We start from the raw sequence: 55,762 nt of genomic DNA, 5'->3' as shown, positions 1-55,762 counted from the left end.
CCCGGGATGAACGGGAAGAGAATCCCGATCCCCAGGTCGAAGCCGTCCATGACCACGTACATCATGATGCCGAAGATGATGATCACGGCCCAGATCAGCGGAAGATCAATACCCATGATTCAAATCTCCTTGCTCAGGGTGGGGCTGTGGTCAGCCTCGGCGCCATCGTCGTCAGCCGCCGACAGCGGCCTGGCCGGCGTACGTTTCTGGCCAGGACCACCGTCGTTGGTTTCCTTGCCTTCGTCGGTTATCGGCCCCTTGCGCACCAGACGCATCATGTAGCCCAGACCTGTACCGAACAGCGCGAAATACACCACCACAAACATGATCAGCGTGATGCTCATCTGCATGAAGCTGTGGTTGGAGGACGCATCCGTCGTGCGCATCAACCCGTAAACCACCCACGGTTGACGACCGATTTCCGTAGTGAACCAGCCCGCGAGGATCGCGATCAGGCCGGACGGCCCCATCCACAACGCCAGGTACAGGAATGGCCGCGAGGTATACAGCGTGTCGCGTTTGCGCAGCCACAGGCTCCACAAACCGGTGAAGATCATCAGGAAGCCGAGGCCGACCATGACCCGGAACGACCAGAAGACAATGGTCGAGTTAGGCCGGTCTTCCGGCGGGAACTCCTTGAGCGCCGGCACCTGCTTGTCCAGCGAGTGGGTCAGGATCAGGCTGCCGAGGTACGGGATCTCAACGGCGAATTTGGTTTTCTCTTCTTTCATGTCGGGCCAGCCGAACAGAATCAGCGGTGTGGCTTCGTCACCTTTGTTTTCCCAGTGACCTTCAATCGCAGCGATTTTCGCCGGCTGATGTTCCAGCGTGTTGAGGCCATGGAAGTCACCGATGACGGCTTGAATCGGCGCAACGATCAACGCCATCCACATCGCCATCGACAGCATGGTGCGGATGGCCGGATTGTCCTTGCCGCGCAGCAAATGCCAGGCCGCCGAGGAGCCGACAAAAAAAGCGGTCGCGACGAACGCCGCCGTGGCCATGTGCATAAGGCGATACGGGAACGAGGGGTTGAAGACAATCGCAAACCAGTCGGTCGGGATCACCTGACCGTTGACGATTTCGAAGCCCTGCGGGGTTTGCATCCAGCTATTGGAAGCGAGAATCCAGAACGTTGAAATCAGCGTGCCGATGGCCACCATCACCGTGGAGAAAAAATGCAGGCCACGTCCGACCTTGTTCCAGCCGAACAGCATCACCCCGAGGAAACCGGCCTCAAGGAAGAACGCCGTGAGCACCTCGTACGTCAGCAGCGGCCCGGTGACGGCGCCAGCGAAATCAGAGAAGCGACTCCAGTTGGTACCGAATTGATAAGCCATGACCAACCCGGAGACCACACCCATGCCGAAGTTGACGGCAAAGATCTTCGACCAGAAATGGTAAAGGTCACGGTAGGTGTCGTTATGGGTTTTGAGCCACAGGCCTTCGAGTACCGCCAGGTAACTCGCCAGCCCAATGGTGATGGCCGGGAACAGGATGTGGAACGAGACGGTGAACGCGAACTGAATTCGGGCGAGATCGAGTGCCTCTAAACCGAACATAAGTCTTCCTCTGTCAGGTAATACCGGCTGTGGGGCTTGTGGCCCCAACGCCTACTGCCCCCACGGATATGGAGTGCGGCGAATTCTGATTCGTTCTTTTTTAACAACCATCGCAACGCAGGGAGTCTGGCCAACGGGCCACTGGATCAATTCCGGTCAGGGTTTTGATCTGGATCATGCAACGTTGAAAGAGTAGTCCCATTTTGAGTGATGAACGGCGTGGTTGTTTGCCGCGTGACAAGTTGCCTCATCACCTTGGCGCCCCAGCGATGCTTTGATCTGTGCCCTGAAAGAAAGTCGATGTCTGGCTAACTAAATTTTCCACCCTGGCAACTTCCTGTTACAGACTGGTGATAATCTCGCGATTCCCCACCAGCCAGACCTGCCTTCAGATGCCCAGCCAAGAGCCCCTGCTGTTACGTCACCACCGCCCTTTTCTTGCGTTCTGGCTGGCCCGGATCTTTACCGCCAGCGGTTTTCAGATGCTCACCGTGGCCATTGGCTGGAACCTCTATCAATTGACCGGCAACGTGCTTGATCTGGGTCTGGTTGGCCTGGTCGAGTTCGCCCCGCGTGTGTTGTTCATGTTGCACACCGGACACGTCGCCGACCGCTATGACCGGCGCAAGGTCGCAGCGATCTGTCAGTCGCTGCAAGCGTTGATTGCGCTGGCGCTGGCAATTGGCAGCGCCACCGATCACGTCACCCGGGAAATGATCTTTATCCTCGCTTTTCTGCTCGGTGCCGCACGCTCGTTCGAGATGCCAACCACCCAGGCACTGCTGCCGAGCATCGTGCCCGGTGCGCTGTTCCCGCGTGCAGTGGCGGCGGCGCAATCGGCGCAACAATCCGCAACCATCGTCGCCCCTGCCCTTGGCGGCTTGCTCTATGCGTTCGGCAGCGTCTGGGTGTATGGCCCGACGGTGATTCTCTATGTCATTGCCTGCTCGCTGATGCTCAACCTGCCTGCACGACAAACGCCCTTGAACAAAGGCAAAGCCACGCTGGATTCGCTGCTCGCGGGGATTCATTTCATTCGCAGCCGTCCCGACATCCTCGGGGCGATATCGCTTGACCTGTTTGCAGTGTTGCTCGGTGGCGCCACGGCGCTGCTGCCGGTATTTGCCAAGGACATCTTGCTGACCGGTCCGTGGGGCCTGGGTTTGCTGCGTTCGGCGCCCGCCGTGGGCGCCTTGTTGATGTCACTGTTCCTGGCGCGGTTTGCCGTAGAGCGCAACGTCGGCCGGGTGATGTTCACCGCCGTCGGGGTCTTCGGCGTCGCGACCATTGCCTTCGGCCTGTCGACCTCGTTCTGGTTCTCGCTGGCGGTGTTGGTGGTGCTCGGCGCGGCGGACATGATCAGCATGGTGATCCGCGCGTCCTTCGTGCAACTGGAAACACCGGACGAAATGCGCGGCCGGGTCAGTGCGGTCAACGGACTGTTCATCGGCGCCTCGAACCAGTTGGGCGAGTTCGAATCCGGCATCACCGCGCACTGGTTCGGTACTGTGCCGGCGGTGGTGATGGGCGGGATCGGCACGCTGGTGGTGACCGGAACGTGGATCAAACTGTTCCCGACCCTGGCCAAACGGGACCGGATGACGGAGTTGGTGGAAGAGGCGAAGGTTTAGCGCTCGTCAAACCTGCAACGCCCCCTCCACTTTCCCCCGCAGAGCCTTGCCGCCAAGTTGTTCGACCAGCACCAACGCAAACTCCAGCGCAGCACCAGAACCCTGGGCGGTGATGCAGTTGCCATCAACTACCACGGGTTGATCCACAAACGTGCAGCCCGACAATTGATGACTGACGCCCGGCAGGCAAGTCATGCGTCGCTGACGCAAAACGCCGAAGGCTTGCAAGGCGACTGCCGGGCCTTCGGCGATAGCGGCGAACAGGCGCCCGGCGCTGGCCTGATCCTTGAGCAGTTGCTGCAGCGGCTGATGTGCCGAAAGGTGTTGTGAACCGACGTCGCCGCCCGGCAGGACAATCAGATCGAAAGTCTGCGCCAGCACATCGACCAGCATGCCGTCAGCCGTCAGGCGGGTACCGCGCGCGCAGGTCAGCATGCGCCGTCCTTCGATGCTGGCTGCCATCACTTCGATGCCGGCGCGGCGCAGCACGTCGATCAGGGTCACGCTTTGCAGGTCATCGATCCCCTCGGCGAGGGTAATCAGGGCTCTAAAGGTCATGGGCGATTTCCGCTGGGTGATCTTCAAAGCGTAGTCAGCTTCCTCCAGATCGCGCAGCGGCTGCCATTACTTGATGTAAAGCTGCGTCGACATCGTGTTGCGTGGGGCATTGATCGAGGTGTTACTGAAGAGGAAGGTGCCCTCCTGCTTACCTTTCAGATCAAAGGTATAGAGGGAGCCGACGGTATTGCTGCCGGGCGTGCACTCGGTCAGATTGCCGTTACCAAAGGCACATACCGGAGCCCGGGTGCCGTCCACTTCGAAGCCGTCCAACGTGGCATGCGGCTGACTCTGACCATACCCGACTTCCAGCACGTAGACCTTGATGCTCGGTCCGCTGTGATTGCATTGAGTTTGCGTCTGGCCATCAGCGATGTCCTCCAGACCGCAGGCAGGCGATTGCACCTTGATGACTTTCACTTCACTCAAGGGCGGTGCCGATGCCGCCCACACAGCCGATGTCCCGACCATCAGCCCTGCAATTACTCCGAAAGCCTTTACCCAGCCCATGCTCATGCGTTCCCCGTCCCCAAAAATCAGCGCGCAGTATGGCGCACTTGCTCTCACGGCAAAACTTCGCCGACGATCGACACCAACAACCGCCATATTGCCCACGCTGCTGGTATGATGCGCGGCTTTTTCCGGCCCATCACAATTTTCCAGGCGCTTGCGACGGTCTGTGCTTTGCTGTTGAGGTCGATACATTCACGGCGCCATGCGCGCCACGGGGAGCAGACATGCTGGAAAGGCTGTTTCAACTCAAGGCACACAACACCAACGTGCGAACCGAGATTCTTGCGGGTATCACGACGTTCCTGGCCATGGCCTACATTCTGTTCGTCAATCCGAGCATCCTCGGCGAGACCGGCATGGACAAGGGCGCGGTGTTCGTCGCCACCTGTCTGGCCGCCGCGATCGGTTCGACGGTCATGGGCCTGATCGCCAACTATCCGATTGCCCTCGCTCCGGGCATGGGTCTGAACGCCTTCTTCACCTACACCGTCGTGCTGCACATGGGCCATACCTGGCAAGTGGCACTGGGCGCGGTGTTCATTTCGGCCGTGCTGTTCTTCCTGCTGTCGATCTTCCGCATCCGTGAATGGATCATCAACAGCATCCCGCTGCCGCTGCGCTCGGCGATTGCCGCCGGTATCGGCCTGTTCCTGGCGCTGATCGCCCTGCACAACGCCGGCATCGTGGTCAGCAACCCGGCGACCATGGTCGGCCTCGGTGACCTGAAAGCCCCGGCGCCGATTCTCGCCACCCTCGGTTTCGCCCTGATCGTCGCCCTCGAAGCACTCAAAGTACGCGGCGCGGTGCTGATCGGCATTCTGGCGGTCACCGTTGTCTCGATCGCCCTGGGCTTCACCCCGTTCGGCGGTGTGATTTCGATGCCACCTTCGCTGGCCCCGACCTTCCTGCAACTGGACATCAAAGGCGCACTGGACATCGGTCTGGTCAGCGTGATTTTTGCTTTCCTGTTCGTCGACCTGTTCGACAACTCCGGCACCCTGATCGGCGTTGCCAAGCGCGCCGGCCTGATGGGCAAGGACGGCCACATGCCGAAAATGGGCCGTGCGCTGATCGCTGACAGCACCGCCGCCATGGCCGGTTCGCTGCTGGGCACCTCGACCACCACCAGCTACATCGAATCCGCGGCTGGCGTGAGTGCGGGCGGCCGCACCGGTCTGACTGCCGTCGTCGTCGCGATCCTGTTCCTGCTGGCGCTGTTCTTCTCGCCATTGGCGTCCAGCATTCCGGCATTCGCCACCGCACCCGCGCTGCTGTTCGTCGCCGTGCTGATGACTTCCGGTCTGGCGGAAATAGACTGGGAAGACATCACCGTTGCCGCCCCGGTCGTGGTGACCGCGCTGGCCATGCCGTTCACTTACTCGATCGCCAACGGTATCGCGTTCGGTTTCATCGCCTGGACCGCGATCAAGTTGTTGTCCGGTCGCGCCCGTGAACTGAACCCGGCGCTGGTGATTTTGTCGATTCTGTTCGTGATCAAGTTGGGTTGGTTCAACGCATGACTTTCGATTCCCAAGCCTACGCCGCTCAGCTCGAAGACAAGGTGACGCGCCTGCGTGACCTGCTGGCACCGTTTGATGCCCCCCAGCCGACAGTGTTCGACTCACCGCTGCAGAACTTCCGTCTGCGCGCCGAATTCCGCCTGTGGCGCGAGGCCGGCGAGCGTCACTACGCGATGTTCTCCCAGGACGACAAACGCACGCCGATCCTGATCGAAGCGTTCCCGATTGCCAGCCTGCGCATCAATCAGTTGATGCCGCAGCTCAAGGCCGCGTGGCAGGCGAGTTCGGCGCTCAGTCACAAGCTTTTTCAAGTGGAGTTCCTGACCACGCTGGCCGGCGACGCAATGATCACCCTGTGCTATCACCGTCCGCTGGACGAGCACTGGCAGGCGGCGGCCACCAAGCTGTCGGCAGACCTGGGGGTCAGCATCATCGGTCGCTCCAAGGGCAAACGCGAAGTGATCGGCCACGACTACGTGGTAGAAAAACTCGAAGTCGGCGGCCGCACTTTCAGCTACCGCCAGCCAGAGGGCGCGTTCACCCAGCCTAACGGCACCGTGAACCAGAAGATGTTGAACTGGGCTTACGAAGCACTGGGCGATCGCACTGACGACCTGCTGGAGCTGTATTGCGGCAATGGCAACTTCACCCTGCCGCTCGCCACCCGCGTGCGCAAAGTGCTGGCCACCGAAATCAGCAAGACGTCGGTCAACGCCGCACTGAGCAACCTCAGCGAAAACGCTGTGGATAACGTCACCCTGGTGCGTCTGTCCGCCGAAGAGCTGACCGAAGCGCTCAACGAAGTGCGTCCGTTTCGTCGCTTGCAGGGCATCGACCTGAAGAGCTACGAGTTCGGTAGCGTATTCGTCGACCCGCCACGCGCGGGCATGGACCCGGACACCTGCGAGTTGACCCGGCGCTTCGACAACATCCTGTACATCTCCTGCAACCCGCAGACCCTGGCGGCCAACATCGCCCAGTTGCACGACACGCACCGCATCACGCGCTGCGCGTTGTTCGACCAGTTCCCGTGGACGCATCACATGGAATCGGGTGTGTTGCTGACCCGCCGTTGATGCCGATACCGGATACGAGAAAGCCGTCGTGATGACGGCTTTTTTGTGGATAAGTGTTGACTGTGCGATCACCGAACAAAAAAAACCCACGGCAAAGCTGTGCAATTGACCCAAGTAACCATCTAGTACATTTTATCTCCACTGGCTGCCCCCCCTCAGCCAAAGCCAAAAACAATAAGTGGAGTTTCCCCTCATGCCTCCTATCGTTCTGGTGCTTAACGGCCCGAACCTGAACTTGCTCGGCACCCGTGAACCGGCGACTTACGGCCACGAAACCCTGGCTGATATTGCTGCGTTGTGTGGACGTGCCGCCGAGGAGTTCGGCCTGGCCGTGGAGTTTCGCCAGACCAATCACGAAGGCGAACTGCTCGACTGGATTCACGCGGCCCGTGGCCGTTGCGCCGGGATCGTGATCAACCCGGCGGCGTGGACGCACACCTCGGTGGCGATTCGCGATGCGCTGGTTGCCAGCCAATTGCCGGTCATCGAAGTGCATCTGTCCAATGTCCATGCGCGCGAACCGTTTCGTCATCATTCGTTCGTCTCGGCCATCGCCACGGCAGTGATGTGTGGTTTCGGCAGCCATGGCTATCGCCTGGCCCTGGAACATTTCAGCCAGCGATTGAAGGGGTGAATCCGATGTCCCGCCACAACGCGATACTCGCCGGGCTGATCGGCGCCGGCATTCAGGCCTCTCGCACCCCGGCCTTGCATGAACACGAAGGCGATGCGCAGGGCATGCGTTATCTCTATCGACTCATCGATCTTGATCAACTGCATGTGGACTGCACCGCCCTATCCGACCTGCTGTTGGCCGCCGAGCGCATGAATTACACCGGTTTGAACATCACGTTCCCGTGCAAGCAGGCGATCATCCCGCTGCTCGACGAATTGTCTCCAGAGGCCCGTGGCATCGGCGCGGTGAATACCGTGGTGTTGAAGGACGGCAAACGCGTTGGTCACAACACCGATTGCCTGGGTTTCGCGGAGGGTTTTCGCCGAGGCCTGAAGGATGCGCCCCGTGAACGTGTCGTCCAGATGGGCGCCGGTGGCGCAGGCGCGGCAGTGGCCCACGCGTTGCTGAGCGAAGGCGTACAGCAACTGAGCATTTTTGATGTCGACGGCGAGCGCGCCGAAAGTCTGGCCAACAATCTCAATCAGCATTTCGGTTTCGCTCGCGCCATGGCCGGGCGTGATCTGCCGAGCACACTGAGTCTGGCGGACGGCCTGGTGAATACCACGCCGATGGGCATGGCCAAACTGCCGGGCATGCCCGTACCGGTGGAGTTGCTGCGCAAGGAATTGTGGGTAGCGGAAATTGTGTATTTCCCGCTGGAAACCGAACTGCTGCGCAACGCCCGCGCCTTGGGTTGCCGCACGCTGGATGGCGGCAACATGGCGGTGTTTCAGGCCGTGAAGGCGTTTGAGCTGTTCAGCGGTGTAGTGCCGGATGCGCAGCGAATGCTGGCGCATTTTCAAAGCATGAAGGGTTGAACTCGATCCTCCTGTGGGAGCGGGCTTGCTCGCTCCCACAAGGGGAATGCGTCAGGCCTGCAAGTAACGCAACACCGACTCACAGATCATCTCGCGATGACGCTGCTTGATGCTTTCGTCCGGCAGATCGATCTGAAAAATCTCACCGAACGTATGGCGGTTCGACACGCGATAGAAGCAGAACGAACTGATCAGCAGGTGCACGTCCAGCGCATTGAGCCCGGTACGGAACACACCTTGTTCAACACCCCGACGCAGGATCTCGCCCAGTGAATCGAGGATGGTGTTGTTCATTGCCTTGATCGCATCGGAACGCTTCACGTATTCGGCGTTGTGGATGTTCTCGATACTGACAATGCGCACGAAATCGACATTGTGATCGTGGTGATCGAACGTGAACTCCACCAGACGCCGAATCGCCACAATCGGCGACAACTCGTCCAGATGCAGACGGTTTTCCGTGTTGCGGATATCGCCGTAGAGTTTTTCCAGGACCTCGACGTACAACTGCTCCTTACTGCCGAAGTAGTAATAGATCATGCGTTTGGAGGTGTGGATGCGCTCGGCGATCGCGTCGACGCGAGCACCGGACAGTCCTTGCTGGACGAACTCGACGATCGCCTCTTGCAGGATGTTCTCGCGGGTTTTTTCCGGATTGTTCTTGCGACTCTTGCGCGGCTCCGCAACGGGAGCGGCGGGGAGTTCTGAAGTCATTGTCATTGCGGGCTCACGGCCATCACTGCACAGGCTGGCGATTATGGGCCGCGCGGCACAGTGAAGGAAGCCGCGCGGCATGTGTTTAATCCCGCGTTTACGAATTTCCTACAACTTCACCTGGCGCACAGCGCCACTGCGAGATTTGGCCATCGCCGCCAGACGCACCGCGACGTTCGCCGCGCCGTAACCGGCATAACCGTTTTTACGCTGGATGATCTCGAAGAAAAATCGCCCTTCAAACGGCTCTGTATAGACGTGAAACAACTCACCACCCTGCGGGTCGCGGTCATAGAGGACGTTGTAATACGCCAGTTCGCTGAGGAATTGGTCGTCGAAATCAAAGCGTGCGGCGAGATCGTCGTAGTAGTTCAGGGGAATATCCAGCAGCGGTACGCCGGATTCTTTGGCACGACTGACTTCGGCGAAGATGTCGTCACAATCGAAGGCGATGTGATGCACGCCAGAGCCGCGATAACTCGACAACGCATGGGAGATCGCGGTGTTGCGGTTCTCGGAAATGTTCAGCGGCAAGCGGATGGAACTGTCGCGACTGCGCAACGCACGGCTCTTCACCAGACCGTAAGGGTCGGGCAGCACGACTTCATCGTCGGCCTCGAAATCCAGCAAGCTTTTGTAAAACAGCACCCAACTGTCGAGGCTGTCAGCCGGCAGCGCCATGGCCATGTGATCGATGCGCTTGAGACCGCCACGGGCCGATGCACCTGGCAGCAGATTGAAGTCGGTGCCGTAGACATCCGCCTCTTCATCCACCAGATAAATCAGGCTGCCGTCCGGTGCGCGCACCGCCGCCAGCTCCAATTCGTTCGGGCCGACCAACCCGCGATATGGCTGGCCCTTGTAAGCCACGGCACGCGCCAGCGCACGGGTGCTGTCCTTGACTCGCAAAGCGGTGGCGCACAGCGATGGGCCGTGAGCCTCAAAAAAACTGTGGGCAAACGAATAGGGTTCGCAGTTGAGGATCAGGTTGATATCACCCTGACGCAGCAGGCTGACGCTCTTGGAGCGATGCTGGCCAGCCTTGACGAAACCCAGCCGCTCCAGCCAGTGCGCAAGCTTGGCGCCGAGGCTTTCATCAACGGCGAATTCGAGAAACTCGATGCCGTTGTACTCGCGGGCCTTGGGGGTTTCGAAGAGGATTTCGCGATTGACCACGGGCGCTGTTTCTTGTTCAAGGCGCTGACGGGTTTTCTCTTCCAGGTACAGCAGCGAGCGTAAACCGTCGGCGGCATTGGCCCGCGGCGGTGCGGCGCGGAAACCGTCATTGAAGATTTCCAGCGACAGCGGCCCGGTGTAGCCGCTCTGGATGATCGGTGCGAGGAACCCCGGCAGATCGAATTCACCCTGGCCGGGGAAGCAGCGAAAATGCCGACTCCACTCCAGGACATCCATCGACAGAATCGGCGCGTCGGCCATTTGCACGAAGAAAATCTTGTCTGCGGGAATGTCAGCGATAGCGCGCGGATCGCCCTTCAACGACAAGGTATGAAAGCTGTCGAGCAACACGCCGAGGCTGGGGTGATCGGCCTGACGCACGATGTCCCAGACCTGTTGCCAGGTATTGACGTGGCGCCCCCACGCGAGCGCTTCATAACCAATGCGCAGCCCACGAGCACCGGCCTGTTCGGCCAGCAAGCGCAGGTCATCGACGAGAATCTGCTGATCGCCAACGCTGTCAGGCGAGGCGTTGCTGCAGACCAGCACCAGATCGGTGCCCAGTTCCTGCATCAGATCGAACTTGCGCTCGGCCCGCTCCAGGTTGCGCGCCAGACGGTCACGGCGGCAGCCTTCGAAATCGCGGAACGGCTGGAACAGGGTGATGGCGATCCCGAGATCGGCGCACATCTGTTTAATGTCCCGGGGGCTGCCGTCGTAGTACAACAGATCGTTTTCAAAAATCTCCACCCCGTCGAAACCGGCGGCGGCGATGGCTTCGAGTTTTTCCGGCAGGGTGCCGCTCAAGGAAACGGTGGCAATGGAACGCTGCATGTTTCAACTCCCGGACTGCGCCGCGTTGTTCGTTTTTTGTCGTGGGGAAATTATTGGCTGCATCACTTCTCGCAGCAATTTAAAGTGTACTACCCAGTTAGTTTTGCGTGCGATTATCGAACACAATGCCGGTTTGACGAATTGACGAGTTTTCGTCCACTGCCCAACATCCACAGCACATTGAGTCCGGTCGCGACGCACCGGTTGCAGCGTTCAAGAAAAAAGAACACCAAATAACAACTCCAAAAACGGGTGGAACACATGATTCCTTCACAGACTTCCCGCATGGCGCCAGCCATGAGCACTGCCACGGGTGGCATCGGCGACAAGATCCGCGGCGCCATGGCCGTCGGCAAGACCCGTTGGGGCATGCTGGCGCTGGTATTTTTCGCCACAACCCTCAACTACATCGACCGCGCCGCGCTCGGTGTCATGCAACCCATCCTCGCCAAGGAAATGAGCTGGACGGCGATGGATTACGCCAACATCAACTTCTGGTTTCAGGTCGGTTACGCGATCGGCTTCGTTCTGCAAGGCCGCTTGATCGACCGGGTCGGCGTCAAGCGCGTGTTCTTTTGCGCGGTGCTGCTCTGGAGCCTGGCCACCGGCGCCCACGGTCTGGCAACGTCGGCGGTCGGCTTTATGGTCTGCCGTTTCATCCTCGGCCTGACGGAAGCGGCCAACTATCCGGCCTGCGTGAAAACCACACGCCTGTGGTTCCCGGCCGGTGAACGCGCAGTCGCCACAGGCATCTTCAACGCGGGCACCAACGTCGGCGCGATGTTCACGCCGATGCTTCTGCCGCTGGTTCTCCATGTATGGGGCTGGCAGGCGGCGTTTCTGTGCATGTCGGCACTGGGCGGGATCTGGCTGCTGTTCTGGGGTCTGAAATACTTCAACCCGGAAGATCATCCGAGCGTCAAACAATCGGAACTCGATTACATCCAGCAGGAAGTCGAGCCGGAACAGGCTCGCGTGCCGTTCTCGAAAATCCTGCGGATGCGCGGCACCTGGGCCTTCGCCCTCGCCTACTCGCTGACCGCTCCGGTGTTCTGGTTTTACCTGTACTGGCTGCCGCCGTTTCTCAATCAGCAATACAACCTGGGCATCAACGTGACCCAGATGGGCATCCCGCTGATCATCATCTACCTCACTGCCGACTTCGGCAGTGTCGGCGGCGGCATCCTGTCTTCATTCCTGATCGGTCGCGGCATGAACCCGATAAAGGCGCGGCTGCTGTCGATGTTCCTGTTCGCCTGCTGCATCATCGGCGTGATCATGGCGGCCGGTTCGAGCAGTCTGTGGGTGGCGGTGGCAGCGATTTCCCTGGCCATCGGCGCGCATCAGGCCTGGACCGCGAATATCTGGAGCCTGGTGATGGACTACACCCCCAAGCACATGATGAGCACCGTCTTCGGTTTTGGCGGCATGTGCGCGGCGATCGGCGGGATGTTCATGACCCAGATCGTCGGCCATATCCTGACCGTCACCCACAACAACTACACCGTGTTGTTCACCCTGATTCCGGCGATGTACTTCATCGCGCTGATCTGGATGTACTTCATGGCACCGCGCAAGATTCCTGACGTCACCGAGTAACCCGGCCACCTCATCGGCCCTTTGTGGGAGCGGGTTTGCTCGCGAATGCGGACTGACAGTCGAAGCAAATATGACTGACACGCCGCTTTCGTGAGCAAACCCGCTCCCACACGTTCTTATCGACGGCTTTGTTGCCACGCTGCCGCCAGACCGCTGCAACAGATCACCGCAATACCGATCACGGTCAACAGACTCGGTGTGTGATTGAAGACCACCCAGCCCAGCAGCCCCGCAAACACGATCTGGCAATAACCGAACGGTGCCAACAGTGCCGGTGCGGCATGGCGGAATGCCTGCGTCAGAAACAAGTGCGCCGTCATCCCGCAACTGCCCAACGCCAGCATCAGTGCGGCGTGAGTCAACGTCGGCACCTGCCAGAAGAACGGCACCAGCGCACTCATCACCAGCGTATTGCACAGCCCGGCGAAAAAGTTGCTGGTGGTCGGGCTGTCTATCTCGGCGAGCTTGCGAGTCAGCAATTGATAGAAGCAGAAAAACAGCGCCGAACAGAACGGCAACAACACGGCGGGCGTGAAGAGTTCACCCCCCGGATGAACGATGATCAGCACGCCGATAAAGCCGCAAATGACCGCAATCCACTGGCCGCGGGTGACCCGCTCCTTCAATAGCGGCACCGACAACGCCGTCACCAATACCGGCGCCAGGAAGTTCACCGCCGTGGCTTCTGCCAGCGGGATATACAGCAGCGCCGTGGTGAAGAACAGGCTGGTGCCGAGCAGGCAAAGTGCGCGAGCCAACTGCCATAAAGGCTTTTTCGTGCGTAGGACGCGCAGCCCGGACTGCGGTAAAAAAATCCCCGCCATGAGTAAGGTGTGCACCACGTACCGGGCCCACACCACCATCACGATCGGATAGAAACCCGAGAGATATTTCGACAGCGCGTCGTGACTGGAGAACAGGAAGGTTGCCACGACAATCAGCAAGATCCCTTTGAAGGGTTGGTTGACTCCGGATAGCGGGGTGCTGACGGTCATTGAATATCTCTAAGAGAGGAACAAACTGAGAGAAGAGCCTCGAGCAACAATCTAGAACCCGATTCCACTTTCAGACAACCATCATCCGTAAAAGTGTGCGAACAACGCACACTTTCATAAACGGGCAACGCTCACAGAATTTCAGGTTAGACGAACAGCTCCGAAGCCAGACTCGCTGCAGACAGCTCTTCGGTAAACCGCAACAGCAACGGTGCCAGTTCGTGCAACCTGGCGCCCGGCATCCGCGCACTCGGCCCGGCGATGCTCAGCACACCGATCACTCGCCCATCCGCGGGATGGCGCACCACCGCCGCAATCGCCGACGTCCCTACGGCCGAACTTTCCTCGACGCAGGCATAGCCCTGCTCGCGCGCCAATCGCAGGCGTTCAAGCAGTTCGATATTGGAGCGCGGTGCATTCGGCCCGATATCCACCGGCACCTCAGCCGCTTGCCGCTCAACCCGCGACAGCGCCTCGGCATCCGTCATGCACGCCAGCCAGGCATGGCCCGAAGCGGTGTAGAACAGCGGAGCATCGCGGCCCATGTCCGGGTCGTAGCGCAAGCCGGTGCGCGCCCCCTGAGCTTTGGCAATCCACGTCTGCCGCTCGCCGTCGATGACGCCCAGTCGCACCAGTTCGCCGGTTTCCTGAGCCAGACGATCAAGCACCGGTTGCACGATGTCCGCGCCACTGCTCGACAGGTAACGAAAACTCATCGCCACCAGTTTCGTCGACAAGTGATAACGCAAGGTTTCCGGGTTTTGCCGCACGTACCCCAAGCGGACCAGTTCGGCGAGCAAACGGTGAGTCGCACTTTTCGGGATGTCGATCTGCTCGGCGAGCGTTTGCAGCGCTAAACCACGCGGGTCACTGGTGAGGTTTTCCAGCACGCTGAAAACCCGTTCGATTTGACTGCCGGCCATGGTGAGATCCCAATGAAATGTCGTGGATTCTAGAATACGCGCGACACAAAGCAAAATCTGGAACAGCTTGAACGGTTCACAAAAAAACGGTGTTGAATGGAATTCGCCGAACACGACAGGTTCTTACCCGTCGGCTTCGCTGCGGGCGTACGAATAGACGGACGACTGGACTGGCGCCACACTCACACACCAGCAACACTCATCACCACGATCAGAAAGAGGATTCCCGCATGCTATGGAAAAAAGGCCGACGCAGTGACAACGTCGTCGATGCCCGTGGTGATGATACCGGCGGTGGCGGCGGGATGCGTTTCGGTGGTGGCAAGGGCCTGAGCCTTGGGGCCATTTTGTTGATCGTTGGCATCGGCTGGATCACTGGCCAGGATCCGTTGCAGATCCTCGGTCAACTCACCGGCCAGACGGGCCAGCAAACGGCACCCACCTCGCAAACCCGCCAGGCGCCGCCGGCCAATGATGAACAGGCCGAATTCGTCCGTTCAATCCTCGGCGATACCGAAGACACCTGGGGCGCGATTTTCCAGCAGGCCGGCCGCCAATATAAGGATCCGACCCTGGTGCTGTTCAGCAATCGGGTCAATTCCGCCTGTGGTCTGGCCACCTCAGCCACCGGGCCGTTTTATTGCCCGGCGGATCAGAAGGTCTATCTGGACATGGCGTTTTTCCAGGAAATGGCGCAACGCTTCAAGGCTGCCGGCGATTTTGCCCAGGCCTACGTGATCGCTCACGAAGTCGGACACCATGTGCAGACGCTTCTTGGCGTCTCGGCGAAAATTCAGACAGCCCGCCAGCAAGGCCGGCAGATGCAAGGTGCTGGTGGATTACTGGTTCGTCAGGAGTTGCAGGCCGACTGCCTGGCCGGTGTCTGGGCCTATAACGCGCAGAAGCGTTTGAACTGGCTGGAACCGGGCGACATCGAAGAAGCCTTGAACGCCGCCAACGCCATCGGTGATGATCGCCTGCAGCAACAAGGTCAGGGCCGTGTGGTGCCGGACTCGTTTACCCACGGTACGTCGGCGCAAAGGGTGCGCTGGTTCAAAACCGGATTCGCGCAAGGCCAGGTCGGCCAGTGCGATACCTTCGCGGCGAAAAACCTGTAAATGCATAAGTGGCTTTTGGCTTTACTGATCATTGGCAGCACCGCGCAAGCGGCCGGGGTCGACGCCATCAGCCCCGGGCGCCTGCAACTCAAGGCCGGCGAAATGGCGGTGGGCATCGGCCCGGCGCCGGAAAAGATCGAGCGAGTGCTGATCATCATTCATGGCCGGTTGCGCAACGCCGAGACCTATCGCAAAAGCGCCGAAAGCGCCACTGAACTGGCAGGGCAAACCGCCCACACGCTGGTCATCGCTCCGCAGTTCCTCAATGAAAGTGATACAGCCCTGTACTCCTTGCCTGCCACCGTGTTGCGCTGGAAAGGCAATGAGTGGATGGGCGGTCGGTTATCCACAGGCCCGAATCCGCTGAGCTCCTATGCGGCACTGGACGAAATCGTCGCCCGGATTACTGATCGCAAGCAGTTTCCGGACGTGAAACAGATCGTGATTTTCGGTCACTCCGGCGGGGGGCAGGTGGTGCAGCGATACGCTTTGCTCGCCAAGGATCAACCCGCGCTGAAGGCCAACGCAATCCACCTGCACTATGTGGTGGCCAATCCGTCTTCGTATGCCTATTTCAACGAACAGCGACCGGTCGCGTTCGATCACGCGCAATGCCCCAACTTCAATCGCTGGAAGTACGGCCTGTCAGACATGCCGATATACGCCGGTGGGCAAACGCCGTTGCAGCTTGAAAGCCGTTACATCAAACGCGAGGTGATTTATCTGCTCGGACAGCAGGACATCGACCCGCAGCATCCGGCGCTGGACAAAGGCTGCGAGGCCGAGGCGCAAGGGGCTGACCGCCTGACGCGCGGGAAGCTGTATTTTGGCTACCTGCTACGCCGCCATCCGGAAGGGGTGAATCAGCGGCTGGTTGAAGTACCCGGGGTTGGGCACAACGGCGATGGGATGTTGACGTCGCCTGAGGGACAAAAAGCTCTGTTTGATCAGTAATGCGGTGGCCATGTCGGCCTCTTCGCGAGCAAGCCCGCTCTCACAGAGGACGGGCTTCGGACTCAACGTTGTATCCACTGATAATCCCCCGTGGGAGCGGGCTTGCTCGCGAAGGCGTCCGTCCAGACACTCAACGGCTCAGGCGAACACCATCCGCCGCAACTCAACACAATCCTGAGCATGCCAGTCCGTCAGCTCCGGCCATGGGTTATCCGGCAGGTTCACCAGCACCGTCCGCGTCCCTGCCGCCCGACCGCAATCCAGATCAAAGCGGTAATCGCCGACCATCACCATCTCGCTGGCCGGCACCGACCACGCCTCGGCCAACTTCAGCAATCCACCCGGATGCGGCTTGGGCGGCGCGTCATCACGGCCCAGCACATCCTCCACGGCAAAGCAGTCAGCCAGGCCAATCGCCTCCAGCGTGACATGCGCCAGTTCGCGGGCATTACGGGTGAGAATGCCGAGGCGATAACCGCGCGAGTGCAGGTCACGCACCAGTGCCACGGCGCCGGTGGCCGGAGTCGAGCCCCGCGCCAGATCACGTTCGTGCTCCAGCAACCAGGCATGTTTCGCCGCCGCTTCAGCGGCTGGCAGCGCGCCAAGGTGGGTGAGAATGTCGTCCTCGGGCGGAATCGACAACGCCACGCGAATCGCCGTGAAGTCATGGACTGCAACGGTGAGCGTGCCGTCCATGTCGAACACCCAATGCTTCACATCGGCCAGGCTCATGCCCAATCCTTGCGATGCCGAATCAGGCCTTCCTGAGTCACCGAGGCGACCAGTTGCCCGGCACGGTTGTAGACGCTGCCACGGGAGAAACCACGGGAATTGCCGGCCCACGGACTGTCCATCGCATAGAGCAACCAGTCATCGGCACGCAGATCGTTGTGGAACCACAGCGCGTGATCGAGGCTGGCGACCTGCATGTCTTTCTGCCAGACCGATTTGCCGTGGGGCAGCATCGAGGTGGTCAACAGACCGAAGTCCGAGGCATAGGCCAGCAGGTATTTATGCAAGGCCGGGAGATCGGCCAAGGCGCCGTCGGCGCGAAACCACACATACTTCACCGGATCGGCCGGTTGCGGGTTGTACGGGTCTTTCTCGGTGACCGGGCGCACCTCGATCGGTTTCGGGCACAGCAGTTTTTCGCGCATGTGCTCCGGAATCAGGTGCGCGCGCTGCTGGGTCAGTTCCAGTTCCGATGGCAGGTTTTCCGGCCCGACCACGACCGGCATCTGGCTCTGATGCTCGAAGCCCTCTTCGTCATACTGAAACGAAGCACTGCAAGTGAAAATCGGATGGCCCTTCTGGATCGCCGTCACCCGGCGAGTGCTGAAACTGCCGCCATCGCGCACGCGGTCCACCGAATAGACCACCGGCAACTTGGCGTCGCCCGGACGCAGGAAATAGCCGTGCATCGAATGCACATGGCGGGTTTCTTCAACCGTCTGACTGGCCGCCGACAACGACTGACCGAGTACCTGCCCCCCGAACAACTGACGAAAACCAAGGTCCTGGCTACGGCCCCGGAACAGGTTTTCTTCGATCGGTTCCAGGGTCAGCAGGTCGACCAGATCTTCCAACACTTGGCTCATTCAGACTCTCCTCACACAAAGCTATGCCGCGCAGTCTTGGCTGCGGCGGCCGATTCAGATTCTGGCGCGGGCCAATGATATGGCGGCCATTGTAAACGTCCGTGTCGGCTTATCCATGCAAGGTTTGCAGCCACTGCTCCCGGGTGATGCGGTACAGCACATGTTTGCGTAACGGATCACCGACGGCGAGTTTCGGGTGATCGAAATCATCCGCCGGCGCGTGGTGCATGCCGATCGCCTGCATGACTTTCTCCGAAGGCAGATTGGATTTCGCGGTGAAGGACACCACTTCCTTCAGGGCCAACCGGTCAAACCCGCAACGCAGAGCAGTCCATGCTGCTTCACTGGCATAACCCAAGCCCCAATGTTCCTTGGCCAGGCGCCAGCCGATTTCCACTGCCGGCGTAAAAGGTGCATCGAAACCGACGACGCAAAGTCCGGTGAAACCGATGAACTCGCCACTGTCCTTGCGCTCCAGCGCCCACAAACCGAAACCATGCTCAGCAAAATGCCCGCGCACACGGCCGATCAGCGCGGCGCTTTCCAGACGGCTCAACCGAGCGGGAAAGTAGCGCATCACCTGAGGATCGGCACACATCGCCGCAAATGCCGGCAAATCTTCGTCCTGCCACTGACGCATCAGCAGGCGTGCGCTTTCCAGTTCCAGTATCGGCTCCATCGTGCTCCTCCGTTTCCATGCCGCAAGTCTACATCGCTGGTAGGATCGCTCACTCTTTCCTACGTTTCCTACATGAAGTCGCCATGCCACTGCCGCTGATCTATCACGAAGACTACAGCCCCGAGTTTCCGGCGGATCACCGCTTCCCCATGGACAAATTCCGTCTGCTGCGCGATCACCTGGTCGACAGCGGCCTGACCTGCGACGCCGATTTGCTGCGCCCAGAGATTTGTCCCAACGACATCCTCGCCCTGGCCCATGACCGTCGCTATATCGAACGCTACATGAGCGGCGAGTTGTCCCGCGAAGACCAACGGCGCCTCGGCCTGCCGTGGAATGAAGCACTGGCCCGGCGCACGGTGCGGGCGGTCGGCGGTTCGATTCTGGCGGCGGAAAAAGCCCTTGAGCATGGTTTGGCTTGTCATCTGGCCGGCGGCACCCATCACGCCCACTACGACTACCCGGCCGGGTTTTGCATCTTCAATGACCTGGCAATCATCAGCCAGTACCTGCTGCAAAGCGGCCGGGTGAACCGGGTGTTGATCTTTGATTGCGATGTGCATCAGGGTGACGGCACGGCGCGGATTCTGCACGACACCCCGGAGGCGATTACCGTTTCCCTGCACTGCGAGAAGAATTTTCCTGCACGCAAAGCCGAAAGTGACTGGGACATTCCGTTGCCCAAAGGCATGGGCGATGCCGACTATTTAAAAGTCGTGGACGACACGCTCAACTATTTGCTGGCGCTGTATCAACCGGATCTGGTGCTGTACGACGCGGGCGTCGATGTGCACAAGGACGACGCCCTCGGTTATCTGCAACTCACCGACGCAGGCGTTGCCGCCCGGGATGAAAGCGTGATGCGCCATTGCCTGGGCCGTGATATTCCGGTGGTCGGCGTGATTGGCGGCGGCTACAGCAAGGATCGCCACGCCCTCGCCCGCCGCCACGGCATTCTCCATCACAGCGCGCAACGGGTCTGGACGTCACACGGTTGTCATTAAGGTGTGCTGCGTTACCCACATTCGCTGTGGAACGGCCTGTGGATAACCTGAGTGCAAGGGACTAGAGGCCATGCTGGACATAGCTTGCAGCACGATGGTCATTTATTAACCAGATTTTGTGGATCACCACAGCCCGCTCCCACCCTGTCCGGCGCTGTTAGAATGCGCGCCTTATCCCGCCATACCGCAGCGCACGCCATGACTCAGACTTCCGCCCCCCTCCCCGCTCACGTCGCCATCATCGGCGGTGGCCCTGCCGGCCTGATGGCCGCCGAAGTGCTGGGCCAAGCCGGAGTGCGCGTCGACCTGTACGACGGCATGCCCTCGGTGGGCCGCAAGTTTCTGCTGGCAGGCGTCGGCGGCATGAACATCACCCATTCCGAAGCCTACCCGGCGTTCCTTTCGCGCTACGCCGAACGCGCACCGCAAATCGCCCCGTTGCTTCGCAGCTTCGACGCCGATGCGTTGTGCCACTGGATTCACGATCTGGGCATCGAAACCTTCATCGGCAGCTCCGGCCGTGTGTTCCCCACCGACATGAAAGCCGCGCCCCTGCTGCGCGCCTGGCTCAAACGCCTGCGCGACAGCGGCGTAGTTATCCACACCCGCCACCGCTGGCTCGGTTGGGATGAACACGGCGCGCTGCGCATCGACAACCCGGAAGGCGAGAAAACGCTCAAACCCGACGCCACGCTGCTCGCCCTCGGCGGCGGCAGTTGGTCGCGACTCGGTTCCGACGGCGCGTGGATGTTGCCGCTGGAGCAGCGTGGCGTAGGACTGGCGCCGTTGCAGCCGAGCAATTGCGGCTTCGAAGTGCAGGCCTGGAGCGAATTGCTTGTCAGCAAATTCGCTGGCGCACCGCTGAAAAATATCGCCATCGGTTTGAACGACGACATTGCGCGCTTGGGCGAATGCGTGATCACCGCGACCGGTATTGAAGGAAGTTTGATCTACGCGTTGTCGGCACCGATGCGCGAGGCGATCAACGCGCACGGCTCAGCGACCATTCACATCGACCTGCTGCCCGGCCGGCCTGTGGATAAATTACAGGCTGCGCTGAGCAAACCGCGTGGCTCGCGCTCGATGGCCAAGCACTTGCACAGTCAGGTCGGGATTGACGGGGTGAAAGCGGCGTTGTTGCGTGAGTTGACTGATGCGGCGACCTTCGCCGATCCAGCGCGGCTGGCGCGGGCGATCAAAGCATTGCCGCTGACATTGATCAAAACCCGCCCGCTGGACGAAGCAATCAGCAGTGCCGGGGGCGTGACGTTCGAGGCGATGGATGAGCGCCTGATGCTCAAGGCCTTGCCGGGCGTGTTCTGCGCGGGCGAGATGCTCGATTGGGAAGCACCGACGGGCGGGTACTTGCTGACGGGGTGTTTTGCCAGTGGCCGGGCTGCCGGGTTCGCAATATTGGAGTGGCTGCAGCGCGAGGGCTGAAGACCGCAGTGCGCCCTTCGCGAGCAAGCCCGCTCCCACAGTTGACCGCTTTCAATTGAAGTACTCGGTCGAATGTGGGAGCGGGCTTGCTCGCGAAAGCAGTCTTAGTGACGCCGCATCAAAATCATGGCTTACGCTTACGCGGCCCGGTATTGAATACCGGCACTTTACGCACAGGCTTGATCGAAGGCTCCGGCGCCTGCGTCTCGCCGCTGTCGACCCATTTACCCAGATTGCGCTTGCCGCCACCGCCGGAGGTTTTCGGCTTTTTCGGTTTCTTCGGCTTCTTGATCACCTGACCGCTGGCGTCGGTATCCGGCACGCGGTGCTCAGGTTCAAAGTCCGGTTCGTTCTGGCGCTTCAACGTCTGGCGCGTCAGCATCTCGATGGCCGAGAGCATGTTCACTTCATCGGCACACACCAGCGAAATCGCTTCGCCCGTCGCACCGGCACGGCCAGTACGGCCGATACGGTGAATGTAATCCTCGGCCACGATCGGTAGATCAAAGTTGACCACCAGCGGCAAGTCTTCGATGTCCAGACCACGGGCCGCGACATCGGTGGCCACCAGAATCTGCACTTCGCTGAGTTTGAAACGATCCAGCGCACGCTGACGGGTTGCCTGCGGTTTATCACCGTGGATGCCGTCGGCGTTGACGCCCAGGCCCTGGAGTTTTTCCACCAGCGCGTCCACGCCGTTACGGGTCTTGGCGAACACCAGCACCTGCTTCCACTTGCTCTTGCGCATCAGATGCACGAACAGTTCGGCCTTGCGCTTCTTGTCCACCGTCACCACCCACTGCTTGACGGTGTTGGCGGCGACGTTGCGCGGGCTGACTTCGACGCTCAGTGGGTCGTTGAGCATCTGCCCGGCCAGCAGGCGAATATCGTCGGAGAAGGTCGCGGAGAACAGTAGGGTCTGGCGCTTTTTCGGCAGCATGCGGTAGATGTTCGCCAGTTCTTCGGAGAAGCCCAGGTCGAGCATACGATCGGCTTCATCCAGCACCAGGGTTTGCAACTGATCAAGTTTCAGCGCGTTCTGGCGGAACAGGTCGATCAGGCGACCAGGCGTGGCTACCAGCACATCGACGCCGCCGCGCAGCTTCATCATTTGCGGGTTGATGCTGACGCCGCCGTACACCGCGTAAGTGCGCAGCGGCAGGTTTTCGGCGTACTGGCGCACAGACTCATGAACCTGCTCGGCCAGCTCGCGGGTCGGCACCAGAATCAGCGCACGCGCCGAGTTGGCAGTGACTTTCGGCCCTTCCATGGCCAGCAACTGCAGCAGCGGCAAGGCGAAACCGGCGGTTTTGCCAGTGCCGGTCTGGGCCGCTGCCATCAGGTCGCGACCGGCCAGCACGGCCGGAATGGCTTGCGCCTGCACCGGCGTCGGGGTCTGGTAGCCGAGCGTCTCGAGGGAGCGCAGCAAGGGTTCGATCAGGCCAAGGGAGGCGAAAGTCATGGGAGTACCGTAGGAAAATTCAGCGCGGATTTGCAAAAGAGTGTGCAAAACGAATGTGCAATGGCGCGCAGTTTACCCTAATTCGTACGGTTTTCTGTTGGCAGGGTTGTCGGCGCCACGACTGGCGGCGGAGGCGCCCGACGCCACTGGGGTAGCCCAATCAGCACCACCGCGCTGATGATCACCAGCATCGCCAGTGCTTCTTCAATGCCAATGGTCTCGCCGACGAAGACAATCCCCAGCAACACCGCCACCGCCGGATTGACGTAGGCATAACTGGTGGCCGCCGCCGGACGCACGTGCTTGAGCAGGTACATGTACGAGTTGAAGGCAATGATCGAGCCGAAGAAGATCAGATACGCCAGCGCCAACCAGCCTTCCAATGGCGGCACGGCTTGCAAGTGCTCACCGCTCAGCGCACTGCCGATCAACAACACGACGCCGCCAACGAGCATTTCCACGGCACTGGCCATCGCGCCTGGCGGCAGGGGCAAGTGTCGGCTCCAGACCGAACCGAACGCCCACGACGCCGCAGCAAAAATCAGCAACATCGCCCCCAGCGGACTCGATTGAAGGTTGGAGCCCATGTTGAGCATGGCGATGCCGATAATCCCCAACACCACACCGGCCCATTCGAGACGGGTATTACGCGCCCCCCAGAAATAACCGCAGAGCAACGTGAACAACGGCACCGTCGCCACCGCCAACGCCGCAACGCCTGAAGCCACGCCGGTGTGTTCGGCCACACTCACGGCGCCGTTACCAAGACTCAACAGCAAAATCCCGATGATCCCCGCCGCTTTCCACTGCGCCCAGGTCGGTGCCGGCGCCCCGCGCCAACGCAGGAAGGCGTACATCAGCGTGCCTGCAATCACGAAGCGCACCCCGCCAAGCATCAGCGGCGGCCAGTATTCAACACCAATGCGGATCACCAGATAGGTCGACCCCCAAATCACATACAGCGCAAAAAACGCGGCGATCAGCGGCAAGGGAAAACGGCGCAGGGCAGGCATGGACGGCTCGAAAGTCAGAGGCGAGGGATGGATTATTCTAGAAAGGCCAACGGGCAAAAATAAGTTACAAAACCTGTTTATCAGGCCAGTACACTTTGGAAATCACGGAGATCGACGGGATAAACCGCGATTTCGAAAGTCTGGCATTTACAGGAGTTCGGCCTTGGACAAATACGACCGCATGCTGCTCAGCGCCCTACTCGAAAACGGTCGTGCGTCCTACGCCGACCTGGCGCGCAAAGTAAATCTGTCAGCGCCCGCCGTGGCCGAGCGCGTGGCCAAACTGGAAGCATCCGGGGTGATCACCGGGTATGAGGCAAAAATCAACCTGTCGAAAATCGGTTTGCCGATCCAGTGCGTGATCGAACTGCGCCTGCACCAGAACGGCAGCCAGAAGGTGTACGACGAACTGGCCACAATCTCGCAACTGACTGAGTGCTTTCGAGTGACGGGCGATCCGTGCGTGATCATGAAAGGGGCGGTGGGCTCAATGCTGGAGCTTGAGGCGTTGATCAATCGGGTGGCGAAATTCGGGTTCAGCAAGACGTCGATTGTGTTGTCGAGTGCGATAGAGAAGCGGGTGCCGCTCGGCCACATCGAAGGCAACGGCAAACAGACCTGACGCCCGCAGAGATCCAATCTGGGAGCGGGCTTGCTCGCTCCCACAGGGTTATCTGTTGACCTGAACATCAGCGATAGCGCTGGAGATGCTCGCTCACTTTCGCCGCTGGCACTTTCTGCAGCTTGCACAGCAGATCATGCGATAGCTCGCGTACGCCGTGCTTGTCTCGCAACTCCCCCGTCAGATGCGCCATCAAGTTCGCCGCCATCTCCGCATCCGCCATCGCCCGGTGAGCCTGACCGGTGTGCGGCAGGCGGGCGAATGTGGTGAGGGTGCCAAGTTTGTGATTCGGCGCGGCCGGCATCAGTCGGCGGGCGAGTAACAGCGAACAGGCAAAGTTCTGCAACCGCGTGCGCTTGATCCGCCCCAGCTCAAAATCCCAGAACTTCTGGTCGAAGGATGCGTTGTGGGCGACCAGTGGCGTGCAGCCGACAAACTCGTTGACCTCTTCCATCACCCGCTCGGCCGAGGGCGCGGTGCGCAGCATGGCGTTGCTGATGCCGGTCAGTTGTTCGATGAAGGCCGGGACGCGTACGCCGGCGTTCATCAGGCTTTGGTAGCGCTCGACGATGCGGCCGTTCTCCAGCATGACCACGGCGATTTCCGTGGCGCGGCAGTTGCTGTTCGGCGAGAGGCCGGTGGTTTCAAAGTCGATGACTGCAATGCGTTCCAAACCTTGTTGTACTCCGTCCAGATCAATTCTTCAGTAGCCGCTCAATTCTTCAGAAGCAGCGCGCCCTCGATCGGCACGTAACGGCTGGCGGCGCGGATCAGCGAGTTGGCGGTCAGGCCCGGGACACCGTAGGCCACCGCTTGCACGCCGTGCTTGTTGATGATGCGTTCGAGCAGCATGTCGAAATCGCCGTCACCGGAGGCCAGAACGATTTCGTCGACGTGGTCGGCGGCGTCCATGATGTCCAGGGTGATGCCCACGTCCCAGTCGCCCTTGGCCGAGCCGTCGCTGCGCTGGATGTAGGGCTTGAGCTTTACGGTGAAGCCGAGGTTGCGCAGGATCTGCTGGAACTGCTGCTGTTTGCTGTCGCCACGGTCGATGGCGTAGGCGTAGGCCTCGACGATCTGCCCATCCTTGCTGATGTCCGCCCACAGCGCCGCATAGTTGAAGTGGCAACCATAAGCCTGACGCACGGTGTAGTAGAGGTTCTGCACATCGGCGAACACTGCGATTTTTTTCACCGGAGTTCCTGTGGGCGCGCAAGCGCACGAAGCGGGATCAGGCGCTGGGCCCGAAAAAGGCGCTCAGTATGCCAGCCAACAGGAACGTTCCGCGAATAATCGCCCCGGAGCCCTCACAGGCTCCGGACGAATGGTGAATCAGACGAAGGAATCGTCGTCATCGAAGAACGATGAACTGTCATCGCTGTAGTCGGTGTCGTTAAATCCGCCCTGATCATTGCCGTAGGAATCGTTACCGGCCATGCGCTGATCGTCACCCCAGCCGTTGTTGCTCTGGTCGGCGACTTGAGCCGGCTCTTCCTTGATCACCTCAACAATCTCTTGCGGCTGCTGATTGTGGTGGAACAGGCTGCTGATTCCCTGCGCCAGCATCACACCACCGGCTACACCGGCCGCGGTTTTCAAGGCGCCGCCGAGAAAGCTGCTGCCGGCCGCCGGTGCGGCTTGTTGCTCATAATTGGGCGGTGGCGCAGCAAAACCCTGTTGCGCAGGTGGAGCACCAACGTTCTGCTGTGGTGCAGGCTCGCGCCAGCCACCCGTGGACGCCGGAGCAGCACTCGGGGTCGGTGCCGGACGCGGGCTGCCACCAAAGATGCTCGACAGGAAACCGCCGCCACTGCTCGGCGCCGGCGCTGCACTCTGCGCTTTGGCCGCTTGCAGTTCGGCCTGCAACTGCTGGACTTGCCGGGTCAGTTGCTTGTTCTGCTCATCCAGGCTTTTGAGCGCCGCCTCTTGAACCAGAATCGCCTGGGTCATGAAATAACCTGCCGCCGGCTGGCGCGTCAGGTGTTCCTTGATCCGCGTCTCGGCCTGGGCGTCGCGCGGGGCTGCCTCCGTTTCGGCCTGTTGCAGCCGGGAAAACAGTCCATCGATCAGGGTTTGCTCTTCGCTGTTCATGGCGACCTCGTAGATTGCCGGGGATAACATGGCCCTCGCCCACTTTTGGACAAGGTGCTCGTCCGTAATGGAGGCTGCGACAAAACCTTTCAATGACCTTTACCGAATGTTTACGTTTGTGTGGGCTGGCGCATCATCGGTTAAAGTGAGCCACTGTTTTCGACCTGCGATACCGACTGATGAATGCCTTCGAAGTGCTGCGCGACTCTCTGTTCTTTTTCAAACGCCATTTGGCCAGCATCGTGCAGTTGTGCCTGCCGCTGGTGATCGTCGAAGCGCTGCTGCAACAAGTGGTGGATCACGCCAGCGACCCGGACAGTTTCTCATCCGTCAGTGTGATCGTCGGCTTGCTGGTCTATCCGTTGTACACCGCCGCATTAATCCTGTTTCTCGACGCACGCACCCGTGGAGAAGCCCCGCGCACCCTTGATCTGCTGGCGATGTCTGCGCGGTTGTGGCCGCGTTTCGCCCTGCTCACCGCGCTCAACACGTTGCTGATTCTGCTGGGCCTTTCGCTGTATTTCCTGCCGGGCCTGATTTTGATGGTGATGCTGGCGTTCGGCGAATACCTGTTGGTGCTGCGCGGCCTTAATCCATTGCACGCCATGAAGGAAAGCTTGCGGCTGAGCCGCGGGCATTTCTGGCGAATTCTGCTGTGCATTCTGTGTGTGATGACGCCTTTGTGGTTGCTCAAGGGGGCGACGCTGGCGGTATACCCCGAGCCGCAGAACCCGATAGTGTCGGTGCTGATCGACAGCGGCCACAGCTTCCTGCAACTGTTCACCAGCGTGGTGCTGTTCCGCCTGTTCATGCTGATCAGCCAACTTCCTGAAAAACGTGACGGCGCGGTCTGACCGCTCCGCAATTGGGCTTCGAGACCGCCGTCAGGTATGCTCGGGGCCACTTTCTGTAACGCTATAAGCCGAGCCATGACCCGTCTACTGCGCTACACCCTGTTGCTCGCTCTGCTCGCCGTCATCTTGATCGGCGGACTGATTTTCGGCCTGACCTGGCGCCCCGACGCCCGCGAAACCCTGCCGGTCAGTTGCACCGGCACACCGCCCATGCTGGTGCCCGGGCAAGCGCTGAAAGTCATGACCTGGAACGTGCAGTATCTGGCCGGCAAGCGTTATGTGTTCTGGAATGACCTGGCCCAGGGTAACGATGAAGCGCCGACGCTGGAGGACATGGCCTTCAGCCTCGATGAAGTGGCGCGGGTAATCCGCGACGAACAACCCGATCTGGTGCTGTTGCAGGAACTCGATGACGGCGCCAAGGCCAGCGACTATCAGGATCAACTCAAGTTGTTGCAGGAGCGGGTCGCCGATCTGTACCCGTGCAGCGCCAGCGCTTTTGACTGGAAAGCCGATTTTGTCCCTGAGCCCCATATCTATGGCAGCGTTGGCCGGCAACTGGCGACGCTGAGCCGCTATCGCATCGAACATGCCGAACGCCTGCAATTACCGGTGGCCCCAAGCAATTTCATCAGCCGCCAGTTCCAGCCCAAAGACGCCCTGCTCGCGACCAAACTGCCGCTCAGCGATGGCGGGCAACTGACCGTATTCAATACCCATCTGGAACGCGCCCACCGACCGGACGACACGTTGCATGCGCAAGTGACGGCCGTGGCCAAGGTGCTCGACAAGTATGAAAGTCAGGGCCTGCCGTGGCTGATCGGTGGCGACTTCAACCTGTTGCCGCTGGGCCAATATCGTCGTTTACCCGCCGAGCAGCGCACGCCCTACTCCGCCGACAGCGAGCTGCATCTGCTGTGGGACAAGTACCCGATGATCCCGACCAACAGCGAAGCCAGCGGCATCGACCGCGCACAGTGGCTGACCCACTACCCCAACGACCCCGGCCTCAACGGCCCGGATCGCACGGTCGACTATCTGTTCTACAGCCCGAAGATCAAACGGGTGGAAGCGATGGTGCGTCAGGACGACACGCTGCGCATTTCCGATCATTTGCCGGTGATTGCGCGGTTCCTGCTGCCGGCTGCGCCTTAAAAACGCAGCATGGCCACAATCAGCTGCGGCGCTTGACCACACGCCGATGGCAATCCGCCGGGCCCAGCAACTCGCCAGCTTTGGAGCGCACCGTAATGGTCTCGACCGGCTCCGAGTGCTCGTTGTCCAGCAACACCGAATAACTCTCGCCCTTGCTGAACAGGAAGTCCTCGCCCCACTGGCGCATGCTGATCACGATGGGGAACACCGAACGTCCCATCTCGGTCAGCACGTACTCTTTGTAAGCGGTGCCATCGGATGCCGGCTGCACCTCAAACACGCCCAGTTCGACCAACCTCTTGAGCTTCGCCGAGAGGATATTTTTAGCTAGGCCCAGACGTTTCTGGAATTCACTGAAGCGACGCACGTCATCGAAAGCGTCGCGGATGATCATCAACACCCAACGATCGCCAATAGCCTCAAGCGTGCGGGCCACCGGGCATTCGCTTTGTGCCAGTAGCAACTGTCTGGCCATGAGCCTCCAATTTTTGCGAGATCGTGCGCGTTAGAACAGTTCTAACGGCAGAAGAAAATATTGCGTGAAAAACCAGTTGCAGATTAAAACCCGTTTCGATAAAAATCAACGCATCGGTTTTGTTTTGAAACCTGTTATTCCCAAGGATGGAATGATGACGTTGAACCTCCTAAGGCCCTCGAAAAGCGACGTGAACGCCGAAAAGACAGCCGACGCCGTTACTGCTCCAGCCCCTGATGGACGCACAACTGCCCGTGGTTTAAGTCGTCAACAGACGTTTCTCTTCGCGATTACCTGCGCCATGGCAGTGGCCAATGTCTACTTCGCACAACCGCTGCTGGAGTCGATGGGCGCCAGCCTGTCAGTGTCGCCCGACACTATTGGTGTAGTGGTCACGGCGACTCAGGCCGGTTATGCAGTGGGCCTGTTGTTCATCGTCCCGTTGGGCGATCTGCTCAATCGCAAGCGGCTGATTCTGACGCAGATGCTGCTGTCGGCCGTGTCGTTGTGTGCGGTTGGGCTGGCGCAGAGTTGGGGCATGTTACTCGGCGCAATGGTGCTGGTCGGCCTGATGGCAGTGGTCGTGCAGGTGGTGGTCGCCTACGTGGCCACACTCGCCAGCCCCGAGCAACGTGGTGAAGCGATTGGCACGGTGACCAGTGGCGTAGTGTTGGGCATTCTGCTGGCGCGCTTTGTGTCTGGCGCGGTGGCCGATCTGGCCGGATGGAGAGGCGTCTACTTCGTCTCGGCAGCCTTGATGATCGGCATGGCGCTGGTGCTGTACCGCACGCTGCCGACATCGACCACGCCACCGGCCAAAGACAGTTACGTGCAGTTGTTGCGCTCAGTGTTCCAGCTGTATCTCACCGAACGGACGCTACGCGTCAGGGGCACCTTTGCCCTGCTGATATTCGCTGCATTCAGCGTGCTGTGGACCGCCATGGTATTGCCGCTAAGCGCACCACCACTGTCACTGTCGCACACCCAGACAGGCTTGTTCGGTCTGGCCGGGGTAGCGGGCGCGCTGGCCGCCGCAAGGGCCGGGCGACTGGCCGATCAGGGCCTGGGCAATCGCACGACAGGGATTGCGCTGGTGCTATTGACCCTGTCCTGGCTGCCCACCGCGTTTGTTGAAAGCTCATTGCTGGCGATGGTCGTAGGTGTGGTACTGCTCGACTTTGCCGTGCAAGCGGTGCATGTGACCAACCAAAGCCTGATCTTCGCCGCGCGGCCCGACGCGCAAAGCCGACTGGTGGGTGCCTACATGTGCTTCTACTCCGTGGGCAGCGGCATCGGCGCTATTACGGCCACCTACACTTACGCCCATTTTGGCTGGGGCGCGGTTTGCCTGCTGGGCGCGGCCTTCAGTGGGATAGCGCTGTTGTACTGGTTATCTCTGGAGCTGACCTCCCGTAATTGTCTGACTACCTGAAGGCGTACCTGTAATGAAACCACTGCACGTCGTATTGGCTGTACTGATCACCGCAATCTGGGGGGTCAACTTCTCGGTCATCAAGCTGGGATTGGCGACCGTAGATCCTTTTATTCTGGCGGGTATCCGCTTCAGCCTTTGTGCATTACCGGCGATCTTTTTCATCCGCAAACCGAATGTGCCATGGCGCTACATCATCGGTTACGGACTGGTGTTCGGCATCGGCTTGTGGGGCATCGTCAACCTGGGTATCAAGGCCGGGCTTTCGGCGGGCATCGCTTCGCTGGTGCTGCAATTGAGCGCGTTTTTCACGATTCTGTTGGGCGGCTGGGTGTTCAAGGAAGCGCTGACCCGATTTCAGGTACTGGGCATGCTGATCGCACTTGGCGGATTGTTGTGCATCATCATGATCAGCGATGGCTCGGTCAGTCTGCCCGGCGTGCTGCTGGTGCTGGTGGGCGCGGTGTCATGGAGTGTCGCCAACATCATCAACAAGAAGGCCAGCACCCTGGAAGTCTTCGGGTTTCTGGTCTGGTCCAGCGCCTTTGCACCGATCCCGTTGTTCGCTCTCGATTACACGGTGAACGGCAGCGCCGGCTTCACCTCGTTCGTCAATCAGGTCGATACGACCGCCGTGCTGTCGATCCTGTTTCAGGTCTACCCGAACACACTGTTCGCCTACTGGATCTGGAACTCGCTGCTCAAGACCTACCCGGTTTCGACCGTCGCGCCACTGTCGTTGCTGGTGCCGATTTTCGGCATGCTCGGTTCGGTGCTGATCTTCCACGAGAGCGTGCCAGCGAGCAAGGTGCTGACGGTGATGCTGATCGTGGTCGGCCTGGCCGTTGGCCTCTATGGGCAGCGTATTTTCAATGCGATGCTTGCGCGCCCTGCGCGCACTTCAATATGAATCGCCAGGGAGTAAGTATGGGGCCGGGGAGACGTGAATTCGTCAAGGGCCGCTGTTAGCCCCTGATTCGGCGCCTTGCATTGGCACAGCCCCGGATCAGGTCCCCCGGGGCTTCGCCCGTGCCGTGGCTTCAGCCACCAACGGATCATCCGGCCAATAATGCTTGGGATACCGACCCTTCAAATCCTTCTTGACCTCGGCATACGTGCTGCGCCAGAAGTTGGCCAGATCCTGCGTCACCTGCACCGGTCGTCGTGCCGGGGACAGCAGGTGCAACTTGACCACCTGCCGCCCGCCGGCAATCCTTGGCGTCTCGGCCAAGCCGAACAGCTCCTGCAAACGCACCGCCAGAATTGGCGGATGCTCGCTGTAATCCAGACGAATCGATGACCCTGAAGGCACGCTGATGTGATGCGGCGCCTGCTCATCCAGCCGTTGCGGCAGCGGCCATGGCAGTAGATTGCGGACGATGCTGGACAGATCGAGGTTGGCAAAATGACTGAGCCGCGAGACCTTGCCCAGATACGGCATCAGCCAGTCTTCAAGAGTTTTCAACAGCGTCGCGTCGCTGACATCCGGCCATTGGCTTTCGTCCTGAGTGTTCAGATCAAGTTGCCGTAACAACGCAACACGTGCCTGCCACTGGCGCAGCTCCGGTGTCCACGGCAGCAGTTCCAGCCCCTTGCGTCGCACCAGATTGACCAGCGCCTGACTGCGGGCGGCTTCATCGAGACCGGTTAGCGGTTCGCGGCTGAGGATCAACTCGCCGACCTTGCGCTGACGCTCGGCGCGCAGCACGCCTTCGCGCTCGTCCCAGTCGAGTTGATCGACGTTGCGCACTTGCTCGGCGAGCACTGAGTCGAACAGCGCCGGATCGAAATCCGCCGCCAGATAAATCCGTTCTTCACGCTGGCCCTGGCGACTGCCGAGATCGGCAATAACGATCCACGGCTCCTTCATCAGGCTGTCAGCCTCGGCGAACAGCGCGGCGCGGCCGTTGGCCAAGCGGTACTCGGCGCCACCGGCACGTCGTTGCTGGGCGACGCGATCCGGGTAGGCCAAGGCCAGCAGTGCGCCAAGCCAGCGTGGGTGATCAGGGTCGCTGACCGGCTCGCTCGCCTTGCCGCGCAAATAACCGCGATACTGCCGCGCCAGTTGCCGGGCGCGTTGTACACCGCCCTGAGCGCCACGAGCCGCACGTTCTTCGCCGGACAGCAGCACCAGGCGGCTGTGCAGATCCGCCCCGGCACCGCGCAAGATATCGCGCTCGCCAAGCAACGCGGCGACATCGCAGGCCATGTTTGCCAAGCCCAACGCTTGCCCACGCAGCAACAAATGGCCGATACGCGGATGCGCCGGCAACTCGGCCATGGCCTGACCGTGCGAAGTCAGAGCCTGCCCTTCCAAAGCGCCGAGTCGCTGTAGCAGATCCTGCGCCTGTGCATAAGCCGCCGCCGGTGGCACGTCGAGCCAGACCAGTTCGCCCGGCGTAACGCCCCAGCGCCCCAGTTGCAGCGCCAGGCTGGCCAGATCCGCTGAGAGAATTTCCGCGCTGCCGTAAGCCGCCAGTTGTTCGTGCTGATCCTGCGACCACAACCGATAACAAACACCCGACTCCAAGCGTCCCGCCCGACCCGCACGCTGTGTGGCGCTGGCCTTGGAGATGCGCTGAGTGTCGAGCCGCGTCATGCCGCTGCCCGGATCGAAACGCGGCACCCGCGCCAACCCGGCGTCGATCACCACGCGCACGCCGTTGATGGTCAGACTGGTCTCGGCGATGTTGGTCGCCAGCACCACTTTGCGCTGCCCGGCCGGCGCCGGATCGATGGCGGCGCGTTGGGCATTGAGGTCAAGTTCGCCGTGCAGCGGGCAGAGCAAGACGTCTTGGCGCTCGCCAATGGCATCGCTCAATTGCTGATGCACACGGCGAATTTCCGCCTGCCCCGGGAGGAACACCAACAGGCTGCCGGTTTCATCGTTAAGGGCTTCGAGCACGGTCTGCGTCACGCGCTGATCGATGTATTCGCCGGGCTGAAACGGCCGCCCCCAGCGCATCGTCACTGGATACATGCGCCCTTCACTGCGCAGGATCGGTGCGTCGTCGAGCAACCCGGCCAGACGCTCGCCTTCCAGCGTGGCCGACATCAGCAAAATTTTCAGCGGCTGTTCAGCTCGAAACAGCTCACGACCGTTCAAACTCAGGGCCAGCGCCAGATCGGCGTCGAGGCTGCGCTCGTGGAATTCATCGAAAATCAGCAGACCCACGCCTTCCAGCGCCGGGTCGTCCTGCAAGCGGCGAGTGAGAATGCCTTCGGTGACCACTTCAATGCGTGTGTTGGGGCCGACCTTGCTGTCGAGGCGGATGCGATAACCGACGGTTTCACCGACCTTCTCGCCCAGTTCGCTGGCCAATCGCTCAGCAGCGGCGCGCGCGGCCAAGCGGCGCGGCTCAAGCATCAGAATGGTTTGCCCGCTCAGCCACGCTTCGTTGAGCAAGGCCAACGGCACGCGGGTGGTTTTACCGGCGCCGGGCGGCGCTTCGAGCACCGCTTCGTGGCGTGTCGCCAACGCGTCACGCAATGCGGGTAAAACTTCGTCGATCGGCAAAGAAATCATGCTGGCTCCCAAACAGAGGCGCGAGTATAACGGCGAACTGCCGGGCGTTTGTCAGGGTCTTAACTTCACTCGACGACGCTTCGTTTACAAATGACTCAGGAGATATCCCATGCGTTTACCTTTTCGCCTGATCGGCGGTGTACTGGTCGCCACCCTGCTCACTCAAATCACCGCGTGCGGTTCGATTTTCTACCCCGATCGTCGCGGCCAGATCGACGGCAAGATCGATCCGGCGATTGCCGTGCTCGACGCCGTGGGCCTGCTGTTCTACGTCATTCCCGGGCTGATCGCGTTTGCCGTCGACTTCGCCACCGGGGCGATCTATTTCGAACCAGGCCACACCGCGCAAATCGACCCGGCCAAGCTCAAGCAAGCCATCGGCCCGGACGGTCAGGTCGATAACCACAAGTTGCAGGCTATTCTCCAAAGCGAGCTGGGCAGTGCTGCCGTTGAAATAAACAAGGCTCTGGATGACCCACGCCTGATCCAGCACAAAGGCAGCACGCAACAACTGGCGATGTTTGGCCTGCAACCTGCCGCATAAGGAATAACTGCACCATGACATCCAGCCCCGAACACGCCCGCCTGCTGCGCCTGGCAACCCGCGCCTCGGTAGCAGTGGCTTGTACGCTGATCATCGCCAAAGCCATCGCCTGGTGGCTGAGCGGCTCGGTGAGCATGCTCGCTGGCCTCACCGACTCGGCACTCGATGGCATTGCTTCGTTGATTAATTTGCTGGCGGTGCATTACGCATTACGCCCGGCGGATGACGACCACCGTTACGGCCACGGCAAGGCCGAATCACTGGCCGGCATGGCCCAGGCATTGTTCATCGGTGGCAGTGCGGTGTTGATTGCCTTCCAGGCCTATGAGCGAATCAAGCAACCAGAACCGCTTGGGGCGCCGTGGATCAGCATTGGCGTGATCATTTTCTCCCTGGTGCTGACGGTCGCCTTGCTGATGTTGCAGCATCGGGTGATCAAGCAGACCGGCTCCAACGCCGTGCGCGCCGACTCGTTGCATTACCGCTCCGATCTGTTGCTCAACGGCAGCATCCTGCTCGCGCTGGTGCTGGCCGGTTTGGGATTCTCTCAACTCGACGCGTGGTTTGGCCTCGGGATTGCGGCTTACATCTTGTGGAGCGCGATCCAGATCGGCCGGGAAAGTTTTTCGGTGTTGATGGACGAAGAACTGCCGACAGATGTCAGCCAGCACATGCTCGACCTGGCCTGCAGCGTGCCGGGGGTGTTGGGCGCGCATGACTTGCGCACGCGGATTTCCGGCCACCACTGGTTCGTGCAGCTGCACCTGGAATTGCCGGGGGAATTGACCCTGTCAGTCGCTCACAGCATCAGCGATCAAGCGGCGGATGCGATTCACAAAGCCTACCCAAGGACCGAAGTGCTGGTGCACGCCGACCCGCAGGAAGTGGTCAAGACTGAACGGGTGCAAACCCGGATTCAGTAAGACACCTGGTAACCGCGACTGCTCAGGCAGTTGCCCTGCGCCTGACGGTAAGCCTGCACCACCTCGGGCGCCGGTTGATACGTCGCGGTGCGCGGATCGAAACCGCTTTGCTGCACCGCGTACTGATAGCACTGATAGCCATCCTGCTGGACCTGTTCCGGCGACTGACCGTTAGCCGGATACGCCTCGACGTCATAACCTTGCGATTGTGGCTGCGGCGGCTGAACCGGCGGCTCGACCACCACGTAATCCTGCGTCGCTTCCTGATAGGCGTAGTAAGAACCGGCGGCGAGGAACAGCAGCGCGCCGCCGATCCATACTTCACGGGCGTAATCCGGCAAATACTGGATGCGGATCCCGCGCGGCGGTTGCACGACGATGTAGCGTGGGCCCTGCGGGCGATACCAGTAGCCGCCGGAATAAAAGTAATCCTGGCCTCGATACGGCACGCGATAGTCGCGATCCGGGAAGCGGTCGATCACATGCCCCGGCCGGTACTGCGGGCCTGGGCCCCAACCATTGCCATGCCCTTGCGGACGCCCCGGCCAGCGATTGTCGTTGGGCCGGTTGCCGTTCTGCCAATGCGGGTTGTTGTAGCCGTTTTGCGGACGCTCGTCGCGGTAGTAGCCCTGGCGCGGCTCCTGAGTCTGGCGCACGGTGTCGGGACGTGGCTGGATCGGCAGACTGTTGCCTGGCGGTGGTGAAGGCTGATGAACCGGATTCGGCTGATTTGGCGCACGATTGTGTGTCTGCCACTGACCCTCGTCGTGCGGCTGGCCGTTGTGTTCGAACTGGCGACTGTTGTCGCCACGAATGATCTCGTTGTTCTGCGCACGCGGCTGATTGTTGCCGCCATGCCCCCGATTATTGCCCTGATGATCCGGCCCGCGGCCACCACCATTGGGGGCGCGGCTTTCCGGGTCATCGGCCAGCACTTGCGCACTGACACTCACACACAGCAAACCAACACCGGCCAGACGCCAGATGCGCGACTTCATGCTATTCCTCACTGCGGGTTCAGGGCGTGTAACTAAGACCGGGAATGTACACACCGGGTTCTGCAACAGGTTATCAGTCACGAAACTTATTTATTGAGTCGCGTGTGGGCGAAGGCAAAAAATCGCAGGCAAGAAAAAAGGGAGACCCGTCGGCCTCCCTTCTAGAGAACTTCGTCCTGGCTCGACGCTTTTGACGTCGGCTCACCTCACGCCGTCTTCTGGACAGTGTGCAGCTCGGGGGCCGGCACAACCCCGGTGGGGGTGGCGGCCGCGGCGGGCCTGATAGGCGGGCCGCTGTGGACTGTGTTACCGAGCAGTGATTCTGGTGATAAGAATAGGCCTGAGCCGGCGACAGAGGATTGCGAATATTGCTCAAATAAACATCACTTGCGCAATTTTTAACCCTGGATAGATAATCCACCGCAATAGTTATGACAAAGGCCTGATTCATGAGCAAACTCGACCGTTACGACCTGAGCATTTTGGCGGAACTGCAGCGCGACGCCCGCATCTCCAACCAGGAACTGGCCGAACGTATCGGTTTGTCACCGTCGCCCTGCTCGCGCCGGGTCAAACAACTGGAAGACGACGGCTATATCTCACGTCAGGTCGCCCTGCTGGACCGCAAGATGCTCGGCCTGAGTCTGACCGCGTATGTACTGATCGGCATGGACCGGCACACGCCGGAGCGTTTCGAGAACTTCGAAGCGGCAATTCGCACATTGCCGCAGGTGCTGGAGTGCAGTCTGGTGACGGGCGTGGATGCCGACTATCAGTTGAAGGTGGTGGTGCCGGACATGGATCACTATCAGAAACTGCTGCTGGGGCACCTGACGCGGATTGAAGGGGTGACCAGTGTGCGCTCCAGCTTTGTGCTGAACCAGGTGCTCAATAGCACTGAACTGCCGCTGACTCATTTGCGTAGTTGAGATCGCCTTCGCGAGCAAGCCCGCGCCCACATTCTGGAGTGCATTCCCCTGTGAGAGCGGGCTTGCTCGCGAAGAGGCCGGAACAGGTCATCAACGACTGCGGCACACCGACGCAGGTCAATGCGGCTTCAGCCACCCTCGGCGTATAATCGCCAAGCCCTTTCAGCCGCGCCCACGCCGGAGATACCCAATGGATCCAGCCGTATTCGAAGAATGGATGATGACGGGCCTCGTCAGCATCCTGATCATTTTCATGGGTTTCATCGTCTGGGATCTGGCGAAGAAGTCCAAGGCCGGACGTTTCGGCTCGTTCATTCTGTTCTTCGTGCTCGGCCTGGGCGTGGCCGCGTTCGTCATCAAGAGCGTAGTAATTGGCCTGATCGAATCCGGCGCTCTATAACCGCGCCGGCACTTCCTTCCACTGGCCTTGATCGAGCCCTTCGATCGTCCAGTCGCCAATTCTGACCCGCACCAGTCGCAACGTCGGCAGTCCTACCGCCGCGGTCATGCGCCGAACCTGACGGTTGCGCCCTTCACGAATCACCAACTCCAGCCAACTCGTGGGCACGCTTTTGCGAAAGCGTACGGGCGGGTTGCGTGGCCACAACGCGGGTTCGTCCAGTTGCCGCGCCTCGGCAGGCAAGGTCGGGCCGTCGTTGAGTTCGACCCCATCGCGCAGGCGCTGCAATTGCTCAGCACTTGGCTCACCCTCGACTTGCACCCAATAGGTCTTGGCCAGTTTGTGCTTGGGGTCGGCGATCCGCGCCTGCAACTGGCCGTCATTGGTCAGCAGCAGCAAGCCTTCGCTGTCACGATCCAGGCGCCCGGCCGGATAGATGCCAGGCACATCGATGAAATCCTTGAGTGTCGCCCGCCCTCCTTCATCGCTGAACTGCGTCAGCACATCGAAGGGTTTGTTGAACAGGATCAGCTTCGGCTCGGCCGGCGGCGCCTTGGCAATACGGCGCGGGGAGGAAGACTGAGGCTTCGCGCCAGGGCGGCGGGAAGGTGGACGCGGGGGACGGGACATGGCGAAAAGAACATCTAACGGTCAGGGCTGCTAATGCTAGTGCCCTGACCGCCAAATGACCACGACAAACCGTTAACGGAACGGCGGTTCGTCGAAGCTGCGCAGTTTGCGCGAGTGCAGCGAGTTGAGTTCGGTGCGCAGCAGATCCACCGCTTCGATGCCGATTTTCAAGTGCTGGCTGACCGCACGCTCGTAGAACGCATTGGCCGAGCCCGGCAGTTTGATCTCGCTGTGCAGCGGTTTGTCCGACACGCACAACAACGTGCCGTACGGCACCCGCAGGCGATAACCCTGCGCTGCGATGGTGCCGCTTTCCATGTCCACCGCCACGGCGCGGGACAGATTGATCAACGGACGCTCCTGCGCCCAGCGCAACTCCCAGTTACGGTCGTCGTAAGTCAGCACGGTGCCGGTGCGCAGGCGCTTTTTCAGCTCTTCACCTTTCTCACCGGTGATATTGGCTGCCGCTTGCTGAAGCGCGAGCTGTACTTCGGCCAGCGCCGGGATCGGAATGTTCGGCGGCACCACCCGGTCGAGAATCCCGTCGCGACGCATGTAAGCGTGGGCCAACACGTAGTCGCCGATGGTTTGCGACTGACGCAGCCCTCCGCAGTGACCGATCATCAGCCAGCAATGCGGACGCAACACGGCCAAGTGGTCAGTGATGTTCTTGGCATTGGACGGACCGACGCCGATATTCACCAGCGTCACACCATGACCATCACTGGCGATCAGGTGATAGGCCGGCATCTGATAACGGTGCCAGACCACACCCGCGGCAATCGCCGACGCTTCGCCGTGATCCATGCTCTTGTCGATGATCACGTTGCCCGGCAGCACCATGCGCACGAAACGCGGATCGCTGCGCAACTGCTCCAGACCATGGACGATGAACTGGTCGACGTAGCGGTGATAGTTGGTCAGCAGAATCCACGGCTGCACATGGCGCCAGTCGCTGCCGGTGTAGTGCACCAAACGACGCAGCGAAAAGTCGACGCGCGCCGCATCAAACAACGCCAGCGGCAGGGGGTCGGTGTTTTCCCAATCGTAGAGACCGTCGGCGATGCCATCGGTGGCGGCCGACAGGTCGGTGCTGGGGAACACCCGCGCCAGCACTGCCGCCGTCACGCCGGAACCGGCGAGTTCATCGCCCTGTTCGACCACGTACGGATACGGAATATTTTGCTGACTGACGCCGACTTCCACGGTCACGGTGAAATCGTGCATCAACGGCGTCAGTTGTTCGAGCAGGTATTTGCGAAACGCCGCCGGGTGGGTGACGGTCACGCTGTAGGTGCCCGGCAGCTGTACTTTGGCGTAAGCGCGGGTGGTCTGCGGGACTTCGCCATGGCAGTGGTAGGTCAGACGCAGTTCGGGATAACGAAAAAGAGCACGCTGCTCGGCGTCGGGCTCGACGCGATCCTTGAGGTAACGCTTGAGCGCCGAATTCAGCGCAGTAGTGGCCCGCTCATGCAGCTGGGCCAGACGATCCACGGCTTGTTCAGCGGTTTGAACAACAATAAACGCTTCGGTCACGATCAGCTTCCTGTGTTCTGACTTGCAGAGCTTCATCTTGCCTGCATCGTGGCGCGACGGGAACAGTGGCGTTGTGGCTGTACCTCAATCTTTCAAACAAAGAAGATCCCCTGTGGGATTTGTAGTGTCTCAGAAACCTTGCGGGGTCGAGCGGGCGACAATGGCTTCGACATCGAGGCCTCGCGGTAGCGCGCCGTAGACCCTGCCATTGCCACCCAACCGACTGGCAATAAACGCATCGCTCACCGCCGCATTCCCCGCCTCCAGCAACAGCTTGGCCTGAAGCCCCAGCGCAATGTCCTCGGTCAACTGCCGCGCCCGATACTGAATATCGCCGGTGTCCTTGAACTGCGCCTGCAACCGCTGAATATGCGCAGCCAGGCGTTTGTCACCATGGCCGTCACCCAATTCATGGAACAACACATCCAGCACGCCCGGCTCTTTCGACAAGGCGCGCAGCACGTCGAGGCACTGCACGTTGCCCGAGCCTTCCCACGTCGAGTTGACCGGCGCCTCGCGGTACAGGCGCGGCAGGATGCTGTCTTCGACATACCCCGCGCCGCCCATGCACTCGGCCGCCTCGTTGATCATTGCCGGGGCGCGTTTGCAGATCCAGTATTTGCCCACCGCCGTCACCAGCCGGGCGAATTGCGCTTCGTGGCGATCGTCCAGATGATCCAGCGCACGGCCCATGCGCAGGCTCAAGGCCAATGCGGCTTCACTTTCAAGGGCCAGATCGGCCAGCACGTTCTGCATCAACGGTTGCTCGCTGAGCAGTTTGCCGCCGACCTTACGGTGCGCGCAGTGATGGCTGGCCTGAGTCAGGGCATGACGCATCAAGGCGCTGGAGCCGACCATGCAATCAAAGCGCGTCATCGCCACCATTTCGATGATGGTCGGCACACCACGCCCTTCTTCGCCGACCATCCACGCCAACGCGCCGCGAAATTCCACTTCGCTGGAGGCATTGGACTGATTGCCGAGTTTGTTTTTCAGGCGCTGGATATAGAACTGATTGCGCGTGTCGTCCGGGCGATGGCGTGGCAGCAGGAAACAGCTCAAGCCCTTGTCGGTCTGCGCCAGCGTGAGAAACGCATCGCACATCGGCGCCGAGCAGAACCACTTGTGCCCGACCAGTTCATACGCCTGCCCCGGCCCACTGGCGCCGACCGGATAAGCCTTGGTGGTGTTGGCCCGCACATCGGTGCCGCCCTGTTTTTCAGTCATGGCCATGCCGAGGGTGACACCGGCCTTGTGCGCCATGCCGACATTGCGCGGATCGTATTGGGTGGCAAGGACTTTCGGCAGCCATTGCTCGGCCAGGTTGGGTTGCAAGCGCAGGGCCGGCACACTGGCGAAGGTCATGGTCAACGGGCACCCGCTGCCGGCCTCGGCCTGGCTGTGCAGATAACTCATCGAGGCGCGGGCGACATGGGCACCGTCCTGTGGATGAGTCCACGGCGACGAAGTCAGGCCATGCTCGATCGCGGTACGCATCAGTTCGTGATAAGCGGGATGGAATTCCACCAGATCGATGCGATGACCGTAGCGGTCATGGCTGGCGAACACCGGTTTGTTCTGATTGGCGAGGAACCCGGCTTCCATCAGCGGGCCGCCGGCCAGTTCACCGTAGGCATCGATCCGCGACTCGGCCCAACCGGCACCGAACCGCCGCGACCACTCCTGCAATGGCAGGTCGATGCGGTAGAGGTTGGTGCCGTCCAGCGACGGTGGCTGATTGGTGACTTCGTGGGTTTCGGCGAACTGATGCAGGTTCATGACGGGGCTCCTTGGGATCAGCCAGAGACACCAGTTAAGCACCGGCCCATCGTCGAACAAAGTGTCATAGCCGCCGAACTGGCGGCGCTTTTACCCTGTCAGCAGCACAATACCCATCGCTCCAGCGCCGACTGCAGATCTTCGAATTTCACCGGTTTGTTGAGGTAATCAATCGACGCGTCCGTGGCACAAGGCTCTCGATCAGCGCTCAACGCCAACATGAATACCGGCAGATGGGCACAGCCAGGCAAAGCGTGAATCTGGCAGCATAGCGAAACACCTTCGTGGCTGGGCAGTTGGCAATCGATCAGCACCGCGTCGAAGGTTTCACGCTGCAACAAGTCCAGCGCCACTGCAACGTTGTCGGCGGTACGCACGCGAAAACCGAGCTTGAGCAACATGCCGCGCATCACCAGTTGATTGACGCTGTTGTCATCCACCAACATCACCGTGCAGTCCTGCGGTGCGCGGATGCAATCGCGCAAAGGCGTGGGGGCAAGGGCAGGCTCGACCACCGGCATCTCGAATTCGACATCCAACTGGAAGCGACTGCCACTTCCGGGTTCAGAACGGTGGGTGAGCGTGCCGCCGAGCAACTCGACCAATTGCCGACAGATCGCCAGACCCACGCCCAATCCGCCATATTCGCGGGTCATCGAACCGTCGAGCTGGAAGAAACGCTGATACAGCGTCGCCTCGCCCAGATCGGTGAAGCCGATGCCGGTGTCGATCACCGCAAACGACAGCGACAGACGATTGTCCGTCGACGGCTTGCCGGTCACGCGCAGCGCCAGCCCGCCAACGCGGGTGAACTTGAGGGCGTTGTCCAGCAGGCATTCCAGGCATTGGGCCAGTTTCGCGCTGTCACCGTGCAGGCGGTCCGGCAGAGTCGGCAGAACATCGACCTTGAAGTCCAGCGACTTGCTCGCGGCATTACCGTCGAACTGCACACGCAATGCTTCAACCACACCGCGCAGGCTGAAACTGCCAGGGGTGGCCTTGAGCTTGCCAGCCTGCAATTCGGTGAGGGTAAGGATGCCATTGACCATGCGCATCATGTCCCGGGCAGAACCGGCGGCGGTCTGCTGGTATTGCTCAAGCTCGGGGTCAAGGTCGACGGTCTGCATCAGTTCCAGCGAGCCGATCACACCGTTCATCGGCGTGCGCAGTTCATGGGTCAGGGTCGCAAGGAATTCATCCTTGAGCTTGTTGCTGTGGGCCAGTTGCTGGTTGAGCACTTCAAGTTTCTGACCGGCGTCGTACAGCGTTTGCGCCTGCTGCTCGCGCATGGCGTTGATGCGATCCGCCAGTGCCAGCGACAACAGCGCCACTTCGATGGCTGAGCCGATCTGGCTGGCGTACATGGTCAGGAATACGTTCGGCAGCAAGCCCAGCACCATCAGCGTATTGATGACGCCGCCCAGCAGGAACGCCGACCAGGCAATGATGAAGTACCGCGCCACGCGCAAGCCGCGCCACCAGGCGAGAATCCCCGCCGCGAAAATCACCACGGTAAAGGTCAACGCCAGGGTCGTCGCCAGCCGCAGGGCCAGGGCGTAACTGGTCATCAGCGACAACCCGACCACCAATGCACCGAACGCGATCAGGGCGATCAGCAGGCGATCAAGCCAACGACTGTGGTTTTTGGTCTGCAAGAAGCTGCGGGCGAACTGGCTGCCGAACAGGCCGGCGCAACCGATAAAGAAGGGGGTGGAAGCGTTGGCCCACCACGGATTGTTCGGCCAGAAATACTCGACGGCGGCGCCGTTCACCGACAGTTGATAAAGACCGAACGAGGCAATGTAGAAGATGTAATAGAGGTAACTGGTGTCGCGCACACTGAGGTAGATGAACAGGTTGTAGACCAGCATCCCCAGCAACACACCATAAATGACGCCCAGCACATACAGGCGCACTGGCTGGTCTTCAAGGTACGCGGTGCTCGACCATAATGTCACGGGTGCCTGGATCGAGCCTTCGCTGGCCAGGCGCAGGAACACGGTTTGTTGCTGATCGGGTTTGAAGGCGAGGTCAAACAGATAACTGTTCTGACGAATCTCGCGACTGGCAAACGGCAGCGCATCGCCGGTCTGACGCACCAGGCGGTAGTCGCCCTTGGCATCGGGCAGATACAGGTCGAGATGGTCGAGTGGCGGATAAGCCAGTTCCAGCAACCAGGTGCGTTGTGCGGTCGGATTATTCGGACGGTAATGCAGGTCGATTTTCAGCCAGAACGCCGAACGCGAGTACCCGGCGTTGAGCGTGGCTTTGTCGTTGGGTTTGAAATGGCCGGCAGCAGCCTGCGCGCGGACATCGGCAATGCTCGCCTGACCGCCCGGATCTTCGAACACTTGCAGTGACTGGCCCAGAGGGAGGCTCTGGGTAAACTCGTCGAATTCGACGGCGCTCGCCATGAGGGGCAAGCAGAACAGCAACATCAGCAAATAGCGCATTGAAGCCCCAGCGTGGCTCGTCCGGTTGTGTCAGGAAGCCCCCCCATTCCCTTTGAGTAGACGTAAAACCGGTATTACCTGTTATTGGTTTGGATCCAGCCTAGCATAGCCGTTGATGGCCATTGAGCACCATCGAAATTTTTCCTACAAAGGCTCTAGAACGGGCGTTTCAGAGCAAAGCAGCGAGCTAGAGCTGTTGAGTCGGTCAAGTTGTGACAATACGGTCGGGGTTCTATGCCCGGGCTATCGACAGGACACAACGGCACTGAACCGGAAAATCAGGTTTGGTGGTAAGCTCGCGCACCATGAATATCTACAGCTCACGCCCCGTTGTCCTCTGTCTCTCCGGCCACGACCCCAGTGGTGGCGCCGGCTTGCAGGCAGATATCGAAGCCCTGCTCGCGCAGGGTTGCCATGCGGCTCCGGCCGTCACCGCCCTGACCGTGCAAGACACCGTCAACGTCACTGACTTCCGCGTCCTCGACCGCGAGTGGGTGTTGGCCCAGGCCAATGCCGTGCTCAACGACTCCGACGTCGCTGCGGTCAAACTGGGCATGCTCGGTTCGCTGGAAATGGTCGACACCGTCGTCGAACTGCTTTCAGCGCATCCGCACTTGCCAGTGGTCTGCGACCCGGTGCTGCGCGCCGGCGGCGGCGGACGTCTGGGCAAGGACGAGGTCGGCTATGCGATGCGCGAACGTCTGCTGCCGCTGTCGATCATTGCCACCCCCAACCTTCCCGAAGCCCGAATCCTCGCTGAACTGCCCGAAGGCACTGCCGACGAGTGCGCTGAAAAACTCTTGCCGTTCGTCAAAAACCTGCTGATCACCGGCGGCCACGGCGACGAAACTGAAATCCACAATCGCCTGTACAGCCGCGACGGCCTGCGTGAAACCTTTTATTGCCAGCGTCTGCCGGGTAGCTATCACGGTTCCGGTTGCACCCTCGCTAGCGCTCTGGCCGGTCGCCTGGCTCAGGGCGAAAACCTCGCCAGCGCTGTGCGCAGTGCACTGGATTACACCTGGCGCACCCTGCGCGACGCCGAACAACTGGGCAAAGGCCAGTTCGTGCCGCGTCGTCTGCCGCTGGATTTCTGCTCGTAACGTCGTGAGGTCTGCCTGATGAAACTACGTGGCCTGTATGCCATTACCGACAGCCAATTGCTGGCCGGGAAGTTTCTGTCCTACGTGGAGGCGGCGCTCGAAGGCGGCGTCACCCTGCTGCAATACCGCGACAAAAGCAGCGACGAGGCCCGCCGCCTGCGCGAAGCCGAAGCGCTGCGCGATCTGTGTGAGCGCTACAAAACGCAGTTGATCATCAACGATGACGCCGAACTGGCTGCGCGCCTCAACGTTGGCGTGCACTTGGGCCAGACCGACGGCCCACTGTCACCGACCCGCGCTCTGCTCGGCTCGAAAGCGATCATCGGCTCGACCTGCCACGCGCAGATCGAACTGGCCGAACAAGCCGCCAAAGAAGGCGCGAGCTACGTCGCCTTCGGCCGCTTCTTCAACTCCAACACCAAACCCGGCGCACCGACTTGTAGCCTCGACCTGCTCGATGACGCCCGTCGCCAACTGCATCTGCCGATCTGCGCGATCGGCGGCATCACCCTCGACAACGCCGTGCCGCTGGTGGCCCATGGTGTCGACCTGCTGGCCGTCGTCCACGGCCTGTTCGGCGCTGAAAGCACCGCCGAAGTGACCCGCCGCGCTCGCGCGTTCAACGAACTGTTCAAATCCTGAAGATTGAGAGCCCGATCATGTCTCGTTCCGAAACCCTGTTTGCCAACGCCCAGAAACACATTCCCGGTGGCGTCAACTCGCCAGTTCGTGCGTTCAAGAGCGTGGGCGGCACACCGCTGTTCTTCAAGCACGCCGAAGGCGCCTACGTTACCGACGAAGACGACAAGCGTTATGTCGATTACGTCGGTTCGTGGGGCCCGATGATCCTTGGCCACAGCCATCCAGACGTGCTCGACGCCGTGCGCAATCAACTGCAACACGGCCTGTCCTACGGTGCGCCAACCGCGATGGAAACCGAGATGGCCGACCTGGTCTGCTCGCTGGTGCCGTCGATGGACATGGTGCGCATGGTCAGCTCCGGCACCGAAGCGACCATGAGCGCCATCCGCCTGGCTCGCGGTTACACCGGTCGTGACAGCATCATCAAGTTCGAAGGCTGCTACCACGGTCACTCCGACAGCCTGCTGGTCAAGGCCGGTTCCGGCGCACTGACCCAAGGCGTGCCAAGTTCGGCCGGTGTGCCGGCGGCGTTCGCCAAACACACCCTGACCCTGCCCTTCAACGACATTGACGCCGTTGAAAAGATGCTCGCTGAAGTCGGCCAGGAAGTGGCCTGCATCATCGTCGAGCCCGTGGCCGGCAACATGAACTGCGTGCCGCCAGCACCGGGGTTCCTCGAAGGCTTGCGCTCGCTGTGCGACAAACATGGCGTGGTGCTGATTTTCGACGAAGTGATGACCGGTTTCCGCGTCGCCCTCGGCGGTGCTCAGGCGTACTACGGCGTCAATCCCGACCTGACCACGTTCGGCAAGATCATTGGCGGCGGCATGCCGGTCGGCTGCTTCGGTGGCAAACGTGAAATCATGGAGCGCATCGCGCCACTGGGCCCGGTCTATCAGGCCGGTACGCTGTCGGGTAATCCGCTGGCGATGGCGGCCGGTTTGACCACGCTGCGCCTGATCAGCCGTCCGGGTTTCCACGCCGAGCTGACCGACTACACCACGCGTCTGCTCGACGGTCTGCAACAACGCGCCGATGCCGCTGGCATTCCATTCGTGACCACCCAGGCGGGCGGCATGTTCGGCCTGTACTTCAGCGGCGCCGACGCCATCGTCACCTTTGAAGACGTGATGGCTAGCGACGCTGCACTGTTCGGTCGCTTCTTCCACCTGATGCTGGAGGGCGGCGTGTATCTGGCGCCGAGCGCATTCGAAGCCGGCTTCACGTCGATCGCCCATGGCGAAGCCGAGTTGAAACTGACGCTGGACGCTGCCGAACGCGCCTTCGCTGCGTTGAAGTAATTGCCGTACCGCTGACGTTGGCCATTGCCAGCGTCAGCCTTCACCTACATCCCCACGCTTTTTCCACGCCTCTGCCAAAAATCTTCCTGAAAGTGGGCGATATATTCCCCGCGCAGCAGAAAAACGAGTAAAGACTTTGTAAGGTTGGCCCCGCTTATTTCATAATGCGCGCTTATTGGATCCCTCGATGGGTCCGCGTGCCCTTCAGAGGTAAGTCGATTCCCATGAACCGCACCGGCCGCACCCTTGCCTTGGGCTGCCTGTTGCTCATTCAGCCCCTGCTCGCGCATGCACAAGCAGGCGGCAACTCGTTGTTGATCCCGGCGATGGGTCGTTGCACCCTCAATACTCAGCCGCAAGACGTCACGCAGGCATTGGCTGCCTGCCAGAAAGCGGCGGATGAAGGGGATGCGCAAGCGCAATACGAGTTGGGCGAGTTCTACTACGACGGCAAGAATGCGCCGCGCGACCTCAATCAAGCCCTGAGCTATTTCGAAAAGGCCTCATTGCAAGGCCACGCCCAGGCGCAATTCAAGCTCGGCACCATGTTCTTCCACGGTGAAGGCGTGCAGGCCAACAACATTCAGGCGTACATCGTACTGAAGATGGCCGCGGTCAACGGCGCCGAAGAGGCGCTCGACACAGCCGACGAAGTCTCCGAAAAAATGTCCCGCGAAGATCTCGAAACCGCCACTCAGGTGCTCGGGCAAATTTTCCGTAAATACCTGATGGAACTGCAAAGCGCCGATGGGCGTACGCCGTTTTCGCCCCTTCCTTGAATTCTGTACGGATTTTTCTGGCCTCTTCGCGAGCAAGCCCGCTCCCACATGGGATCTTCTGAACACTGAAGATCAATTGTGGGAGCGACGGTGCGACGATTCGACTTGCTCGCGAATGAGGCGACTCGGTCCTGAGCCTTACTTCTCAGGCATCGGCATCGGAAACGGCATCACATTGCCGACCGCACCGCGGGCTTCGCTGATTTTCGGGGTACCGAGGCGTTCGACTTCGTCGATGCGCACGATCGAATGCATCGGCACAAAGCTGCGCACAACGCCTTCAAACTGTGCCTTGAGCTTTTCTTCGCTCGGATCGACGACCACTTGCGTGCGCTCGCCAAAGACGAACTCTTCCACTTCCAGGAAACCCCACAGATCACTTTGATAGATCTGCTTGGCGTACATTTCGAATACCTGGCCCTGATTGAGGAAAATCACCTTGTAGATTGGAGCTTCGCGTTTGGTCATGGCGGGCGGATAACATCGGGGATAAAAATGAGGGCGCAAACTATAGCATAGCCACCGGACGCACAGCGGTAGGAACCTGAGGGCTTGTTCCCTATAATGCGCGGTTCTTTGAATCACGTGACGATCAAAATCCATGGCCAAGAAGCTTTACATCGAAACCCACGGTTGCCAGATGAACGAGTACGACAGCTCGCGCATGGTCGATCTGCTGGGTGAACATCAGGCCCTGGAAGTCACCGCTCGCGCGGAAGACGCCGACGTGATTCTGCTCAACACCTGCTCGATCCGCGAGCGCGCCCAGGATCGGGTGTATTCGCAACTCGGCCGCTGGCGCGAATTGAAACTGGCCAACCCGGACATGGTAATCGCCGTCGGCGGTTGCGTGGCCAGCCAGGAAGGCGCGGCGATCCGCGATCGCGCGCCGTACGTCGACGTGGTGTTCGGCCCACAGACCCTGCACCGCCTGCCGGAAATGATCGACGCGGCGCGCAGCAGCAAGCTGCCGCAAGTGGACGTCTCGTTCCCGGAAATCGAAAAATTCGACCACTTGCCCGAGCCGCGCATCGATGGCCCGAGCGCTTATGTGTCGGTGATGGAAGGCTGCAGCAAGTACTGCACGTTCTGCGTGGTGCCTTATACACGCGGCGAAGAAGTCAGTCGCCCGTTCGATGACGTGATCGCCGAGATCATCCACCTGGCCGAAAACGGCGTGCGTGAAGTGACCCTGCTGGGCCAGAACGTCAACGGCTATCGCGGCACCACCCACGACGGGCGCCTGGCCGATCTCGCCGAACTGATCCGCGTAGTCGCGGCCGTCGACGGCATCGACCGCATTCGCTACACCACCTCGCATCCACTGGAGTTTTCCGACAGCCTGATCCAGGCCCACGCCGATGTGCCGGAACTGGTGAAGCACCTGCACTTGCCCGTGCAGTCGGGCTCGGACCGGATTCTGGCGGCAATGAAGCGTAACCATACGGCGCTGGAGTACAAATCGAAGCTGCGCAAACTGCGCGCTGCCGTGCCAGGGATCTGCATCAGCTCGGACTTCATCGTCGGCTTCCCCGGCGAGACCGAGAAAGACTTCGAACAGACCATGAAGCTGATTGCCGACGTTGGCTTCGACTTTTCCTACTCGTTCGTCTACAGCCAGCGCCCGGGCACCCCGGCTGCCGATCTGGCGGATGACACCCCGCAAGAGCTGAAGAAAGAACGCCTGGACGCGCTGCAACATCGTTTGAATCAGCAAGGTTTCGAAATCAGCCGACAAATGGTCGGTTCGATCCAGCGGATTCTGGTAACCGACTATTCGAAAAAAGACCCGGGCGAGTTGCAAGGGCGCACCGAGAATAATCGTATCGTCAACTTCCGCTGCGACAATCCAACGCTGATCGGTCAGTTCGCCGACGTGCACATCGACGCGGCGCAACCGCACTCGCTGCGCGGCTCGCTGATCCAGTAGCAACACATGTCCCTTGTGGGAGCGGGTTTGCTCGCGAAGACGTCGCTTCAGCCACTATCAACGTTGCTGACACACCGCTTTCGCGAGCAAGCCCGCTTCCACAAGGCCTGTGATTGACCTTGCGATATTTAAGAGCTTTCGCACCCACGCCACTGGCGTTATCCTTGATTTCATCTTAATTGCCCCAGGGCGGCTAAATACGACCTTGAACGCACCCATCGAACCACATCGTTTTATCCTCGAGCCCTTTGAGGCTCGCCGCTTCGCCAATCTGTGCGGGCAATTCGACGAGCATCTGCGCTTGATCGAACAGCGCCTGACCATCGAGATCCGCAACCGCGGAAACCAGTTCGAGCTGATAGGCGACCCCAAGCACACCACTTCTGCGGAAAACCTGCTGCGCCGCCTGTACCGGGAAACCAAAGGTACCGAGTTGTCGCCAGACATGGTGCACCTGTTCCTCCAGGAATCGGCCGTTGTAGAACTGGACAACCACGCCCCCGCCGAAGCCTCCGTCGCCCTGCGCACCAAAAAAGGCATGATTCGCCCACGCGGCTTGAATCAACTGCGCTATGTGAAGGAAATCCTCGGCAACGACATCAACTTTGGCATCGGCCCGGCCGGTACCGGCAAGACCTATCTGGCCGTGGCCTGCGCTGTCGATGCTCTGGAACGCGAGCAGATCCGTCGCATCCTGCTGGTGCGTCCAGCGGTCGAAGCGGGTGAAAAACTCGGTTTCCTGCCCGGCGACCTGGCCCAGAAAATCGACCCATACCTGCGCCCGCTCTACGACGCGCTCTACGAAATGCTCGGTTTCGAATACGTGGCCAAGCTGATCGAGCGTCAGGTGATCGAAGTCGCGCCGCTGGCCTACATGCGCGGCCGTACGCTGAACAACAGCTTCATCATTCTTGACGAAAGCCAGAACACCACCGTCGAGCAGATGAAGATGTTCCTGACCCGTATCGGCTTTGGCTCCACAGCAGTGATCACCGGTGACATCACCCAGGTCGACTTGCCGCGCGGCACCAAATCCGGGCTGCACCATGTGATCGAAGTTCTCAAGGACGTGCCGGGCATCAGTTTCACGCACTTCCAGCCCAAGGACGTCGTGCGCCACCCATTGGTGCAGCGGATCGTCGAAGCCTACGAGCGCTTCGAAAGCCGCGCCGATGCCCCCAAGGAAACTTCGCGCGATGCTTGAGCTAGACCTGCAAATCGCGACCGACGCGAACGCCCCGAGTGAAGCTGCGTTCCGCCAATGGTGCGAACTGGCCCTGCGCCAGCGCACCGCCGACTCGGAAATGACCATTCGCCTGGTCGACGAGGAAGAAGGCCGCGAGCTCAATCACACCTGGCGCCACAAGGACTACGCGACCAACGTCCTGTCGTTCCCCGCGGAAGTGCCCGACGAGTTTCTCGACATCCCGCTGCTCGGCGATCTGGTGATCTGCGTGGCGGTGGTCGAGCGCGAAGCTGCTGAACAGGGCAAGGAACTTAAGGCCCACTGGGCACATCTGGTCATTCACGGCTGCTTGCATCTGCTCGGTTACGACCATATAGATGACGAGGAAGCCGAAGAAATGGAAGCACTGGAACGCGAGTTGCTTGCTGAACTGGGCTACCCCGATCCGTACGCGGACGACGAACCCGAAACATCCCCTATCGTTACAACAAAGGATTCAGAGTAATCGCTATGAGCGAAGATCGATCGAGCAACGGGCAGAAGTCATGGCTGGGTAAACTGACCCAGGCTTTTGCCCACGAGCCGAAGAACCGCCAGGAGCTTTTAGAGCTGCTGCGCGATGCACATCAGAACAAACTGCTGGACAGCGAAGCGCTGGCCATCGTCGAAGGCGCCATTCAGGTGGCTGACCTGCAAGTACGCGACATCATGGTGCCGCGTTCGCAGATGATCAGCATCAAGGCGACCCAGACACCCCGCGAGTTCCTCCCGGCCGTGGTCGACTCGGCCCACTCGCGCTATCCAGTCATCGGCGAAAGCCATGACGACGTGATGGGCGTGCTGCTGGCCAAGGACTTGCTGCCGCTGATCCTCAAGGAGAACGGCGACAGCTTCAACATCAAGGATCTGCTGCGCCCGGCCACCTTCGTGCCGGAGTCCAAGCGCCTGAACGTGCTGCTGCGTGAATTCCGCGCCAACCACAATCACATGGCCATCGTCATCGACGAGTACGGCGGTGTGGCGGGTCTGGTGACCATCGAAGACGTGCTCGAACAAATCGTCGGCGACATCGAAGACGAGCACGACGTCGAAGAAGACAGCTACATCAAGCCGCTGCCAAGTGGCGATTTCCTGATCAAGGCCCTGACGCCGATCGAGAACTTCAACGAGTTCTTCGACAGCGAATTCTCCGACGATGAGTTCGACACCGTCGGCGGTCTGGTGATGAGCGCGTTCGGGCACTTGCCAAAACGCAACGAAATCACTGAAATCGGCGCCTATCGTTTCCGCATCCTGAACGCCGACAGCCGTCGGATTCACTTGCTGCGACTCACGCCAATCGCTCGTTAATTCTAAGGACTGAAATGCGCTGGACAACCCGCCCCGGCTGGCCCGGTAACCTGCTGGCCGTGGCGGCCGGTGCAATCACCACGCTAGCGCTGGCACCGTTCAACATCTGGCCGCTGGCATTGCTGGCGGTCGGCCTGTTCTATGCCGGGCTGCGCGAGCTGAGCCCCCGCCAGGCACTGGGACGTGGCTGGTGCTTCGGTTTCGGCCTGTTCGGCGCCGGCACCAGTTGGATCTACTACAGCATCCACCACTTCGGCGGCGCTTCGGTGTTGCTGGCTGGTTTCCTGATGCTGCTGTTCACCGCCGCCATTGCCTGGTTCTTTGCTTTGCCCGCCTGGCTTTGGGCGCGCTGGCTTCGCCGTAATGAGGCGCCATTGGCCGACGCCTTGGCGTTCGCCGCGTTATGGGTAGGCCAGGAAGCGTTTCGCGGCTGGTTCCTCACCGGTTTTCCATGGCTGTATTCCGGTTACAGCCAACTCGACGGCCCGTTGGCCGGACTCGCACCGGTGGGTGGCATGTGGCTGGTGTCGTTCGTTCTGGCACTCACCGCTGCACTGATCTACAACGCCCCACGCCTGATCAAATCCGGCCGCAAGGGTTTTGTCGCGGCCGGCCTGCTGTTGCTGGTTGGGCCGTGGGTGGCAGGTATTGCGCTCAAGGGCCATGCCTGGACCAGCCCGTCGGGCGCGCCGTTGAGCGTCGCGGCGATCCAGGGCAACGTCGAACAAAGCATGAAATGGGACCCGGCACAGCTCAACGCACAATTGGCGCTGTACCGCGACTTGAGCTTGCGTTCCAAACCGGTGGACCTGCTGATCTGGCCGGAAACCGCCGTGCCGGTGCTCAAGGAGTCCGCCGAGGGCTACCTGAACATGATGGGCACTTTTGCCGCCGAGCGTAAATCGGCGCTGATCACCGGCGTGCCGATTCGCAAAACGGTTCGTCACGAAAAGCGCTTCTTCAATGGCATCACCGTGGTCGGCGAAGGCGATGGCACTTACCTGAAACAGAAACTGGTGCCGTTCGGCGAATACGTGCCGTTGCAGGACATTCTGCGCGGGCTGATCGCTTTCTTCGATCTGCCGATGTCCGATTTTGCTCGCGGCCCGGCCGATCAGCCACTGTTGCAGGCCAAGGGTTATCAGATCGCACCGTTCATCTGCTATGAAGTGGTGTATCCGGAGTTTGCCGCCAGCCTGTCGGCCCGCAGCGATCTGCTGCTGACGATCAGCAACGACACCTGGTTCGGAACGTCGATTGGTCCGCTGCAACACTTGCAGATGGCACAGATGCGCGCACTGGAGGCCGGACGCTGGATGATCCGTGCGACCAACAACGGCGTGACCGGTTTGATCAACCCGTTCGGGCAGATCACCGAACAGATTCCGCAGTTCGAGCAGGGCGTTTTGTACGGTGAGGTGGTACCGATGCACAACCTGACGCCGTATCTGCGATGGCGTTCGTGGCCGTTGATCATTGTCTGCTTGCTGCTGTTTGGCTGGGCACTGATGGCGAGCCGGATGTCAAAAACCCTTTAAAAGCTTCGCGAGCAAGCCCGCTCCCACATTTGAAATGCATTCCAAATGTGGGAGCGGGCTTGCTCGCGAAGAGGCCATTAGCAACACTCAATCAATCGGCGACTGCTTCACTCCGGTAAAACAGTGAATACCCCACCTGCCCCACCGCCTCATTCAACAACTGGCCGCTCTGCCAGATCGACTTGAACTCCGGCATCCAGCCGCCCAGCGGCCTCGCGTTATCCGTGCCCAGGAACCCGACCGGTGCCGGCACTACTTCAAATCCCGCCTTCTCGAAACTCCAGACCGAGCGCGGCATGTGCCAGGCCTGTGTCACCACGACCACGCGCTTGATCCCCTGCGGCAGCAGCATATCGGCGGTGAACTTAGCGTTTTCCCAGGTCGTACGGCTCGCCCCCTCTTGCCAGCGCACAGTCACGCCAAAGTCATCACGCAACGAGTCCGCCATCAATTTCGCCTCCGTCGGCGGCGTACCGTAATGCAGACCGCCACTGGTCAGGATCGGCAAACCCGATGCCTTGGCCAGTCGCGCCGCGTAGCGCTGACGTTCAAGCCCCACGCCGGTCGGCTGATCCGCGCCCCAGGCCAGATCGCCGCGCTCACGGCCCGAACCCAACACCACAATCGCATCGGCCCGCTGTGCCAGCGTCGCCCACTCGCCCCGGGCCAGCGGTGGCTCACGCTCAAGCGCCTTGGCGCCCCACTGCACGACCACCGGCAGGCTCATCAACCAGAACCCGCCAAAACCGATGGCGAAACACAATCCGGCCAGACGCGGACGGGAGCGGCGCAACCACCACGCCGCCAGCAACAGCAATAATAAAATGCCGGGCGGCAATAGAAGTTGTTTGATGAAATAACGAAAAGGCATCGGGCATCTCCAAAGATGCCCGAAGCGTAAGAGTGTTAATAATGCGTGACAACCGATAGGTGGGATCCTGTTGAAAAAGATCCGTTTTTTGACCTGCCATGCGCTTACTTGGCCTGCAAAGAGCGAACCTTGACGGTGTCTCTGCCGGGCGCCCGGTCCTTAAGCCAGATGACCTTGGCTGAATGCGTTGCATCGAGCTGCTTCACTGCCTGCGACAAGCATCCGTGCGTTTCACGTTCGCTGCGATCCAGATACGCCTTGACCAGTTTGAACTCGGCGGGGCTCAAGCCACGCAATTCCAGTTCCAGGGGGCGCTCATCGCGCAGCCGGCCAGCGGTTTTTGCAGCGTCCAGAGCCATGCCCAGACGATCCATCAACCGTTCGTACAACTCGGGTTTCGTAACGTTTTTTTGCTGTGACTCCACCATCCCTCACCTCATTGACAATAAGACTCACTCCCCAGTTAGAGCTTAGCTTCGCTGCACAAACCGGCTGTACGCCGCGACCAACGGCCCTCGCCATGGATTGACCGGGCCAAACAGCTGTAATCAGGGTTTCCCTAGGCCAAGCGCGGTCATGTATGCTACGGCGCTTCCTGTCATTCCACTTCCAGCTCGTCCGGGCCATCCCGAATGCCGCGTTGAAGAGGATTAGGCCACCCCTATCCAGTACAAAAGTAGCCATGCACGAACAATATCAGCCCCGTGAGATCGAAGCCGCCGCCCAGTCGTTCTGGGATGAGCAAAAGTCCTTTGAAGTCAGTGAACAGCCAGGCAAGGAGCCGTACTACTGCCTGTCGATGTACCCTTACCCCAGCGGCAAGCTACACATGGGGCACGAGCGCACCAACAC

At 60.4% G+C, this 55,762-nt stretch carries 55 protein-coding genes (1 of these 55 cut by a window edge); 29 read left to right on the top strand and 26 right to left on the bottom strand.

Translation table 11 applies throughout. The features are described from left to right. Both cydB and ACIOWA_RS09970 read right to left on the bottom strand, forming a co-directional pair. Positions 1-116 carry the beginning of a cytochrome d ubiquinol oxidase subunit II gene (gene cydB / locus ACIOWA_RS09975; protein WP_339431410.1) on the bottom strand. Its footprint begins 892 nt before the window's first position, so 116 of the gene's 1,008 nt are visible here — the first part of the coding sequence; its start codon is at positions 114-116; its stop codon lies beyond the left edge, outside the window. Positions 117-119: 3 nt separating this feature from the next. After that, the gene (locus tag ACIOWA_RS09970) at positions 120-1,562 is read right to left on the bottom strand and encodes a cytochrome ubiquinol oxidase subunit I (RefSeq protein ID WP_339431409.1); all 1,443 of its coding nucleotides are present in this window, start codon (positions 1,560-1,562) and stop codon (positions 120-122) included. 392 nt (positions 1,563-1,954) lie between these two features. Here ACIOWA_RS09970 and ACIOWA_RS09965 point away from each other — a divergent pair, with 392 nt between their 5' ends. After that, positions 1,955-3,193 (top strand): MFS transporter, encoded by a 1,239-nt coding sequence (locus ACIOWA_RS09965; protein ID WP_401159557.1) that lies wholly within the window; start codon positions 1,955-1,957, stop codon positions 3,191-3,193. A gap of 6 nt (positions 3,194-3,199) precedes the next feature. On the opposite strand, the gene ACIOWA_RS09960 is transcribed toward ACIOWA_RS09965, so the two are convergent. Then, on the bottom strand, positions 3,200-3,751 hold the full coding sequence (locus ACIOWA_RS09960; RefSeq protein ID WP_339431407.1) for a DJ-1 family glyoxalase III: 552 nt from the start codon (positions 3,749-3,751) through the stop codon (positions 3,200-3,202). Positions 3,752-3,817: 66 nt separating this feature from the next. Further along, positions 3,818-4,267 (bottom strand): DUF4879 domain-containing protein, encoded by a 450-nt coding sequence (locus ACIOWA_RS09955; protein WP_339431422.1) that lies wholly within the window; start codon positions 4,265-4,267, stop codon positions 3,818-3,820. A 221-nt stretch (positions 4,268-4,488) separates the two neighbouring features. Between ACIOWA_RS09955 and ACIOWA_RS09950 the strand changes: the two genes are divergently transcribed. From ACIOWA_RS09950 to ACIOWA_RS09935, 4 genes are all read left to right on the top strand, one after another. Continuing rightward, a complete protein-coding gene (locus ACIOWA_RS09950) occupies positions 4,489-5,784 on the top strand; it encodes an NCS2 family permease (RefSeq protein WP_339431406.1) in 1,296 nt (431 codons plus the stop codon). Next, positions 5,781-6,860 (top strand): tRNA (uridine(54)-C5)-methyltransferase TrmA, encoded by a 1,080-nt coding sequence (trmA, locus tag ACIOWA_RS09945; RefSeq protein ID WP_401159552.1) that lies wholly within the window; start codon positions 5,781-5,783, stop codon positions 6,858-6,860. The genes ACIOWA_RS09950 and trmA overlap by 4 nt, the downstream gene beginning before the upstream one ends. 193 nt (positions 6,861-7,053) lie before the next feature. Beyond that, positions 7,054-7,494, top strand: a complete 441-nt coding sequence (gene aroQ, locus ACIOWA_RS09940) for a type II 3-dehydroquinate dehydratase (protein ID WP_339431404.1) — start codon at positions 7,054-7,056, stop codon at positions 7,492-7,494. A gap of 5 nt (positions 7,495-7,499) precedes the next feature. Next, entirely contained in the window at positions 7,500-8,354 is an 855-nt protein-coding gene (locus ACIOWA_RS09935) for a shikimate dehydrogenase (protein WP_339493869.1), read from the top strand. A gap of 51 nt (positions 8,355-8,405) precedes the next feature. Here the strand turns inward: ACIOWA_RS09935 and ACIOWA_RS09930 are convergent, their stop codons facing one another. Both ACIOWA_RS09930 and quiC read right to left on the bottom strand, forming a co-directional pair. After that, the gene (locus ACIOWA_RS09930; protein WP_339431402.1) at positions 8,406-9,074 is read right to left on the bottom strand and encodes a TetR family transcriptional regulator; all 669 of its coding nucleotides are present in this window, start codon (positions 9,072-9,074) and stop codon (positions 8,406-8,408) included. Positions 9,075-9,176: 102 nt separating this feature from the next. Next, positions 9,177-11,078 carry a 3-dehydroshikimate dehydratase QuiC gene (gene quiC, locus ACIOWA_RS09925; protein WP_401159547.1) on the bottom strand — a complete coding sequence of 634 codons (1,902 nt, stop codon included), beginning with the start codon at positions 11,076-11,078 and terminating at the stop codon, positions 9,177-9,179. Between the two features lie 261 nt (positions 11,079-11,339). Between quiC and ACIOWA_RS09920 the strand changes: the two genes are divergently transcribed. Further along, on the top strand, positions 11,340-12,677 hold the full coding sequence (locus ACIOWA_RS09920) for an MFS transporter (RefSeq protein WP_339431400.1): 1,338 nt from the start codon (positions 11,340-11,342) through the stop codon (positions 12,675-12,677). 116 nt (positions 12,678-12,793) lie between these two features. Here ACIOWA_RS09920 and ACIOWA_RS09915 read toward each other — a convergent pair whose 3' ends face one another. Together ACIOWA_RS09915 and ACIOWA_RS09910 are read right to left on the bottom strand one after the other, a co-directional pair. Then, positions 12,794-13,672: a DMT family transporter gene (locus ACIOWA_RS09915; protein ID WP_339431398.1), complete on the bottom strand. Its 879-nt coding sequence runs from the start codon at positions 13,670-13,672 to the stop codon at positions 12,794-12,796. A 146-nt stretch (positions 13,673-13,818) separates the two neighbouring features. After that, entirely contained in the window at positions 13,819-14,595 is a 777-nt protein-coding gene (locus tag ACIOWA_RS09910; protein ID WP_339431397.1) for an IclR family transcriptional regulator, read from the bottom strand. 230 nt (positions 14,596-14,825) lie between these two features. On the opposite strand from ACIOWA_RS09910, the gene ACIOWA_RS09905 reads away from it, so the two are divergent. Both ACIOWA_RS09905 and ACIOWA_RS09900 read left to right on the top strand, forming a co-directional pair. Beyond that, a complete protein-coding gene (locus ACIOWA_RS09905) occupies positions 14,826-15,713 on the top strand; it encodes a neutral zinc metallopeptidase (RefSeq protein ID WP_339431396.1) in 888 nt (295 codons plus the stop codon). Continuing rightward, on the top strand, positions 15,714-16,667 hold the full coding sequence (locus tag ACIOWA_RS09900) for an alpha/beta hydrolase (protein ID WP_401159542.1): 954 nt from the start codon (positions 15,714-15,716) through the stop codon (positions 16,665-16,667). It abuts the gene before it with no gap. Between the two features lie 138 nt (positions 16,668-16,805). Here ACIOWA_RS09900 and ACIOWA_RS09895 read toward each other — a convergent pair whose 3' ends face one another. The 3 genes from ACIOWA_RS09895 to ACIOWA_RS09885 form a co-directional block, all read right to left on the bottom strand. Continuing rightward, on the bottom strand, positions 16,806-17,399 hold the full coding sequence (locus tag ACIOWA_RS09895; protein ID WP_401159539.1) for an HAD family hydrolase: 594 nt from the start codon (positions 17,397-17,399) through the stop codon (positions 16,806-16,808). After that, positions 17,396-18,265 carry an acyl-CoA thioesterase II gene (gene tesB / locus ACIOWA_RS09890; RefSeq protein ID WP_339431393.1) on the bottom strand — a complete coding sequence of 290 codons (870 nt, stop codon included), beginning with the start codon at positions 18,263-18,265 and terminating at the stop codon, positions 17,396-17,398. Before tesB ends, ACIOWA_RS09895 begins: the two co-directional genes overlap by 4 nt. Before the next feature lie 109 nt (positions 18,266-18,374). Beyond that, on the bottom strand, positions 18,375-18,944 hold the full coding sequence (locus tag ACIOWA_RS09885) for a GNAT family N-acetyltransferase (RefSeq protein WP_401159535.1): 570 nt from the start codon (positions 18,942-18,944) through the stop codon (positions 18,375-18,377). An 83-nt stretch (positions 18,945-19,027) separates the two neighbouring features. Between ACIOWA_RS09885 and ACIOWA_RS09880 the strand changes: the two genes are divergently transcribed. Beyond that, complete coding sequence (locus tag ACIOWA_RS09880) at positions 19,028-19,948, top strand: histone deacetylase (RefSeq protein WP_339538047.1); 921 nt, start codon at positions 19,028-19,030, stop codon at positions 19,946-19,948. Positions 19,949-20,146: 198 nt separating this feature from the next. Beyond that, on the top strand, positions 20,147-21,388 hold the full coding sequence (locus ACIOWA_RS09875; protein WP_401159531.1) for a TIGR03862 family flavoprotein: 1,242 nt from the start codon (positions 20,147-20,149) through the stop codon (positions 21,386-21,388). A 124-nt stretch (positions 21,389-21,512) separates the two neighbouring features. On the opposite strand, the gene ACIOWA_RS09870 is transcribed toward ACIOWA_RS09875, so the two are convergent. Then, the gene (locus ACIOWA_RS09870; protein WP_339538045.1) at positions 21,513-22,850 is read right to left on the bottom strand and encodes a DEAD/DEAH box helicase; all 1,338 of its coding nucleotides are present in this window, start codon (positions 22,848-22,850) and stop codon (positions 21,513-21,515) included. Positions 22,851-22,927: 77 nt separating this feature from the next. Further along, the gene (yedA, locus tag ACIOWA_RS09865) at positions 22,928-23,863 is read right to left on the bottom strand and encodes a drug/metabolite exporter YedA (RefSeq protein ID WP_401159526.1); all 936 of its coding nucleotides are present in this window, start codon (positions 23,861-23,863) and stop codon (positions 22,928-22,930) included. 163 nt (positions 23,864-24,026) lie between these two features. On the opposite strand from yedA, the gene ACIOWA_RS09860 reads away from it, so the two are divergent. After that, entirely contained in the window at positions 24,027-24,485 is a 459-nt protein-coding gene (locus ACIOWA_RS09860) for an Lrp/AsnC family transcriptional regulator (RefSeq protein ID WP_401159523.1), read from the top strand. 67 nt (positions 24,486-24,552) lie between these two features. On the opposite strand, the gene ACIOWA_RS09855 is transcribed toward ACIOWA_RS09860, so the two are convergent. From ACIOWA_RS09855 to ACIOWA_RS09845, 3 genes are all read right to left on the bottom strand, one after another. Continuing rightward, a complete protein-coding gene (locus tag ACIOWA_RS09855) occupies positions 24,553-25,158 on the bottom strand; it encodes a 3'-5' exonuclease (RefSeq protein WP_339464713.1) in 606 nt (201 codons plus the stop codon). Between the two features lie 41 nt (positions 25,159-25,199). After that, on the bottom strand, positions 25,200-25,679 hold the full coding sequence (locus ACIOWA_RS09850; RefSeq protein ID WP_003228475.1) for an NYN domain-containing protein: 480 nt from the start codon (positions 25,677-25,679) through the stop codon (positions 25,200-25,202). Between the two features lie 138 nt (positions 25,680-25,817). Further along, on the bottom strand, positions 25,818-26,576 hold the full coding sequence (locus ACIOWA_RS09845) for a DUF2076 domain-containing protein (RefSeq protein ID WP_401159587.1): 759 nt from the start codon (positions 26,574-26,576) through the stop codon (positions 25,818-25,820). A gap of 179 nt (positions 26,577-26,755) precedes the next feature. Between ACIOWA_RS09845 and ACIOWA_RS09840 the strand changes: the two genes are divergently transcribed. After that, positions 26,756-27,430, top strand: a complete 675-nt coding sequence (locus tag ACIOWA_RS09840) for a YciC family protein (protein ID WP_221730160.1) — start codon at positions 26,756-26,758, stop codon at positions 27,428-27,430. Between the two features lie 75 nt (positions 27,431-27,505). Next, the gene (locus tag ACIOWA_RS09835; protein WP_339464714.1) at positions 27,506-28,585 is read left to right on the top strand and encodes an endonuclease/exonuclease/phosphatase family protein; all 1,080 of its coding nucleotides are present in this window, start codon (positions 27,506-27,508) and stop codon (positions 28,583-28,585) included. 19 nt (positions 28,586-28,604) lie between these two features. Here ACIOWA_RS09835 and ACIOWA_RS09830 read toward each other — a convergent pair whose 3' ends face one another. Next, complete coding sequence (locus tag ACIOWA_RS09830; protein WP_221730162.1) at positions 28,605-29,060, bottom strand: helix-turn-helix domain-containing protein; 456 nt, start codon at positions 29,058-29,060, stop codon at positions 28,605-28,607. A 154-nt stretch (positions 29,061-29,214) separates the two neighbouring features. Here ACIOWA_RS09830 and ACIOWA_RS09825 point away from each other — a divergent pair, with 154 nt between their 5' ends. After that, positions 29,215-30,492 carry an MFS transporter gene (locus ACIOWA_RS09825; RefSeq protein WP_401159520.1) on the top strand — a complete coding sequence of 426 codons (1,278 nt, stop codon included), beginning with the start codon at positions 29,215-29,217 and terminating at the stop codon, positions 30,490-30,492. Between the two features lie 13 nt (positions 30,493-30,505). Further along, entirely contained in the window at positions 30,506-31,402 is an 897-nt protein-coding gene (locus ACIOWA_RS09820) for an EamA family transporter (protein ID WP_339431372.1), read from the top strand. Positions 31,403-31,498: 96 nt separating this feature from the next. On the opposite strand, the gene hrpB is transcribed toward ACIOWA_RS09820, so the two are convergent. Continuing rightward, positions 31,499-34,018 (bottom strand): ATP-dependent helicase HrpB, encoded by a 2,520-nt coding sequence (gene hrpB, locus ACIOWA_RS09815; protein WP_401159518.1) that lies wholly within the window; start codon positions 34,016-34,018, stop codon positions 31,499-31,501. Between the two features lie 109 nt (positions 34,019-34,127). Between hrpB and ACIOWA_RS09810 the strand changes: the two genes are divergently transcribed. Further along, positions 34,128-34,562 carry a polyribonucleotide nucleotidyltransferase gene (locus tag ACIOWA_RS09810; protein WP_339464716.1) on the top strand — a complete coding sequence of 145 codons (435 nt, stop codon included), beginning with the start codon at positions 34,128-34,130 and terminating at the stop codon, positions 34,560-34,562. Between the two features lie 14 nt (positions 34,563-34,576). After that, positions 34,577-35,485: a cation diffusion facilitator family transporter gene (locus tag ACIOWA_RS09805; RefSeq protein WP_339431369.1), complete on the top strand. Its 909-nt coding sequence runs from the start codon at positions 34,577-34,579 to the stop codon at positions 35,483-35,485. Here the strand turns inward: ACIOWA_RS09805 and ACIOWA_RS09800 are convergent. Then, complete coding sequence (locus ACIOWA_RS09800; protein WP_401159515.1) at positions 35,479-36,483, bottom strand: DUF6515 family protein; 1,005 nt, start codon at positions 36,481-36,483, stop codon at positions 35,479-35,481. The two genes, ACIOWA_RS09805 and ACIOWA_RS09800, sit on opposite strands and share 7 nt — an antisense overlap. A gap of 449 nt (positions 36,484-36,932) precedes the next feature. Between ACIOWA_RS09800 and ACIOWA_RS09795 the strand changes: the two genes are divergently transcribed. Both ACIOWA_RS09795 and ACIOWA_RS09790 read left to right on the top strand, forming a co-directional pair. After that, positions 36,933-37,412 (top strand): Lrp/AsnC family transcriptional regulator, encoded by a 480-nt coding sequence (locus tag ACIOWA_RS09795; RefSeq protein ID WP_007909658.1) that lies wholly within the window; start codon positions 36,933-36,935, stop codon positions 37,410-37,412. A 190-nt stretch (positions 37,413-37,602) separates the two neighbouring features. Beyond that, positions 37,603-37,812: a DUF2788 domain-containing protein gene (locus ACIOWA_RS09790; protein ID WP_003185724.1), complete on the top strand. Its 210-nt coding sequence runs from the start codon at positions 37,603-37,605 to the stop codon at positions 37,810-37,812. Here the strand turns inward: ACIOWA_RS09790 and ACIOWA_RS09785 are convergent. The 4 genes from ACIOWA_RS09785 to ACIOWA_RS09770 all read right to left on the bottom strand — a co-directional run bounded on the left by ACIOWA_RS09785 (position 37,807) and on the right by ACIOWA_RS09770 (position 44,210). After that, entirely contained in the window at positions 37,807-38,373 is a 567-nt protein-coding gene (locus tag ACIOWA_RS09785; protein WP_221730278.1) for a pseudouridine synthase, read from the bottom strand. The two genes, ACIOWA_RS09790 and ACIOWA_RS09785, sit on opposite strands and share 6 nt — an antisense overlap. A 141-nt stretch (positions 38,374-38,514) precedes the next feature. Then, entirely contained in the window at positions 38,515-40,014 is a 1,500-nt protein-coding gene (gene amn / locus ACIOWA_RS09780; protein ID WP_339431367.1) for an AMP nucleosidase, read from the bottom strand. A 93-nt stretch (positions 40,015-40,107) separates the two neighbouring features. Further along, complete coding sequence (locus tag ACIOWA_RS09775) at positions 40,108-41,757, bottom strand: acyl-CoA dehydrogenase family protein (protein WP_401159513.1); 1,650 nt, start codon at positions 41,755-41,757, stop codon at positions 40,108-40,110. 98 nt (positions 41,758-41,855) lie between these two features. Beyond that, positions 41,856-44,210: a 7TM diverse intracellular signaling domain-containing protein gene (locus tag ACIOWA_RS09770; RefSeq protein WP_401159510.1), complete on the bottom strand. Its 2,355-nt coding sequence runs from the start codon at positions 44,208-44,210 to the stop codon at positions 41,856-41,858. A 305-nt stretch (positions 44,211-44,515) separates the two neighbouring features. Between ACIOWA_RS09770 and ACIOWA_RS09765 the strand changes: the two genes are divergently transcribed. The 4 genes from ACIOWA_RS09765 to ACIOWA_RS09750 all read left to right on the top strand — a co-directional run bounded on the left by ACIOWA_RS09765 (position 44,516) and on the right by ACIOWA_RS09750 (position 48,035). After that, positions 44,516-45,313 carry a hydroxymethylpyrimidine/phosphomethylpyrimidine kinase gene (locus tag ACIOWA_RS09765; RefSeq protein ID WP_339431364.1) on the top strand — a complete coding sequence of 266 codons (798 nt, stop codon included), beginning with the start codon at positions 44,516-44,518 and terminating at the stop codon, positions 45,311-45,313. An 18-nt stretch (positions 45,314-45,331) separates the two neighbouring features. Then, positions 45,332-45,955: a thiamine phosphate synthase gene (thiE, locus tag ACIOWA_RS09760; protein ID WP_401159508.1), complete on the top strand. Its 624-nt coding sequence runs from the start codon at positions 45,332-45,334 to the stop codon at positions 45,953-45,955. 17 nt (positions 45,956-45,972) lie between these two features. Continuing rightward, complete coding sequence (gene hemL, locus ACIOWA_RS09755; protein WP_221730174.1) at positions 45,973-47,256, top strand: glutamate-1-semialdehyde 2,1-aminomutase; 1,284 nt, start codon at positions 45,973-45,975, stop codon at positions 47,254-47,256. 224 nt (positions 47,257-47,480) lie between these two features. Next, positions 47,481-48,035 (top strand): tetratricopeptide repeat protein, encoded by a 555-nt coding sequence (locus ACIOWA_RS09750; protein ID WP_401159506.1) that lies wholly within the window; start codon positions 47,481-47,483, stop codon positions 48,033-48,035. 138 nt (positions 48,036-48,173) lie between these two features. Here ACIOWA_RS09750 and ACIOWA_RS09745 read toward each other — a convergent pair whose 3' ends face one another. Next, a complete protein-coding gene (locus tag ACIOWA_RS09745; protein WP_003185742.1) occupies positions 48,174-48,503 on the bottom strand; it encodes a DUF1820 family protein in 330 nt (109 codons plus the stop codon). 133 nt (positions 48,504-48,636) lie between these two features. On the opposite strand from ACIOWA_RS09745, the gene miaB reads away from it, so the two are divergent. From miaB to lnt, 5 genes are all read left to right on the top strand, one after another. Then, on the top strand, positions 48,637-49,965 hold the full coding sequence (gene miaB, locus ACIOWA_RS09740) for a tRNA (N6-isopentenyl adenosine(37)-C2)-methylthiotransferase MiaB (RefSeq protein WP_339431361.1): 1,329 nt from the start codon (positions 48,637-48,639) through the stop codon (positions 49,963-49,965). A 205-nt stretch (positions 49,966-50,170) separates the two neighbouring features. Further along, positions 50,171-51,169 (top strand): PhoH family protein, encoded by a 999-nt coding sequence (locus ACIOWA_RS09735; protein ID WP_339431360.1) that lies wholly within the window; start codon positions 50,171-50,173, stop codon positions 51,167-51,169. Next, on the top strand, positions 51,162-51,656 hold the full coding sequence (gene ybeY / locus ACIOWA_RS09730; protein ID WP_339431359.1) for an rRNA maturation RNase YbeY: 495 nt from the start codon (positions 51,162-51,164) through the stop codon (positions 51,654-51,656). Before ACIOWA_RS09735 ends, ybeY begins: the two co-directional genes overlap by 8 nt. Positions 51,657-51,661: 5 nt before the next feature. Next, positions 51,662-52,501 (top strand): HlyC/CorC family transporter, encoded by an 840-nt coding sequence (locus tag ACIOWA_RS09725; protein WP_007909641.1) that lies wholly within the window; start codon positions 51,662-51,664, stop codon positions 52,499-52,501. Positions 52,502-52,515: 14 nt separating this feature from the next. Then, entirely contained in the window at positions 52,516-54,039 is a 1,524-nt protein-coding gene (gene lnt / locus ACIOWA_RS09720; protein ID WP_339431358.1) for an apolipoprotein N-acyltransferase, read from the top strand. 91 nt (positions 54,040-54,130) lie between these two features. On the opposite strand, the gene ACIOWA_RS09715 is transcribed toward lnt, so the two are convergent. Then, entirely contained in the window at positions 54,131-54,910 is a 780-nt protein-coding gene (locus ACIOWA_RS09715; RefSeq protein ID WP_401159502.1) for a YdcF family protein, read from the bottom strand. A 104-nt stretch (positions 54,911-55,014) separates the two neighbouring features. Beyond that, the gene (locus tag ACIOWA_RS09710; protein ID WP_401159499.1) at positions 55,015-55,338 is read right to left on the bottom strand and encodes a hypothetical protein; all 324 of its coding nucleotides are present in this window, start codon (positions 55,336-55,338) and stop codon (positions 55,015-55,017) included. Positions 55,339-55,592: 254 nt separating this feature from the next. Here ACIOWA_RS09710 and ACIOWA_RS09705 point away from each other — a divergent pair. After that, on the top strand, positions 55,593-55,762 hold a 170-nt coding region (locus ACIOWA_RS09705; RefSeq protein WP_401159584.1), incomplete at its 3' end, for a hypothetical protein.

The organism is Pseudomonas sp. NPDC087614, assembly GCF_044743485.1.
Lineage (GTDB): Bacteria > Pseudomonadota > Gammaproteobacteria > Pseudomonadales > Pseudomonadaceae > Aquipseudomonas > Aquipseudomonas baetica_A.
The sequence above is the reverse complement of the archived record's forward strand: the minus strand, read 5'-3'. Positions and strand labels throughout refer to the sequence as shown.

What these genes read in the sequence shown, in the direction of transcription:
- ACIOWA_RS09970 (WP_339431409.1), bottom strand. Translation starts at nt 1,562, where the DNA reads ATGTTCGGTTTAGAGGCACTCGATCTCGCCCGAATTCAGTTCGCGTTC.
- ACIOWA_RS09965 (WP_401159557.1), top strand. Translation starts at nt 1,955, where the DNA reads ATGCCCAGCCAAGAGCCCCTGCTGTTACGTCACCACCGCCCTTTTCTT.
- ACIOWA_RS09960 (WP_339431407.1), bottom strand. Translation starts at nt 3,751, where the DNA reads ATGACCTTTAGAGCCCTGATTACCCTCGCCGAGGGGATCGATGACCTG.
- ACIOWA_RS09955 (WP_339431422.1), bottom strand. Translation starts at nt 4,267, where the DNA reads ATGAGCATGGGCTGGGTAAAGGCTTTCGGAGTAATTGCAGGGCTGATG.
- ACIOWA_RS09950 (WP_339431406.1), top strand. Translation starts at nt 4,489, where the DNA reads ATGCTGGAAAGGCTGTTTCAACTCAAGGCACACAACACCAACGTGCGA.
- trmA (WP_401159552.1), top strand. Translation starts at nt 5,781, where the DNA reads ATGACTTTCGATTCCCAAGCCTACGCCGCTCAGCTCGAAGACAAGGTG.
- aroQ (WP_339431404.1), top strand. Translation starts at nt 7,054, where the DNA reads ATGCCTCCTATCGTTCTGGTGCTTAACGGCCCGAACCTGAACTTGCTC.
- ACIOWA_RS09935 (WP_339493869.1), top strand. Translation starts at nt 7,500, where the DNA reads ATGTCCCGCCACAACGCGATACTCGCCGGGCTGATCGGCGCCGGCATT.
- ACIOWA_RS09930 (WP_339431402.1), bottom strand. Translation starts at nt 9,074, where the DNA reads ATGACAATGACTTCAGAACTCCCCGCCGCTCCCGTTGCGGAGCCGCGC.
- quiC (WP_401159547.1), bottom strand. Translation starts at nt 11,078, where the DNA reads ATGCAGCGTTCCATTGCCACCGTTTCCTTGAGCGGCACCCTGCCGGAA.
- ACIOWA_RS09920 (WP_339431400.1), top strand. Translation starts at nt 11,340, where the DNA reads ATGATTCCTTCACAGACTTCCCGCATGGCGCCAGCCATGAGCACTGCC.
- ACIOWA_RS09915 (WP_339431398.1), bottom strand. Translation starts at nt 13,672, where the DNA reads ATGACCGTCAGCACCCCGCTATCCGGAGTCAACCAACCCTTCAAAGGG.
- ACIOWA_RS09910 (WP_339431397.1), bottom strand. Translation starts at nt 14,595, where the DNA reads ATGGCCGGCAGTCAAATCGAACGGGTTTTCAGCGTGCTGGAAAACCTC.
- ACIOWA_RS09905 (WP_339431396.1), top strand. Translation starts at nt 14,826, where the DNA reads ATGCTATGGAAAAAAGGCCGACGCAGTGACAACGTCGTCGATGCCCGT.
- ACIOWA_RS09900 (WP_401159542.1), top strand. Translation starts at nt 15,714, where the DNA reads ATGCATAAGTGGCTTTTGGCTTTACTGATCATTGGCAGCACCGCGCAA.
- ACIOWA_RS09895 (WP_401159539.1), bottom strand. Translation starts at nt 17,399, where the DNA reads ATGAGCCTGGCCGATGTGAAGCATTGGGTGTTCGACATGGACGGCACG.
- tesB (WP_339431393.1), bottom strand. Translation starts at nt 18,265, where the DNA reads ATGAGCCAAGTGTTGGAAGATCTGGTCGACCTGCTGACCCTGGAACCG.
- ACIOWA_RS09885 (WP_401159535.1), bottom strand. Translation starts at nt 18,944, where the DNA reads ATGGAGCCGATACTGGAACTGGAAAGCGCACGCCTGCTGATGCGTCAG.
- ACIOWA_RS09880 (WP_339538047.1), top strand. Translation starts at nt 19,028, where the DNA reads ATGCCACTGCCGCTGATCTATCACGAAGACTACAGCCCCGAGTTTCCG.
- ACIOWA_RS09875 (WP_401159531.1), top strand. Translation starts at nt 20,147, where the DNA reads ATGACTCAGACTTCCGCCCCCCTCCCCGCTCACGTCGCCATCATCGGC.
- ACIOWA_RS09870 (WP_339538045.1), bottom strand. Translation starts at nt 22,850, where the DNA reads ATGACTTTCGCCTCCCTTGGCCTGATCGAACCCTTGCTGCGCTCCCTC.
- yedA (WP_401159526.1), bottom strand. Translation starts at nt 23,863, where the DNA reads ATGCCTGCCCTGCGCCGTTTTCCCTTGCCGCTGATCGCCGCGTTTTTT.
- ACIOWA_RS09845 (WP_401159587.1), bottom strand. Translation starts at nt 26,576, where the DNA reads ATGAACAGCGAAGAGCAAACCCTGATCGATGGACTGTTTTCCCGGCTG.
- ACIOWA_RS09840 (WP_221730160.1), top strand. Translation starts at nt 26,756, where the DNA reads ATGAATGCCTTCGAAGTGCTGCGCGACTCTCTGTTCTTTTTCAAACGC.
- ACIOWA_RS09835 (WP_339464714.1), top strand. Translation starts at nt 27,506, where the DNA reads ATGACCCGTCTACTGCGCTACACCCTGTTGCTCGCTCTGCTCGCCGTC.
- ACIOWA_RS09830 (WP_221730162.1), bottom strand. Translation starts at nt 29,060, where the DNA reads ATGGCCAGACAGTTGCTACTGGCACAAAGCGAATGCCCGGTGGCCCGC.
- ACIOWA_RS09825 (WP_401159520.1), top strand. Translation starts at nt 29,215, where the DNA reads ATGACGTTGAACCTCCTAAGGCCCTCGAAAAGCGACGTGAACGCCGAA.
- ACIOWA_RS09820 (WP_339431372.1), top strand. Translation starts at nt 30,506, where the DNA reads ATGAAACCACTGCACGTCGTATTGGCTGTACTGATCACCGCAATCTGG.
- hrpB (WP_401159518.1), bottom strand. Translation starts at nt 34,018, where the DNA reads ATGATTTCTTTGCCGATCGACGAAGTTTTACCCGCATTGCGTGACGCG.
- ACIOWA_RS09810 (WP_339464716.1), top strand. Translation starts at nt 34,128, where the DNA reads ATGCGTTTACCTTTTCGCCTGATCGGCGGTGTACTGGTCGCCACCCTG.
- ACIOWA_RS09805 (WP_339431369.1), top strand. Translation starts at nt 34,577, where the DNA reads ATGACATCCAGCCCCGAACACGCCCGCCTGCTGCGCCTGGCAACCCGC.
- ACIOWA_RS09800 (WP_401159515.1), bottom strand. Translation starts at nt 36,483, where the DNA reads ATGAAGTCGCGCATCTGGCGTCTGGCCGGTGTTGGTTTGCTGTGTGTG.
- ACIOWA_RS09795 (WP_007909658.1), top strand. Translation starts at nt 36,933, where the DNA reads ATGAGCAAACTCGACCGTTACGACCTGAGCATTTTGGCGGAACTGCAG.
- ACIOWA_RS09790 (WP_003185724.1), top strand. Translation starts at nt 37,603, where the DNA reads ATGGATCCAGCCGTATTCGAAGAATGGATGATGACGGGCCTCGTCAGC.
- amn (WP_339431367.1), bottom strand. Translation starts at nt 40,014, where the DNA reads ATGAAGCTCTGCAAGTCAGAACACAGGAAGCTGATCGTGACCGAAGCG.
- ACIOWA_RS09775 (WP_401159513.1), bottom strand. Translation starts at nt 41,757, where the DNA reads ATGAACCTGCATCAGTTCGCCGAAACCCACGAAGTCACCAATCAGCCA.
- ACIOWA_RS09770 (WP_401159510.1), bottom strand. Translation starts at nt 44,210, where the DNA reads ATGCGCTATTTGCTGATGTTGCTGTTCTGCTTGCCCCTCATGGCGAGC.
- ACIOWA_RS09765 (WP_339431364.1), top strand. Translation starts at nt 44,516, where the DNA reads ATGAATATCTACAGCTCACGCCCCGTTGTCCTCTGTCTCTCCGGCCAC.
- thiE (WP_401159508.1), top strand. Translation starts at nt 45,332, where the DNA reads ATGAAACTACGTGGCCTGTATGCCATTACCGACAGCCAATTGCTGGCC.
- hemL (WP_221730174.1), top strand. Translation starts at nt 45,973, where the DNA reads ATGTCTCGTTCCGAAACCCTGTTTGCCAACGCCCAGAAACACATTCCC.
- ACIOWA_RS09750 (WP_401159506.1), top strand. Translation starts at nt 47,481, where the DNA reads ATGAACCGCACCGGCCGCACCCTTGCCTTGGGCTGCCTGTTGCTCATT.
- ACIOWA_RS09745 (WP_003185742.1), bottom strand. Translation starts at nt 48,503, where the DNA reads ATGACCAAACGCGAAGCTCCAATCTACAAGGTGATTTTCCTCAATCAG.
- miaB (WP_339431361.1), top strand. Translation starts at nt 48,637, where the DNA reads ATGGCCAAGAAGCTTTACATCGAAACCCACGGTTGCCAGATGAACGAG.
- ybeY (WP_339431359.1), top strand. Translation starts at nt 51,162, where the DNA reads ATGCTTGAGCTAGACCTGCAAATCGCGACCGACGCGAACGCCCCGAGT.
- ACIOWA_RS09725 (WP_007909641.1), top strand. Translation starts at nt 51,662, where the DNA reads ATGAGCGAAGATCGATCGAGCAACGGGCAGAAGTCATGGCTGGGTAAA.
- lnt (WP_339431358.1), top strand. Translation starts at nt 52,516, where the DNA reads ATGCGCTGGACAACCCGCCCCGGCTGGCCCGGTAACCTGCTGGCCGTG.
- ACIOWA_RS09715 (WP_401159502.1), bottom strand. Translation starts at nt 54,910, where the DNA reads ATGCCTTTTCGTTATTTCATCAAACAACTTCTATTGCCGCCCGGCATT.
- ACIOWA_RS09710 (WP_401159499.1), bottom strand. Translation starts at nt 55,338, where the DNA reads ATGGTGGAGTCACAGCAAAAAAACGTTACGAAACCCGAGTTGTACGAA.